Genomic DNA, 57,671 nt, shown 5'->3' on the forward strand with positions numbered 1-57,671 from the left:
GGGGATGCGATTTCGCATGCGGTTTTACCCGGCATTGTGCTGGCATATGTAGCAGGTATCCCTATTATCATTGGTGCTTTTGCTTCAGGTCTATTTTGCTCGGTTGCAACGGGTTATATTAAAGAAAACAGTCGCATTAAAGAAGATACGGTCATGGGAATTGTGTTTTCGGGGATGTTTGCTTTTGGCTTAGTGTTATTTTCCAAAGTAGATACATCGCAACATTTAAATCATATCCTATTTGGTAGTGTGCTTGGTACCAGTTATGACGAGCTTAAACAGATCATCTTTATTGCTGTAATTGTCTCGCTTTTAATTATCATTAAACGCCGTGATCTAATGCTCTATTGCTTCGATCCAGTGCAAGCTAAAGTTGTAGGACTACCCGTTAAGTTACTCCATTACGGTTTGTTGAGTGTTTTAGCTTTAACTATTGTAGGATCATTAAAAGTCGCGGGGATGATTTTAGTTATTGCGATGTTGATAGCCCCGGGCATTACTGCTTTTTCATTAAGTAAACGCTTTGAATGGATGTTAGTTATTGCTGTATTGATTTCAACATTTTCAACAGTGATGGGAACGTTGATAAGTTATTATATAGATGCGTCAACCAGCGCTTGTATTGTTATTTTACAAGCAACTCTTTTTTTATTTGCCCAAATTTATCAGTTTGTTGCTCACAAAAAAGTGCGCCGTTAAATTAATTTTTGAAACTACTATCGAAATCACTATTAAAACTACATTGTTAATAGCTATAAAAAAACAGCGTAAATATATTTGTAACTGTATTTACGCTGTATCGATGCTTATTACTTTTAGTTGTTACTCATCATCCAGATATTTACTGTTATCGGCATAATTATCAAAACGTGAAAACTGACCTTGGAATTTTAATCGTACTTTACCAATTGGTCCATTTCGTTGTTTTCCTAAAATGATTTCAGCAATACCTTTATGTTCTGATGCTTCGTTATACACCTCATCACGATAGATAAACATAATCACATCAGCATCTTGTTCAATAGAACCCGATTCACGTAAGTCTGAGTTAACCGGTCGTTTATCAGCACGTTGTTCCAAACTACGATTAAGCTGAGATAGCGCAACCACAGGCACTTGTAGTTCTTTAGCCAAAGCCTTTAGTGAACGTGATATTTCGGCAATTTCTAGGGTACGATTTTCAGAGATATTAGGCACGCGCATAAGTTGTAAGTAATCGACCATAATCATACTTAACCCTTTATGCTCACGATAAATACGTCTGGCTCTTGAACGCAACTCCATTGGTGTTAAACCTGATGAGTCATCGATATAGATATTTTTCTTTTCCAGCAATAATCCCATAGTGCTTGAAATTCTTGCCCAATCATCGTCTTGTAATTGCCCTGTCCGAATTCGGGTTTGGTCAACACGTGAAAGTGACGCTAACATACGCATCATAATTTGTTCTGATGGCATTTCTAAGCTGAATATTAACACCGGCTTTTCTTGCTCTAAGGCAGCATTTTCACACAAATTCATGGCAAAGGTGGTTTTACCCATTGATGGCCTTGCTGCAATAATAATTAAATCGGAACGCTGTAAACCAGCCGTTTTTTTATCTAAATCAATATAACCGGTTGAAACCCCTGTCACCCCATCATGCGGACGTTGAAAGAGCTCTTCAATCTTTGCGACTGTTGCTTCTAACACTTCAGTAATACTTTTTGGTCCTTCGCCTTGTTTAGTTCGGCTTTCAGCAATCTGAAATATTTTACTTTCCGCCAAGTCTAAAATTTCGGTACTATCGCGCCCTTCGGTGGCATAACAGTTATCAGCAATATCATTTGATGCGCTGATTAATTCACGCAAAATCGCTTGTTGGCGAATAATATCACTATAAGCAACAACATTAATCGCACTTGGTGTGTTTTTAGAAAGCTCGGCCAAATAAGCAAATCCACCTACATCGGCTAATAGGTCTTTACTTTCAAGACTTTCTGAAAGAGTAATTAAATCAATTGGCGTCCCTTTGCTGACCAAGGTATGCATTTCAGAAAATATCAATTGATGATGACGCGAGTAAAAATCCCGCTCAGTGATCATTTCAGATACCGCATCCCAACGTTGATTATCAAGCATTAAGCTACCCAGCACCGCTTGTTCAGCTTCGATTGAGTGTGGTGGAAGCTTGATATTATGCAGATTTGATTTTTTCGCATCTTGATTTTTAAAATCTTTGTTTGCGCTTGTTCGATCAGTATTCATTACATTCATCTTTTGTTCTAAATTGAATTTATTGCTAAGCTACTTCGCTTATCTTAAAAATAATGGACCTAAACTCGGTTCGGGAATTTGATATTCGGATGGATAATCCACCTGAACTAAATATAATCCTTCCGGTTTTGCTGTTGCGGCAGCTTGCGTTCTGTCCTTAGCTTGCAAAAGTTCATAAATCCATTCTGGACGCTGATTTCCCACTCCAACTTCTAGTAAACTACCCACAATATTGCGTACCATATGGTGCACAAATGCATTGGCTTTTATATCCACAATAATATATGCACCCTGCCTTGTCACTTCAATATGATGAATATTGCGCCAAGGCGTTCTTGATTGGCACTGAGCTGCTCGAAATGATGAAAAATCATTTTCGCCTAATAAATACTGCGCCGCTTGGTGCATTAAAGTTTCATTAAGCGGTAAATAATAATGCGATACCCCTTTAGCTAAAATCGCAGGGCGATAACGATGATTATAGATCACATAACGATAACGCCGAGCTGTCGCACTAAACCTTGCATGAAAACTATCCTCAACTATTTGCGACCAGCGCACAGCAATATTATCAGGTAAATGCGAATTAACACCCATTGTCCAAGCACTCACTGAGCGCGCAGCTTGGGTTTCAAAATGCACAACTTGTCCTGTCGCATGCACGCCGGCATCGGTTCGACCAGCACAAAATACGTTGATTGGCGCATTAGCAATAATTGATAACGCAGATTCTAGCCGCTCTTGGATAGAATCGACAGACTGCTGACGTTGCCAGCCAAAATAACCACTACCATCATATTCAATGCCAAGGGCAATTTTACAGATAGTCATTAATCAGGATCTCAAGCGTCTCAATTAACATTAATGCCCCTAAATAACGGATATTATCGGCCACTGACCAAAATTGAATTTGTTCATAATGACCATAACTGTGTCTTAAATTCGCCAACTTTATAACCAAATTATGTTCTGATTCGGTACTGACTTCGGTCACTGGCGTTGGCAAGTTATCGCCTTGCACTTCAACACCAAATTCACCAAAGCGTGCCATATCTAATTCAATTGGCAAGCTACTTGATACATTAATGGCTTGTGACACGCCATAAAACACGGGCACAATCACTGACTCGATAGAGACAGGAAGTTCATAATTACTCAATACTTTACGAATTTGATCAACTTGAGATTTTTCTCCTAGTATTGCATCGTGATGTTCATGCGATACTGGTAATAGATTAAAAGCTAATTGCTTATCAAACAGTTGATTATCAACTGGCATACCATTTAACAAGCGAGCACTTTGCCCTGCCAGCTCATCAACACCTGGCTTACCATATAATGATGCAGGAATAAAGCTGGTAGCATGTAAATTCGTTAACAGCGCCATATCAGTTAACGAAGCAACACAACGCAACAACTGGCATACAGTGGCGCTAGCAACGGCAATGATGTTTTCATTACGGTATTCGGTCAATACACTATTATTAACTTTAGGTACCACTAATGGAATATGATCTTGCTGGGCAAAATAGCCACTTGCATCAATTACCACACATCCCGCTTCTGCTGCAACTTGCGCATACTTTTCACTGGTTTTAGCACTAGCGACAAAAAAAGCAAAATGACACTCGCTCCAATCCATTTGTGCACTATCAATCACCGTTAAATTTTTACCAGCAAAGCGAACTATTTCGCCAGCACTATTGTCGCTACCGACTAAATAAAGGTTTTCAATTTTTAGACTACTGTCTTGTAAACTACGTTGCTGTAGCAACTCAACTAGCGCAGAACCAACCTGGCCTGTCGCCCCTACAATAGCAATATTCCATGCAGACATATTTATAGACCCAAATAAAAAATTTAGTGGTAATTATATCACTATATTGTCAAAGATAACGGAAAAAGATATGTGACAATAGCATTAGATGAATAGATTTTATTTAACTGTGAGTTTGAACATTAAAACGATAAGCCATCATCAAGATGGCTTTATTGATACTGAGCTTTTGATAATACTCGAAAATGAATTTAGCAGTTTACATTTTCACAGGTTATTTGACTATTCAAACACATACTCTGATTTGTTAGTCTTCACCAATAACGAATTAGCTTTTATTGATAAAGTTTATACTAAATCATTATATTGATTTCCAAATAGTGCTAATTGGCTAACTCATCTTCCACATGTTTGATGGCCTGCCGATGTTGATCAATTAAGCAAGTCAAAACTTTGTCTAAATAAGGTTCGATATCACTTTCATGAATAGGTGCTGGTGTAATTAAACACGCTGTATTTATATTTTGTTTTAATGTCAGCAATAAATCTTGCTGTTGTTTCTTGCTATCAAGTAATTTTATTTTCTCTGTTAGCTGATCTTGATAATAATGATAAACTCTAGATGCAAGACTATAATCGGAAGAGCCATTTTTAGCTGATTGATTAAATAGTGCAATAGCCTCTTCTAATGTTAAACCATATTCAACAGCACCTTCGTGAAATTTAGTATTAAATTGATTAGGATAGATAATGTGATAAGTTGCTTCTGGCATATTGATTTGCATCTCTTTAAGCACAAATTTCATATTACTTGTATCAATATTGTAATGCTTCCATAATGTAGGAAAAGTCCCAGACTCAGCCTCAATTGGTTCTGATTTTATCGACAATAGCGTGTAAATATCGCCACTTGGAGCAATATAGTAATGCTGATAACCATGCCAAAGAGTAGGATTATTAGAAAAAGAGTTATTTGCTAAAAAAAGCTTATCAATTACCTGATTTTTGCTGATTAAAGATAACGTAATATCTCGCCCTAAATTAGGTAAATCTTTTTCGTTTTTGTTGTTAGGATTAATTGGGCTAATGCTTAATTTTAGTTGAAAATCATTACCATTATAGGCAATAGGATCTTCATCAATTAATTTATCTAACCGTTTAAAATCAAATTTCAAATTGTTGAGTGGGCAACGGCTATCGTATTTTATCTTTTCTTTTTTATCGAGTTGATTATATTCATCTTCGTTTCTAGCACAATCTTGTTGCAATTGCTGCATATCAACATTGATAAAAAATGGATCACCTTGATATTTTGTCTTAATATCAAACAATTGCCCATAAGCACAACAACTAAACATAAATAAAATTGCGCCTAATGAAAGTTTCTGTTTCATATAGAATTCCTTTTATCCATCTTATTTTAACATGACTCCATCCTATCTTTTTTGTTAATAGAATAAAGCACTAATCTGTACCTGAATTTTTAATAATCATTCTTTTATTCAAGTAGGTCGTCCACACTATATAACATGGATATATTACTTATGCCATAGCTTTAATAAAACATATTCATTTAAACTTCTTTAGATATCTGTCATAGATATTTTGGAACACAGATCGACAAAACAAAATTTTATCGCTTACAAATCCATCTAATATCGGTAAAGTAATAAGACTCTTTAATGCACTTATATGCGATTTATGACAAAAATTACCCTATCAACGATTGCCAAAAAGGCTAATATTTCTGTTGCTTCAGTTTCTAGAGTATTAAAAAAACCACATCTAACATCACCTCAAACTCAGTTACGCGTTTATCAAGCGATTGAAGAATTAAATATAGACATAGCCAAAAACTTCAAACCCTATCAACCAATACATAGCAGTAAACGGATATTAATTATTGATAATCAACTTTTTTCAAAAAGTTTAATCAATGTTGGCTTAGAGCAAGTTTTAAAAGAAGAACAGTACCAATGGTTTTATTTACAGTTTCCTTATAATAATAAAAATGATATCTATCATATTATTCGTTATGTGGCGCAAAATACCTTTGACGGGATTATCATTATTAATGACGCCCCTTACTTAAAAACACTGATTTCTTATAAAAATACATTACCGCCGATTGTATTAGTGAATCACTTTTCGCTTGATTTTGTTTGTGTTCACTTTGACCATTTATTTATTGGTTATCAAATGACGCAATATTTGATTGATAATTATCATAACCAAATTGCCATTTTACTTAATGATGACAAGGCGATGAATTCAGTACTTTTACTGCAAGGTTATAAGCAAGCTTTATTACGTGCAAATATTACTATCGAACCTCGATATATTATTCAAGGATGCTTTACCTATCAACATGCGAGAGCGGCTATTAAAAAATTAATAAACGGCACAAAATCACCCACTGCCGTCATTTGTGCCGATAATTTTAGCCTAAATTACTTAAACGAAAATCATTGTACACAGCAGCAGCATCAATTACCTGATAGCATGGTTTTGGGGGCATTACATCAAGCCAAAGAAAGTAAAGCAAAACTGACTAAACCACTTACAATATCGTATTTTAGTGCCTCAAAAGAACTTAAATATAATGAATTAGATAGTCTATGCAAAATAAATAAACCATTATTTAAAATGGGGCAAAAATCAGCGGCTTTACTATGTGAGCTTATAAAAAACACAATAAAACCCATTAAGCACTGTACAATCATTAACGCTGAATCGATGTTTTATTAATACTGGTACTACCCCTAAAATATATTTCCCATCAGCGACCCAGAAAAGTTATTTGTCGCCAATAAGATGGGAATACTGGTCAATACAAGTAGATAATGGAACATAGTTTACCTAAAAAACCAAACCAACATAAAAAATAAATAATACAAACAATTATAAAAACGAAACACCTAATAATTCATAAAATGATGTGATGCCCATTGAACATAAAACATTACACATATTTGTAAAAAATATTCAGGATTCTATACCGTTTCAGACTTCAATTAATCTTCAAAATAGATAAAGTGGCTTTTGATGGTGGGATTTTAACCGAGCAAGACTAGTTGATGAATGTTGAATGTTGAATGTTGAATGTTGATTAAATATTCTTTTTATTTTTGGTGTTTTTGAGAAGCAATTTTGTAACAGCTACTGGCATAATGTAATGCCAGTGCTGAACAATTTTATTGCTATTTCAGGGTAAAATTTTTTAGCTATCAACAAATTTAGATCTTTTTGATATCAACCAATCTAGGAAAAATTTAACTTTTAAAAAATTAGGATGTTGATATTAATCGTTTTGGCGATAATTTGTTACTTTGCATCACACCGGCGCCAATAAATTGCTGGTCTTGATAAATTCGCACTAAGGTTTCAACTTGCATAGTATTTTCAAGTTCAATGGTTCGTCCTAACAATATATCTTTACCTTGTGCATCAGTCAGCGTGATTTTTGGACGATCTTGTAATGGGCTGTCAACTGGCATAAGTAAGTCATCTTTTTGGTCGATATTTTGTAACTGTTCTAACGTTACCATGTTTTCAATCGGGTAATTGGAAACTTGCAAACGCCTTAAATAAATAACATGTGCCCCACAACCCAGTAATTCGCCTAAATCATCAATAATTGTGCGAATATAAGTGCCTTTAGAGCAGTGTATTTCTAGGGTTAGTTCGTTTTTTATGGCATCAAATTGGATAAATTGATTGTCGTAAACGGTAATAGGTCTAGCTTCACGTTCAATGACGATACCTTGGCGAGCATATTCGTAAAGAGGTTTTCCTTGATGTTTTAAAGCCGAAAACATGGTTGGAACTTGTAAAATATCACCTCGAAAATGCGTTAAAGCTTGGTTAATTTGCGATTCGTTCACTTTCACAGGTTTGGTACAAATAATTTGACCATCTGCATCAGAGGTATCCGTACGTTCACCAAGTTTGGCAATCACTCGGTAGCGCTTATCTGAATCTAATAAATACTGTGAAAATTTGGTCGCTTCACCAAAACAGATAGGCAACATGCCTGTCGCTAATGGATCAAGAGCACCTGTGTGACCCGCTTTTTTAGCATTAAATAACCATTTCACTTTTTGCAGCGCATCGTTAGATGTCATGCCTTGGGTTTTGTCTAGTAACAAAACGCCGTGAAGATCACGGCGAGTTCTTTTTATATTCATCATTTATTTTATACTGAAACGCATAGTTACCTGAAACTTTTTAACAAAATTCAGGGCTATTTTTAATATTAATCTTTATGACGCTCATTATCATGCTTGATAACATCCGCCACCAAACTCGACATCTGCATACCTTTAACTAACGATTCGTCGTAAAAGAATTTGATTTCGGGAATAATTCGCAGACGCATCGCTTTGCCAATTAACGTGCGAATATAGCCTTTAGCGTCATTAAGTACCGCTAAACCTTGTTCAATCACTTGCGGATCATCGTCATTTAAAAAAGTGACAAAAACCTTGGCATACGAAAGATCGCGCGAGATATCAACGCCCGAAACAGTGACCATGCCAAGACGAGGATCTTTGATTTCTCGCTGTAAGATAATTGCAATTTCTTTTTGTAGTTCATGCCCTACTCGAGATGAACGGTTAAATGTTTTTGCCATATCTATTTTCCTTAAAAAATGAATAAGCAAGGCCTAAACCTTGCTTATAACATATTGCGTAATAATTAGATAGTACGCTTGATTTCGATGGTTTCAAAAACTTCGATCGTATCGCCAACACGAACATCGTTGTAGTTACGTACACCAATACCACATTCGGTTCCGTTACGGACTTCATTAACATCATCTTTAAAGCGACGTAATGATTCAAGTTCGCCTTCATAGATAACTACATTATCACGTAGAACACGAATTGGATTGTGACGTTTAACCACACCTTCGGTTACCATACAACCAGCAATTGCACCAAATTTAGGTGATTTAAATACATCACGCACTTCAGCAAGACCAATGATTTCTTGTTTGTATTCTGGTGCGAGCATACCGCTCATTGCTTGTTTAACTTCATCAATTAAGTCATAAATAACAGAATAGTAACGTAGATCTAAGTTTTCTGATTCGATCACTTTACGTGCTGATGCATCGGCACGAACGTTGAAACCTAAAATAATCGCATTCGATGCTGCAGCAAGCGATGCATCAGTTTCAGTGATACCACCCACACCTGATCCAATAATTTTAACTTTAACTTCGTCTGTTGACAGTTTAAGTAATGAATCAGAAATTGCTTCAGCCGAACCTTGAACATCCGCTTTTAATACGATATTAAGCTCAGAAACATCGCCTTCTGTCATATTAGTAAACATGTTTTCAAGTTTCGCTTTTTGCTGACGAGCAAGTTTCACATCACGGAATTTACCTTGTCGATAAAGGGCAACTTCACGTGCTTTCTTTTCATCACGCACAACGGTGGCTTCGTCACCTGCTGATGGCACACCAGACAAACCAAGGATTTCAACTGGTATTGATGGACCCGCTTCTGTCACTTCTTTGCCAAGTTCGTTACGCATTGCACGAATACGTCCATATTCAAATCCACAAAGAACGATATCGCCTTTACGCAGTGTACCTGATTGCACAAGAACAGTAGCTACCGAACCACGACCTTTATCAAGGAATGATTCAATCACCACACCACTTGCCATACCGGTTTCGTATGCAGTAAGCTCAAGCACTTCCGCTTGTAATAAAATAGCTTCAAGGAGTTGATCAATACCGGTTCCCGCTTTTGCTGAAACATGAACAAACTGCGTATCACCACCCCAATCTTCTGACATTACACCATATTGAGCAAGTTCACCTTTTACGCGCTCTGGATCGGCTTCTGGTTTATCAATTTTGTTTACCGCAACCACCATCGGCACATTTGCTGCTTTAGCATGTTGAATTGCTTCAATGGTTTGTGGCATCACACCATCATCAGCAGCAACAACAAGTACCACAATATCTGTTGCTTTAGCACCACGCGCACGCATTGAAGTAAATGCCGCATGACCCGGAGTATCTAAGAATGTAATTTCACCGCTTGCGGTTTTAACATGATAAGCACCGATGTGCTGAGTAATACCACCGGCTTCACCTGATGCCACTTTCGCTTTACGGATATAGTCAAGTAATGAGGTTTTACCATGGTCAACATGTCCCATAATAGTGACAACTGGTGCGCGTGCAACTTTTTCTGCACCGGTATCACGGTCGCTCATAAGTGATTCTTCAAGCTCATTTTCGCGGCGTAATACCACTTTATGTCCCATCTCTTCAGCAACAAGTTGTGCCGTTTCTTGATCGATAACCTGATTAATAGTTGCCATTGCGCCCATTTTCATCATGGTTTTGATTACTTCAGAGCCTTTTACGGCCATTTTATTAGCCAATTCGGCAACAGTAATGGTCTCGCCAATAACCACATCGCGGTTAACTGCTTGTACAGGTTTATTAAAGCCTTGTTGTAAGGTACTTTTACCTTTCTTTTTATGACCACTACGTGTCACTGCGCGAGCTTCTTCTCGTTCTGCTTTGCCTTCAGATAGTTTGCTGCCTTTTTTCTGCTTAGTCTGTTTACCACTACGACCTCGCCCTCGAGCACTTTCAACTTCCCGATCGGTATCATCCTCTGCAGCTCTCGCATATTTAGAGGTGGTCACATGATAATCTTCATCTTCTACATGCTGCTCACTATCATCAACTTTATTATATTGTTCAGCTAGTTTACGAGCTTCCTCAGCCATGCGTTTAGCATCTTCCTCTAGTTTTCGGCGACTTTCTTCTTCAGCTTTACGTTTAATTTCGTTCGCTTCAGCTTCTAATCGTGCTTTTTCCTCTTGCGCTTTTTTTACCTTTGGATCCACTGAGTGTTCTTGCGCTGCTTTCGCTTTTTCTTCTTGAGCACGTTTTTTGGCTTCTTGCGCCGCTTTCTTTTCTTGTTCTTCAGCTTCTTTTCGCGCGTTTAATTCGGCCTCTTCCTTTGCTTTTTGCTCAGCTTCAAGGCGTGCCTTTTCTTGTTCAGCGGCAATTTCGGCTGGATCTCGTTTAACAAAAGTGCGTTTTTTACGCACTTCTACTTTAATTTCTTTGCTTTTGCCACCACCGCTCGACACATTCAAAGTTGAGTGCTTTTTACGTTGCAATGTTAACTTTGTTGGCCCTTGCTGAGGTTTTAAGTGAGCAAGCAAAGCTTCTTTTTCCTTTTGTGTAACAGTATCAGATGCGGTTTTCTTCATACCTGCATCGGCAAACTGTTGCAAAAGCGTTTGCACTGGAGTATTGATCTCTTGAGCCAGTGTTTCGATTGATACTTTGGTCATGTATTACTTTTCCTCAATTATTCATCTGCAAACCAACAAATATTACGTGCAGCCATAATAAAATCGCCAGCTTGTTCGCTTGTTATACCTTCAATATCTGCTAGGTCATCGGTACCTTGTTCAGCTAAATCTTCCAAAGTGATGATGCCATGTTGTACTAATTGATAGGATAACTCTTGTGTCATACCTGGCAGTTCAAGTAACTCTTTAGCAGGTTGTTTATCACCACGATTTGCTAGTGCCATTGTGGTTAATGCATCTTTTGCTCGGTTTCTTAGTGTTTGAACTAAATCTTCATTCAATTCTTCAATTTCAAGCAATTCGTCCACTGGCACATAGGCAAGTTCCTCTAGTGAGGTAAAGCCTTCTTCAACTAATAGCTGAGCAAGACCTTCATCAATATCAAGATGTTTAATCAAATTATTGATTGCTGCAAAAGATTCTGCATGGTGTTTTTCTTGCAAATCTTCAGTGCTCATCACATTTAATGTCCAACCAGTAAGCTGAGACGCTAAACGGATATTTTGACCATTTCGACCAATAGCTTGTGGTAAGGTTTCAGCATTGACAGCTACATCCATGGTATGTTTATCTTCATCAACAACGATGGAAACAACATCTGCTGGCGCCATAGCATTAATTACATATTGTGCTGGGTTGTCATCCCATAAAACAATATCAATACGTTCGCCACCAAATTCATTCGATACAGCTTGTACACGCGCACCTCGCATACCAACACATGCACCAACAGGATCAATACGACGGTCATTACTGCTAACTGCAATTTTAGCGCGTGAACCAGGATCACGAGCTACGCCTTTGATATCGATCATCTCTTCGCCAATTTCAGGGACTTCAATGCGGAATAACTCTTCCATCATTTCAGGATTTGAACGGCTAATGCAAAGTTGCGCCGGTTTATTATTTTGTTCAACTAGATATAAAATACCACGAACACGGTCACCAATACGGAAATTTTCACGCGGTAACATATCATGACGTGACATCATTGCATCAGCATTGTTGCCTAAGTCAAGAATGACACTGTCGCGATTGGTTTTTTTGACAATACCTGTCACAATATCACCAATACGATTTCTAAACATGTCAATTACCATGGCACGCTCAGCTTCACGTACTTTCTGCACAATAACTTGTTTGGCCGTTTGTGTAGTAATACGGTCAAAAGCAACCGATTCAATTTGTTCTTCAATATAATCGCCAAGTTGTACTGATGGATCTTCGTACTGTGCTGCATCTAACGTTATTTCTTTCGTTGGTTGGGAGACTTCATTAACCACTTGCCAACGACGGAATGTATCATAATCACCAGTTTTATGATCGATTTTTACTAAAACATCAATATCAACGGCATGTTTCTTTTTAGTGGCCGTTGCTAATGCAGTTTCTAACGCTTCGAAAATTTTGTCGCGCGTAAGCGCTTTTTCGTTTGATACCGCTTCAACAACAGCTAAAATTTCTTTATTCATCCTTTATATCCGTACTCTATTTAAGGTTAAAATTAGGTACAATGTTTGCTTTTTGAATATTGCTAAAAGCAAACACTTCATCATTATCATCTACGGCTAATGTAATCATTCCACTATCGATAGACTTAATTCGTCCTTTCCATTTGCGGCGGTTGGCAACAGGAATACGCAGACTGACTGTAACCTCTTCACCAACAAAGCGCTGATAATGTTCAAGCGTAAACAAAGGTCTATCCATTCCTGGTGATGAAACTTCAAGATTATAGGCATCTTTGATAGGGTCTTCGACATCAAGCACCGAGCTAATTTGTCGACTAACATCAGCACAATCATCAACAGTTATACCATTTTCACTATCAATATAAACTCGTAACACAGGATAACGGCCACGAATGTATTCAACGCCAACTAACTCAAAACCTAGTGCATTCACTGGCTCTTGAATAATATCGGTCAATTGCTGTTCTATATTAGCCAAACAAACCTCCACTGCAGAAAATAAAAAAGGGCATATAGCCCAACATCTCTTTTAAACTCACGCTTAAATCAAAACACGAAAAAAAACCTCGACATGCGAGGCTTACATTCAAAAAATAACTATAATGAAGCCACTTCATTCGAACTTTCAAACAATAACAGGATAGATTGGTTTATGAATGAAAATTTAAGTGGTTGCGGGGGCTGGATTTGAACCAACGACCTTCGGGTTATGAGCCCGACGAGCTACCAAGCTGCTCCACCCCGCGATAGATGAGTGAGAATTATACGGCATTTTCAATAAAATGCAACTGCAAATCACTGTAGTTTTATTCATATGCCTAAAATTGTGAAAAAACATTACACGCTAATTCTAGCGTGTTTAATAATAAAACAAGGCATAACTGATGAATTTATATCAGCACAATAATTCATATTTCAATGCAACTATTTGTACCGATAATTCAGTGCGTTAAATTACTTATGAGTTGCCTTTTTCATGGTTTTAACAAAATTTGCTAACTGGCTAAGCATTTGTTCTGGATTATTGAGATTTTCTTCAATAATTTTAACAGTTGCAGATCCACTAATTGCCCCAGCCGCACCTGATTTAATCACTTCGCTAACTTGAGTTGGCTCGGAAATACCAAACCCTTGTAAAGCAGCAGGCGCTCCAAACTCAATTAATTTTTTTAACAAATGAGTAAGTGGTTTATTCGCGCGATTTTCAGCACCCGTAACACCGGCACGAGATACCAAATAGGTATAACCTTTACCATACTTAGCAATATTTTCAATGACTTCATCATCAGCATTAGGTGGACAAATAAAAATGGGGGCGATATTGTATTTTTCCGCTGCAACTGTAAATTCTTGTGCATATTCAACAGGTAAATCAGCAATCAATACCGAATCAACTCCCGCTTTGGCGCACTTGGCATAAAAATTTTCGATACCATTTTTGAACACTAAATTAGCATAAATAAGTAACCCAATTGGAATATCAGCATGTTGCGCTCTCACATTAGTTAGAATCTCAAAACACTTTTCAACAGTTATTCCGCCTTTAAATGCACGGATATTGGCATTTTGGATAGTTGGACCATCGGCCATCGGGTCTGAAAATGGTATGCCTAACTCTAACGCATCGGCACCAGATTCGATCAATGTTTGAATAATGTTAAAAGACAGTTCTGGCGTTGGATCGCCAACTGGCACAAAAGGAACAAAGGCACCTCGTTTTTCGGCTGTTAATGTGGCAAACAGTTTTTTATAACGGCTCATTCGACTTCTCCTTTTGCTTTTAAAATATCATAAACAGTAAAAATATCTTTATCGCCACGACCCGATAGATTAACGATTAATAGCTGTTCTTTCGTTGGATTTTCTTTGATCATTTTCATCGCATAGGCTAAGGCATGTGATGACTCTAGCGCAGGAATAATGCCCTCATGTCGCGATAAAGCCTTAAAGGCATCAAGCGCTTCATCATCGGTAATGGAGACATAATCAGCACGACCAATACTATCTAAATACGCATGCTGAGGACCAACTGATGGAAAATCAAGCCCAGCTGATATTGAATATGATTCTTCAATTTGCCCTTCATCTGTTTGCATCATGGGTGATTTCATCCCAAAATAGATACCTAGTTTACCATGTTTAAGCGAAGCTCCATGTTCACCGGATTCAATACCATGACCACCAGGCTCAACGCCAATTAATCTGACCGATTTATCGTCAATGAAATTAGCAAACATACCAATAGCATTTGAACCACCACCAACACAAGCAATCACCGCATCTGGCAAACGCCCTTCTTTTTCAAGGATTTGTTGTTTTGCTTCACGGCTGATCATTTGCTGAAATTCACGCACAATAGTTGGGAATGGATGCGGGCCTGCTGCCGTACCAAGCATATAATGGGCTTTTTCATAGCTTCCAGACCAATCACGTAATGCCTCGTTACAGGCATCTTTTAACGTCGCTGAACCCGTTTCAACAGGGATCACCGTTGCCCCCATCAGTCGCATTCTAAACACATTCGGTGCTTGGCGTTTAACATCTTTTGCGCCCATATAAATTCGGCATTTTAAACCAAGTAGTGCACAAGCCAACGCTGAAGCAACACCGTGTTGCCCTGCCCCTGTTTCGGCGATAATTTCGGTTTTGCCCATTCTTTTAGCAAGTAACGCTTGCCCTAAAACTTGGTTCGTTTTGTGCGCACCGCCATGGACTAAATCTTCTCGTTTTAAATAAAGCTTGGTTTTTGTGCCAGCAGTTAGATTTTTGCATAAAGTTAATGCCGTTGGTCTGCCTGCATAGTTGACTAATAAATCGTTAAATTCTTTTTGAAAGTTGGGATCGTTGATAGCTGAAATAAAGGCGTCCTCGAGTTGCTCAAGTACAGGCATTAATATTTGGGGAACATATTGCCCACCAAATTCGCCAAAATAAGGGTTTAATTTAGACATAACCATTCCTTTTTTTTAAATTAAAAATTAAATTTGCTCAAATGCAGCTTGAATTTTCTGTTTATCTTTAATTCCTGGTGAAACTTCAACTCCTGAATTAAGATCAACCCCCATCACGCCTGTCGCTAACGCTGCCTTTATATTTTTTGGGTTAATACCACCTGCTAAAATGACATTATTTAAATTGTGATTAGCAAGCATTGTCCAATCAAAACATTTACCCGTGCCACCCGCCCCGTTATCAAATAGATAGCGTGAAACTAATGGATTGTCATGTTTAGGGATGGTGCTTCCAATACTTAGTGCTTTCCAAATTTGGCAAGTTTTAGGTAATTCTTGTCGTAATGTTTCGATATAGTTTTCATCTTCATCACCATGCAGTTGGACAGCATACAAAGATAACTGTTTTGCGATTTGGCATACGGTTTCAATCTCTTCATTTCGAAAAACACCAACCCAATTCAGTGGTGCAGAGGCAATAACAGATCGTGCCTTAATTGGCTGTATATAACGCGCTGAATTTGGCACAAAAATCAAACCACCATAGACAGCACCAGCTTGATAAGCATTTACTGCGTCTTCGGCGCGTGTTAAGCCACAGACTTTATTTTCGCCTAACATTACTTTGCGAATTGCCAACGTTAAGTTTGGCTCAGACATTAACGCACTACCAATTAAAAATCCATGAGCGTAATGGCTTAATTGTTTAATTTGATTATGAGTATAAATACCTGACTCACTAATAATAATGCGATCGTCAGGAATTGATTTAGATAAAACTTTTACCCGATTTAGATCAACCGTTAGATCCCTTAAATTACGATTATTAATACCGATCACTTTAGCATCAAGCTTGATTGCACGTTCAACTTCCGCATCAGTACTTGCTTCAGTCAGTACCCCCATATTAAGTTGATGAGCAATTTTACTTAGATGACGATATTCATCATCCGTCAATACAGATAACATTAATAGTATCGCATCAGCTTGATAATAACGCGCTAAATAGATTTGATATTCGTCGATAACAAAATCTTTACAAAGCACTGGTTGTGTCACTTCATTGCGAACTATCGGTAAAAATTCAAAGCTACCTTGGAAATATTTTTCGTCAGTCAGCACCGAAATTACTGAAGCATAATCATTATAAACCTTAGCAATACTAGCGGGATTAAAGTCATCCCGAATTAATCCTTTCGACGGTGATGCTTTTTTACACTCTAAAATAAAGACAGTTTCAGGTTGATTTAGCGCTTGATAAAAATTGCGATCACTTGGGGTTACCGCGGATTGAAAAGTCGCAAGTGGCTTTACTGCTTGCTGCTGAGTTAACCAAACTTGCTTATCTTCAATGATCTTTTTTAATACTGTTGCCATTTCAACATTTTTTACTAATGCTGCAATTGCCATGTTATTCTCCATTTATTATCTTGCTGCTAATTGTTGTAATAGCGCATAGGCTTTACCACTACGCATCATATCAATTGCACGTTGCGCATTTTGTTTTAAATCTAGTTCACCAAATAAGCTCATTAACATCGCAACATTGGCTGCAATAGCGGCCTGATGAGCCGCTTTACCATGACCTTGTAAAATGGCAAGCAGCATATCACGATTCTGCTCAGGCGTACCGCCTTCAATATCTTTTAAGGTAAATGTTGGTAAGCCAAAATCATCAGGCGTCAGAGTAAAGTATCGGATTTCGCCATTTTTCACTTCAGCAACGTAAGTTTCGCCATGAATAGCGACCTCATCCATTCCTGCACCATGCACCACATAAGCATGTTGATAGTTAAGCATTTGTAATGTTTCGGCGATCGGTTTAATTAAATCAGGATGATACACACCTAATAAAATACGTTTAGGACGAGATGGATTGATCAACGGTCCAAGAACATTAAAGATAGTGCGTGTTTTTAACTGCTGACGAACTGACGCCGCATGACGGAAGCCTGAATGATATTGCTGCGCAAACAAAAAACACACACCAAGCTCATCTAATGCTTGACGAGAAGCTTGTGCCGACATATTTAATTTAATGCCTAATGCAGAAAGCACATCCGAAGAACCTGACTTACTCGATACACCACGATTACCATGTTTGGCCACTTTATAACCCAATGCTGCAGCCACAAAGGCACTGGCGGTTGAGATATTAATGCTATTAGTGCCATCACCACCGGTGCCGACAATATCGGTAAAATCATAATCGGGAATATCAAAAGCATCTGCATTTTCAAGTAAAGCCTGAGCGGCACCTGCAATCTCATCAGGTTTTTCGCCTCGAACTTTCATACTAATAATTGCACTCGCCAATATCGTTGGTTCAATTTTTCCTTGAATAATTAAATTAAATAATACTTTGCTTTCTTCTTGGCTTAATGTTTGTCCTAAATACAATTTATTTAGTGTTGGTTGAATATTGTACTCTTGCTTATCAACAATAGCTTCTTGTTTTGGTTGTTCTTTCTCTGCTGGTGGATTAAGTGCCCACGCAATTGTTTGCTCTAATAGTTTTACCCCTTGAATAGTTAGAATTGATTCAGGGTGAAACTGAAAGCCACAAACACGATCTTCATCATTACGCACCGCCATAACAACATTGTTGCAAAGCGCATTAATAGTGAGTGTTTTGGGAATATTTTCGCCTTTTAAAGAGTGATAACGCGCAACCGGTAGCAGATTGGGCAATCCTTTAAACATCGCTTGCTGATCATGTTCAATCAGCGAGGCTTTACCATGCAAAATATCGCCGGCTGGTACAATTGTTCCACCATAAGATTCAACAATCGCTTGATGACCAAGGCAAATACCAATAATAGGTAATTTACCTTTTAAGCGTTTAAGCAATTCAGGCATACAGCCCGCTTCGCTCGGTGCGCCAGGACCAGGTGATAACATTAAAATAGGATTTTGCATTTGTGACAGTTTTTCAATAATAACATCGGCAGGAATGGTATTTCGATAAATAGTCACACAATGCTTGCTATTACGTAATTGATCAACCAAGTTGTAAGTAAAGGAATCAATATTATCAATAAATAAGATATTAGCCATTAGAATTCACCTTCTACATGATGTGCTGCCATAATCGCGTGAATGACAGCTCGCGCTTTATTACGCGATTCATCAGATTCAGATTGTGGTTCAGAATCCAAAACCACACCAGCACCCGCTTGTACTGTTGCAACACCCTCTTCTACGTACGCACTACGAATTACAATACAGGTATCCAAATCACCATTCGCGGTAAAATAACCAACAGCACCACCATAGCTACCCCGTTTAACTTTTTCAGTTTCGGCAATTAATTGCATAGCACGAACCTTGGGAGCACCAGTTAATGTGCCCATATTCATGGTGGCTTGATAAGCATGCAGCGCATCTAAATCACTACGTAACTGACCCACTACACGCGAAACCAAATGCATGACAAACGAGTAACGATCCACTTTTAATAACTCTTTAGTGTAACGAGTACCTGGTTGACAAATGCGGGCTAAATCGTTACGCGCTAAATCCACTAACATCAAGTGTTCAGCCAGCTCCTTTTTATCAGTACGCATTTCAAGCTCTAACCGGCTATCTAAGTCATAATCTATTTCACCCTTGGCGGTTAATCCACGTGGACGGGTACCCGCAATAGGGTAGATTTCAACTTGATTGGTTGCTTTAGTGTATTTAAGTGCACTTTCAGGCGATGCGCCAAATAATATAAAATCATTATCTTGCATATAAAACATATACGGGCTTGGGTTGTTATTTTTTAATACCCGATAAGCCGATAACGGTTCTGGACAAGGTAAAGTAAAACGCCGTGAAGGCACAGCTTGGAAAATTTCTCCCTGCTGAATCGCATCTTGCATCTTTTTGACAATTGTATTGAAATCATCATCACTTTTATTACAGGTGACCTTGATATTTACCAGCGACTGGGGTTGGATGGCTTTTATTGGTTGATGTAAAGTTGCTTCTAACTCGGCTAATGTTAATGTTAAGCGTTCTATTTCTAGCTCGTCTGACGTAAACGCCGTTGCTTTTAAAATGGATACATGATCTTTATGATTTATCTCTAATAATGTTTCAGCCAAATAAAAACAGAAATCATCACAACGCTGATCAGAAGATAACATAGGCAGATTTTCAAAACCGGCAACAAGATCGTAACAAAATAGCCCACCAACAAAAACCGCATCTTGACCGCATTGCTTAGGAATATTCACAATAGTTAACAATGTGCGTAATGCATCAAAGACTGAGAGTGACTTTAATCGCGAATCTTCATCTTGCAGACTATCAATAACCGGAAAAACCAATTTAAGGGTTTGTTTATCTATTTGTGTATTGACTAACTTGTCTAAAAAAGCCTGTTGCAATAAAGGTAATAGTTTTTCACCATTTGTAGTCAGTGCCTTAAAAGTGACTTCATTGTTTATTGCCGAAATGCGTAATGCACTATCAACAATCATAACACTTTTAATACCTTGCTTATTATCAATTTCAGCCGATTCAAGCAGTAATGTTGCCGGCCTGTTATTACATAATTGACAAAACACTTGAGTCGGATCTTGATAATAACCAATGGTTTTGGTTATCTGTGTTAATGTTGGCTTGTTCATTGTTGACTCTCTATCTATGTTTAATTTTTATTCACACCAATTCTTTGACCTACTAGAAACGACAAAACCCGCACTAAGCGGATTTTGTAAACGAAGACAATACATCATCACATCACCCGCCAAAAGCAATGCGCCACCAACCCAAAATAGTATGTTGACGAATGTGAGTTAGAAAATATTGTCGTTTCATTATTTTTAATCTGTTTAATATAAGTTATGTACTATTAAACTAGTTCAATGATGCAATGTCAAGTGAATATTTTGTGCACAGTAATAAAATTGCTATGGGTGAGTGATCGTGATTTTTTTAAAGGACGCAACCAACAATAAATGCGTCCTTTTACCAAAATTAACGCAATGGCATTTCCGATTGCACAACTTTAATGAGCTTAAGTCTTGATTTTGATTTAGGCGTTCTAACATGGTTTGTGATCCACAATTTATGATGAGGTTGGCACTGTGGACCTAAATAGATCTTATCAAGATAATCTTCCACTTCTTGACCATAATTCACAAACAAACTATTGGCATCACCATACTCTTTCGGTGCTTGAATTTTTTTATCCGCAATATGGGTAATATAAATCATTCGGCATTCATCTTCGTCTTCAAACGCCGCATGTTTAATTAAGCAAGAGATGGGCATTATTGCTAAATTGATTAATTGATCGAGATTGCTAAACGCTTTCAAGTTTTTCTTTGTTCTTAATTTTCTAATTAACTTCTTTATTTCTTTTAAATTTTTTGTAATTTTTGCTATTTTATTTTCTTCATCCAATAAGTTTATATAATTATTCCATTCATCATCGATCGTCTTAGCTAGACTACCTTGGTGTTCCAAGTAAAAAGAAAATTTATTACGTTTTGCAATACTAATATATTCACTATTGGGATCAAAATAAAGACAACGGAATAATGGTAAAGGCTCTAAAAAACATATATTGTTAGAGTCTCCATCATCTTTATTCTCTTCAGAATCGCTTTTGGCTACTTTCGCTTTTGTATCATAACTTAAAAGAGCGACACTATCAGGATTGATGCTACTTTCAACATTATTACCAAAAAAAGATTGATTAAACACCAGACTAACACCTGAACCAATAATATTGTTTTCATTGCCATATAAACGAAATTGATTTAAACAGTTGTGGTTAAATGTAAAACTGGCTAAAAAGCTTTTTATTTCACTATTGGGATCGTTGTTCATACCTAACCAATTGCTAAGTACTTGGTTTTCGGTTGGGTCATTCATAAAATCGACAACATTTAAACGGACATGACTATCATTTTTTAAAAGCTGAAATAACACATTAGGATTGGTATAGTGTGCAACCCGTCGTTCAAATTGTTGCGCAGGTTTGCTTTTTGACTTGCCTAATTTAAAAGTAACAAGCAATTGCTGTTGAATTTCCTCAGTTAATTTTCTAATTTGACAAATAGGCTTGATAACTAAATCATCTCGTCGCTCTCTAGTTTTGAATAAATCGTTTTCTTCAATATTAGATACAGCTAACATAATTTGGGCTATCACAAAATTGCCAAATAATTCACTTACATAATTCACATTTTGATAATAAGTTTTAGCTGATTCTGATTCTGGTTTTGAATTAGTAGATATTTGATCAAAATAGACACAATCACCTACTGCACAATTAGCTAAATTAAAAATAACAGGATTGTTACTATTACAGCATTGTGAAAAAGCTTTATAAGCCTTTTCAGGGGCATTTTTTTTATCTTGGTAAATCCTACCTAAAAGGAATTGCGCTTGAGCATAGGCTTGGGCATTATCCTCTCTTTTAACCTTGTTATAATATAATTCTGCCTGCTTTTTATCATATTTATCATATTCGTAAATCCGACCTAATTTACATTGCGCTTGAGCATAGGCTTCGGCATCATCCTCTCTTTCAACCTTGTTATAATATAATTCTGCCTGCTTTATATCTTTTTTATCATATTGGTAAATCACACCTAAATTACATTGTGCTTGAGCATAGGCTTGGGCATCATCCTCTCTTTCAACCTTGTTATAATATAATTCTGCCTGCTTTATATCTTTTTTATCAATTTGGTAAATCTGACCTAATTTACATTGCGCTCGAGCATAGGCTTGGGCATCATCCTGCCTTTCAACATGGTTATAATATAATTCTGCCTGCTTTATATCTTTTTTATCATATTCGTAAATCTGACCTAAATTACATTGCGCTTGAGCATATGCCGCAGGATTGGCCTGCTTGTCAATCTTTAATAAACAAATTTCTGCTTGTTCGATATCGTTTTTACCTAAATAATAAATGATAGCCAATCGAAACTGAGCATCCATATATTTTTTGACGTCATCTTCCCGAGTTATTTTTTTGAGCTGTTCAATTTGTTGATCAATCGTCATTTCTTCCATTTTAATTCCTATTGTGTTTTATTGTTATATCTAAAAATAAGCTTAATACTTTAGATGGTTTAGGTGCATGGTTTAGAAACATATTTATTGTTTTTATTTATATTTTGTAGTTTAGTTATACTAGCTAAACTTATTGACAATAATTATGGACAGTAGCAGTGCTACATAGTTTAGCGTTAAGTTAAAAATTCACCAATAGATTACGGTAAAAATCTAAATTTTTTATTAAAAATCATCCCAAACCTATCTTCATGTCATTGGGAGCTAGTTCAAATCATTTTTTGATTCTAGCAATACGCCCATTAAGCAAATTTATTTTTATAATGTTATTTCAAACTATATAAAAAGTTATTTTAAACCACATAAAAAATGGAAATTATAAATTAGCACATTGGCAATGTGCTGATATAACATCAATTAAAACTGGTGACATCAATTAGAACTGGTGACATCAATTAGAACTGGTTAAAAAATTCAATAATCTATAAAATAATTTATTCATTTTTATTATAAAAATTTATAAGGATTTTTACACTATGCCACTATTTTATATTGTCATCGTCGTTATGGTTTTACTTACCTTTATTACTGTTTTAAAGGGCATTACAATTGTTCCTCAAGGTTATCAATATACCATTGAGCGTTTTGGTAAATATACCCATACGCTTGAACCGGGTCTAAATATTATTATTCCATTTATGGATGGTGTTGGTCGTAAGATTAATATGATGGAACAGGTACTTGATATTCCATCACAAGAAGTCATTTCAAAAGATAATGCCAACGTACAAATTGATGCAGTGTGTTTTATTCAAGTACAAGAAGCAGCAAGAGCGGCATATCAAGTAAATCAATTAGAGCGTGCTGTGATTAATTTAATGATGACCAATATTCGTACTGTACTTGGTAGCATGGAATTAGATGAAATGTTATCGCAACGTGATCACATTAACTCTAAGTTGTTAAGTATTGTAGATGACGCAACTAGCCCATGGGGAATTAAAATTACCCGTATTGAAATCCGAGACGTTCGTCCACCAGCAGAACTTATTGCTGCAATGAATGCGCAAATGAAAGCAGAACGTAATAAACGTGCTGAAATCCTTGAAGCAGAAGGTGTTCGTCAAGCAGCAATTTTACGTTCAGAAGGTGAAAAACAGTCTGAAATTTTAAAAGCAGAAGGTGAAAAGCAATCAGCCTTTTTACAAGCTGAAGCACGTGAACGTGCAGCCGAAGCAGAAGCCAGAGCAACCCAAATGGTATCTGAAGCAATCGCAGCGGGTAATATTAATGCGATTAACTACTTTGTTGCGCAAAAATACACTGAAGCGCTACAACAAATTGGCTCTGCGGATAACAGTAAAGTAATTATGATGCCGCTTGATGCGTCAAGTTTAATGGGCAGCATTGGCGGTATTGCAGAATTGATTAAAAACACAAAATAAAAAATCAAATTTTATACTTAAACATAGTGTTTCCTGAAACTTTTTGACAAAATCTATCAACGCTATGTTTAAGATTTTTACTGAATGGATTTTAAAGGTAATTGATGATGACTGATTTTTTTATGGTTTTTTATAACTCTCCTCATTGGGTGTTTATTGCTTTAGGTGGTATGTTGCTAATTGCAGAATTACTAGGCACTGGTGGATACGGGCTTTGGAGTGGGATCGCAGCCATTATTGTTGGTTTAATTGCTTGTGTTTTATCGCTTTCTTGGCCAATTTTGTGGATCTTATTTGCAATTCTAACGCTTGTATCTGCTTACCTTTGGTGGCTTTGGCTCAAAAAGCAAGGTAAAGATAAATCAGCTAAAGGCGCAATCAATCAACCACAACAAGACTTAATTGGTATTAAAACAGTTGTCACTGATGCTATTATTAATGGCTCAGGTCGAGTAAAAATCAAAGACGGAACATGGTCAGCAAGATGCGATCAAGATCTTAACGTTGGTCAACGTGTTGAAGTTATTGCTGTAGATGGCTTAATTTTGAATGTACTACCTATAAATCATGAATAGTCTTAATTAATTCTATTTATGTGTAAAAATAACCATATACCAATAGTTAGCAAAGAACTCGCATTTTAGCGAGTTCTTTGATCTAGCAGGCATGTGAAAATAACCTAAGATATTCACCCTACATACTAGCCCCATACAGCTCTTTCCTTAACTCTAGGGGGGAGACCGTGTTATTCAACCACTCTTGCAACTTATTTTCAAATTGAGCTAGTGCAAGATAATTTTATTGTGAGGCTGTTTTACACAATTATCATAAGCCTGAATATACAATAAGGTCATTAATTTGACCTGAATCATCATGTCTAACTTATCGCTATAAAAACATTGTGCTTTTAACATCTGTTTTTGTTTTTACGAAGTTCAGATTGTTTTCTCATTGCTTTATTTTGGTGCTCTAGTACCTTAATAACCATGCTTTTTATGCGTTATAATGCTTTTTATGTCGGTTTTTTCATGGTTTGATTACGTTCATTTACAACGTTTTTTAGCATTTATACCTAAATCTCCCGCCATTAGCCGATGGCCAGTCTGCTATTAAGAGTGAAAAAACGAAAAATAAAAAAGACCCTTTTTTATTTTTTTGATCAACGCATGAATAATAATTTATATTTGACCATAATAAGCATTTTTACCATGTTTGCGATAATAATGTTTATCTAACAATTCGCGTTGAATTTTTATGCCAAGATTAAGATTACGGGTCGCTAATGCCATTGCGGCCACCTCTTCTAAAACAACAGCATTATGCACAGCATTGTCGGCATTTGTTCCCCACGCAAAAGGACCGTGTCCGTATACCAATACGCTAGGTATCGCCATCACATCTATTGAACGTTTAGTAAATTCTTCAATAATAACTTTACCAGTGTTTTGTTCATAATCGGTTGCAATTTCTGCGGCTGTTAACATCCGTGTACAAGGAATGTCGCCATAAAAATAATCAGCGTGGGTGGTACCTAATGCGGGAATGTCTAATCCCGCTTGCGACCATATAGTTGCATTGCGTGAATGAGTATGAATAATACCACCAATTTGCTCAAAAGCTTTATAAAGTGCAAGGTGTGTGTCGGTATCACTTGAGGGATTAAGCCGGCCTTCTACTTTATTGCCATTAAGATCAATGATAACAATATCATCAACAGTAAGCTTATCGTATGCAACTCCAGATGGTTTAATGGCAATAACCCCGTTTTGCCTATCAATTTCTGATACATTACCCCAGGTAAAAGTGACAAGTTGGTAATAAGGCAATAATAAGTTTGCAGCAAGTACGCGCTCTTTTAATAATGTAAACATGCAAAGCATCCTATTTTTAATACAAATGAATTAAATGATAAGTAACGAAGGTTTAATTTAACTTATTGTTACTTATCATTTATCCTTTAGTTATCACCACCGATATAACGTAATTTTTTCCCATCCATTAAGTTTTTTTCAATGCGTTCTAATGAAATATTTTTTGTTTCAGGAACAAACAAGATAACAATAAAAATGAACAAAATATTCATGCCGGTATATAACCAAAATGTTTGTGCAACCCCAATGTAATTTAATAATGTAAGGAAAGTTGCGCCAATAATCATATTGGATATCCAGTTTGTTGTCGTTGAACAAGTTACTCCAAAATCTCGACTTTTGAGCGGTTGAATTTCAGAACACAGAATCCAAACTACAGGTGCTGCGCTCATTGCATACCCACCAATACACATAATTGCCATACCGACTGCCGCATAAGAAATGATTGATGATGCGTGACCATTTTCAATGAGTTGTAAGCAGATGCCTAATATAAGCGTACCTAATGCAATAATGCCAAAGCCAACTTTTAGGATTGGTTTACGCCCTAATTTATCAACGGTAAAAATGGCAATAAAGGTCGCTAATACAAAAGTAAGCCCCACAATAATAGTTGCTATCATTTGTTGTTCGGTTGTTTGGAAACCAGCAAGGCTAAAAATTCTAGGTGCATAGTACATAATAATATTCATACCAGTAAATTGTTGCATTGCTTGTAATGCCATACCAAGGTAAACGGTGCGACGTACATTTTTATTTACCTTAAATAAAGTCCATCCTTGTTGCTTTTGGGTTAAGCTATTTTTGATATCATCAAATTCCTGTTGGATTTTTTCAGGTTCGCTGCGAATCGATTTGAGTACCTGTTCTGTTTCTTGTAATCGACCTTTCGATGCAAGCCATCTAGGGCTATTAGGTAGAAAAATGACAACAACAAATAAAATAATTGCCGGTACTGAAATGATACCTAACATCATTCGCCAATTACCTGTAAAACTAAAATAGGTATCAGACAAAAAAGCTAATAAAATGCCAATGGTCACCAACAATTGATAGCCGGCTATCATTTTTCCCCGAATATGTTCGGGCGCCATTTCAGAAAGATACAGTGGCGCAGTATACGATGCGATCCCAACTGAAAATCCTAAAATGACTCGCCAAATAAGCAGCACTTCAACATTTGACGCCAAGGCAGATCCAAAACAACTTATTATAAAAAACAGAGCTCCTGCTAATAAGCTGTATTTTCTACCTAGATAAAAAGATAACCAACCATTTGATAACGCACCCATAGCGGCACCTAACATCATCGAACTCACTACCCATTCTTGCAGTTCAGTAGTAAGTTCAAATTGAATAGTGATAAACGGTAACGCGCCTGCAATAACGCCAATATCCAAACCAAACAATAGTCCTGCCATTGCTGCCGAAAAGCCGATTAAAAATGTCATCGTTCTAGCCGAGTTTTCTGTCGTATTCATCGGTATAGGTGTATTCATATCCATCTATTTACCCCATTAATTCTGTATTGTTAACAATAATTGGCAACAACAAACCCAATTATCAGCTTAAACTATTCAGTTAAGCATAAGGATGACAATAGGCAATTTCGTTCCAACGTAACTCATTTCTAAAGTGATTAATGTCTGTTTGATCATCAATAACTAATAATTCAATATTATGAAGTTGTGCATAGAGCCTAAAATAGTCCATTGATAGTGCTTGGGTATACACGGAATGATGTGCAGCTCCAGCTAAAATCCACGCTTCGGCAGACACCGCTAACGATGGTTTAGTTTTCCAAACAGCGCAGGCAACCGGTAATTTTGGCAATGGTTGTGGCTGTTTAACTGTTTCTAATGCATTTGTAACCAGTCGAAAACGGTTGCCTATATCAATTAAACTCGCATTGATGGCAAAGCCTGGTTTAGCAGCAAAAATAAGACGTGCAGGATCCGCTTTATTACCAATTCCTAATGGTTGAATATCTAGCAATGGTTTAACACCATCATCGACAATAGATGGACAGACTTCTAACATATGTGAGCCAATCACCAGTTCATTACCTTTGGTGAAATCATAAGTGTAATCTTCCATAAATGCGGTACCACCTGACAGACCTTTTGCCATCACTTTCATGGTTCGAAGCAACGCAGATGTTTTCCAGTCGCCCTCAGCAGCAAAACCGTAGCCTTTTGCCATTAATCGCTGAACAGCAAGTCCCGGCAACTGTGCCATACCGTGCAAATCTTCAAAAGTTGTGGTAAATGCTGTATACCCTCCTTGCTCTAGGAATCGCTCAATACCCAATTCTATTCTTGCTGCATCGATTAGATTTTGTCTTTTTTCACCATTGATTTGAGCAACAGGGCTAATTTGATATAGTGCTTCATATTCATCAATTAATTGTGCGACATCAGTGTCACTAACAGCATTAATAACTGACACCAAATCACCCACCGCATGAGTATTGACAGAGTAACCAAATTTAATTTGTGCCGACACTTTATTACCTTCTGTTACAGCAACTTCACGCATATTGTCACCAAAGCGAACCACTTTCATGTTTTTTTCTGCATTGATAGCCACACAAACTCTCATCCATTGTGCGATTTTCTCGTGCACAGTTTTGTCTTTCCAATAGCCAGTTACAATAGAATGAATAAGGCGCATACGTGAACCAATAAATCCAAATTCGCGCCCACCATGCGCTGTTTGATTGAGATTCATAAAATCCATATCCATCGAATCCCAAGGCACCTGTTCGTTAAATTGCGTATGAAGTTGCAGCAAAGGTTTTTGTAAATGTGTTAAACCGCTGATCCACATTTTTGCGGGCGAAAACGTATGCAGCCAAGTGATCAAACCAACACATTTAGACGAATAGTTAACTTCTTGACATAATGTATAAATATCATCAGGTTTTGTTGCCAATGGTTTAAGCACAATTTTTACGGGCAAATGAGCTTGTTGATTAAAATAATCTGTTACCAATTGGATATTTTTTTTAATTTGTTCAAGTGTCTGATGTCCATAAAGATGTTGACTACCGGCAACAAACCAAATCTCAGCTTCGTTATAAATAAACATTATGGTCTCCTTCAAAATTTTATCGCTAGAGCACAAACTAAAGGTAATAGTTAGGTTCGCAAGACGCTGACCAAACTAAATACTTTTCATACAGTTGTTGATATTTTGCTACCCGGTCAGCATTAGGCATAAAAGTGATTTCGATCTGACTAGACATAACTTTTTGCGCGGTTGGAATGTCTGGATAGAGATTGGCAGAAACAGCCGCAAAAATGGCAGCCCCAAGCGCACAACACTGTTCGGAATTGACGACTTTTAAGGGGCGATTCATCACATCCGCACAAACTTGCATAATCACGGGCGATTTTTTGGCGATGCCACCTAAAGCAACAATATTATTTACCGGCACATGCTGATTAATAAAACATTCCATAATCGCTCTTGCCCCAAATGCGGTAGATAAGATCAATCCGCCAAATATTGTTAAAGCGTCGGTCGAAATAGTTAAATTGGTCATAACGCCTTTAAGTCTTTGATTTGCATAAGGCGTTCTGCGACCATTGAACCAATCAAGAATCACTGGAATATTGTCTAGATTTGGATTTTGTGACCACTGTACAGCCAATTGATGCAATAATTGCTGTTTTAATTGTTCAACATTTAATTGCAATTCAGGCGAATGTATTGCTAACTGATCAAGCGGCCAACTAAGTAACTTTTGATACCATGCATAAATATCACCAAACGCCGACTGCCCAGCTTCAAGCCCAATATAATTGGCCATCACACTACCATCAACTTGACCACAAATACCTTTGATAGCACGATCTTTAATGACATTTCGTTCAGCCAATAAAATATCGCACGTAGATGTACCAATTACCTTTACCAAAGTATAAGGTTCAGCGCCGGCACCGACTGCCCCCATATGACAATCAAACGCACCGCCGGCAATGACAACTGATGGTGGTAAGCCTAATTTTTTAGCCCACATAGGGGTTAAGGTGCCAACTTTTTCCTCGGCAGTATATGTATCTTTAAATAGTGGGTATGGCAGTGCATTAACTAATGACTCGTCAAGTTTTTCAAAAAATGCATAAGGCGGCAATCCCCCCCATTGTTCGCTCCAAAAACATTTATGACCCGCAGCACATCGACCTCGCTTTATCTTATTTGGTGCTGTTGTACCTGATAATAAAGCCGGTACCCAATCACATAATTCAATCCATGAAGACGAAGCTTTCTTTACTGCATTATCTTGACCAAAAATATGCATAATTTTTGCCCAAAACCATTCAGATGAATATACGCCACCACAATACGCCAAGTACTTAGAATAGGGTTCTGTTGCACACAGCTGATTGATAGCTTCAGCTTCATTTACTGCAGTATGATCTTTCCACAAAATAAACATCGCATTGGGATTATTCATAAATTCTGGTTTTAAAGCTAAAACGTCACCATTTTCATCGATCGGTGCTGGGGTTGAACCGGTTGAATCAACACCAATGGCAACAACATAGTTAACATCAGTGTTAAGTTGTTTGACAACAGATTGAATAGCTTGTGTCATTGATTCAATATAATCAAGAGGATGGTGTCTAAATTGATTTTTTTTAGGATCACAAAACAACCCTTTTGCCCAACGAGGATAATAAACAACATCGGTGGCTAATTCCTGACCATTTTGACAATTAACCGCCAAAGCCCTGACAGAGTCACTACCAAAATCTAACCCAATTGCTATTTTTTTACTCATCCAATTACACCTCACACACTTATTAGTATGGATTTTTTCGGAAGAATAATTAATTTAACTTCAAATAAGTAGGTAATTTACTGCTAAAAATATAGACAATTCTGCCCAGATAATTTGTTTTGTGATAAAGATCTCACAATTAATACTATTCAAAAAAAATTTTTATGTAAAAATAAAAAATGTATAAGAGTTAGGAAGTAATAGATGAGTAATGTGCAGCAAAATGATCCTTTACTACCGGACTATTCATTTAATGTCCATCTTGTATCTGGATTAACACCGATCGAAAAGTCGGGTAAATTTGATTTTTTTATAGATCGCCCAAAAGGATTAAATGGTTATATCATCAATCTGACCTATGCAGGACAAGGCACGATATACCGTAATAATGATTCATTTAACTGTCATCCTGGCGATTTTGTACTTTTTCCACCTAAAGAACCGCATCTTTATGGCCGTAAAGAGGATGAAAGCAACTGGTTTCATTTTTGGATCTATTTTAAACCAAGATCTACATGGAAATATTTACTCTCTTGGGAAAACCGCATAGAAAACACCGGATTTTATCGCCCCAATATCAAAGTAAAAAAAGAACTGGAACAACTATTTATTAAAATTGTCGAAATAGGACAATCCACCTCCATCTATTCAGAAAATTTAGCAATGAGCATGTTGGAACAATTTTTGATAAGACGAGCACAAGAAACATCCAACAAATCTTCTAAAGACATTGATATAAGGGTGTTACAGGTTTGTAATTATTTGATTGATACTTTAGATGAAAACGAATTGATGTTAGATAACGTCGCACAAAAAGTGTGTTTATCTGCATCACGAATTTCACATATTTTTAAAGATCAGATAGGAATGTCAATTGGCCAGTGGCGGCAAGAACAACGAATAAGCCGTGCAAAAATATTATTACAAACCACAAATTTAAGTATTGCCAATATTGGTCGATCAATTGGGTTTGAAGACCAGCTATATTTTTCGCGTATCTTCAAAAAAAGAATCGGACTTAGTCCACAAAAATATCGCAATAGTAGCCAAGAACAACATGAAAGGAAAATTAAAGACATTAATTCGCTTGATCTATACGGTAAAATAACCAAATAGCACAATTGGTATAAACTTAATAATCTTGCTAGATATGGCTATTGAGTTTTAAAAAAAGGGCAAACTATATAGCTTATCCTCATATTATTTGCAGTAATTTGAGAAAAGTCTGTAATAAATATATGCCTACAGCAAGATTATTCCCTTATCTATTTTTAGACAATTATTTCAATCATAAGAAGATAAAAATTTATTTTTTTCAAGATATTAAATTTTATGTCTCAATCTTTTCTCAAATTATAATTAGATTTATCTGAAATTTTTCCTCAATCAACACAAGAATGGAACAACTGAACAATCAAATACAACCTAATAATAATTCTTTTTAGTAATCGATATCTTCTAGTGAAATTGTATTTTCACTTAAACGGAAATATTTGCAATTAAAACAAATAACTGTTTATAAAAATACCGTTCAATAAGGTTACATTATTGGGCAATAAAAATAAAATAATAATAATAAAAACAATAGGATACCGTATTGATTTGGTATCCTATTGATTACAACTAGTGTGACATTGACGTTTTGACACCGCCTTTTGGAATTGGTACATAAGCGGTTTCTTTATCAGTTCTTTGCTTATTATTACGTACTTTAAGCGCTGTTTTAATACCAAAGAAGATAATACTGTAAACAACCAATAAGAATAAAATACTTAACCCTGCATTGGTATAATTATTAATGACAATGTGATGCATATTATCGATTTGTTGTGGCGTTAAATCACTACCTTCAGCAATTCGACGATTGTAGTCGTTAGCTAAATAAAAGAAGCCTTCTAATTGTGGATTATTACTAAATAATTTCAGTGCTAATGCCCATGTAGTACAGATTAATAACCATATAGCGGGAATGATTGTTACCCAAACATATTGAGCACGTTTCATTTTAATTAATACAACTGTGGCTAACACTAATGCAACCGCAGCTAGCATTTGATTAGAGATACCAAATAGTGGCCACAAGCTCTTAACACCACCTAGTGGATCAACCACACCTTGATAGAGTAAATAACCCCATAAACCCACACAACCTAAAGTGCCAATAAAGCCAGCAACAAGGGAGTCTGTTTTTTTCAAAAATGGGACAAAATTACCCAACAAATCTTGCAACATAAAGCGACCAGATCGAGTCCCTGCATCAAGGGCAGTTAAAATAAATAGTGCTTCAAACAAAATACCAAAATGGTACCAAAAACCCATATTTGCACCGGGTAAAATTTGGTGGAACACATGCGCAATACCAACCGCTAATGTTGGCGCACCGCCGGCACGATTTAAGACTGATGGTTCACCAATGTCTTTTGCTGTTTGTATGATTTGCTCAGGTGAAATAACAAATCCCCAAGAACTAACAGTTGCCGCAGCATGGGCTGTTACCTCTTGTAATTGAGCCATAATCATTGAGGCATCTTCCGTACCGAGTCTATGCAGATCTGGCATAGTAATGCCCAACGCCGCAGGTGGTGTATTCATTGCAAAATAAAGACCTGGCTCAATAATTGAGGCGGCAACTAAAGCCATCATTGCAACAAATGATTCCATCAACATTGCACCATATCCAATAAAACGCGCATCGTTTTCATTGGCAAGTAATTTAGGTGTAGTACCTGATGAAATTAAGGCGTGGAAACCAGAAACTGCACCACAAGCGATGGTAATAAATAAGAATGGGAATAATGCCCCTTTCCAAACTGGTCCTGTACCATCAACGTATTGTGTAATTGCTGGCATTTTTAAATCAGGGTTTAAAATAACAATACCAATAGCTAAACCTACAATCACCCCAATTTTTAGGAACGTGGCTAAATAGTCTCGTGGCGCTAGAATTAACCATACAGGTAACATTGCTGAAACCAGCGCATAGCCAACCAATACATAAGTGATGGTCGTTGCTTTGAACGTTAAAGCGGGTCCCCAATATGCATCATGAGCAATTACACCACCAAACCAGATAGATAAAACAAGTAGCACAATACCGATGATCGATACTTCTGCTACTCGACCTGGCCGAATAAATCGCATATAGATCCCCATAAATAAAGCAATCGGTACAGTTGAACAAACTGTAAACACGCCCCATGGACTCTCAGCCAAAGCTTTAACAACGATGAGTGCTAACACCGCTAAAATGATGAGCATAATCAAGAAACAACCAAATAGAGCAATGGTTCCCGGAATAGGTCCCATTTCTTCTTTAATCATTTCGCCTAAAGATGATCCATTCCGGCGAGAAGATAAATACAGCACCATAAAGTCTTGCACTGCACCAGCAAAAACCACACCAGCAAGCAGCCACAGTGTGCCGGGTAAATAACCCACTTGCGCTGCAAGTACGGGACCGACTAAAGGACCAGCACCTGCGATTGCAGCAAAATGATGCCCAAATAATACATATTTATTTGTGGGAACATAATTTAAACCATCATTATTAATGACAGCTGGTGTTGCTCGAGTGGGATCTAATTGCATCACTTTTTTAGCAATATATAAGCTATAATATCGATATGCGACCAGATAAATCGAAACTGCTGCTGCTACAATCCAAAGTGCACTAATATGTTCACCTCGCCGCAGTGCAATAACTGCTAAGCAGCATGCACCAACTAAAGCTAAGATGAACCATAGAATGTGTTTACATACTTTATTATTCATAATGATTCTCTTTGTAATTTATAAGATTAATTAGTTTGATACTTAATACCATAACATATAGTGCTAATAACCTAGTAACTTGCAACAAGCTAAAAACCAACCAATTATAGTTATCATTGTGCGATTCATTTTTATATGCTTTTAAAGTATTAGCCACCTGCTAAAGGCCTTTTATGTTCAACTCTATAGTAAGTTTTTACTTTTAAGAATGACAATAGTATTTAGGTTATAGGTTAAATTAAGAAGATGAGTGGTTAAAATTAGCGAGTTAGCGGTAAAGAAACTCGCTATAAAGCAAAGATCTATCTAGATTATTATAATCCTAATATCTCTTTAAGCGGTTTTAAGTAACGCCGACTAACAGGTACAGAAACATCATTGATTAGAATAACTTCAACACCACTGGCTTGATTAAAGCGAATTTCTTTAAGTTTTTTTATATTAATCAGATATTGCCGATGACACCGAACAAAGTATGTTTTATCCTCAAGCGTTTTTAAGGTTAGTTCTGTCAAATACTCATTATTGGTTTGATTAAACACATAAATACCACTTATTTTAGAGGCTATATAAAATACATCATCAAGATTTAATAAATAAATTCGGTTATATCCAACGCAAGGAATATATTTCAGAATTTGATTAACACCGTCTAATTGATTAATATTTCCTGAAAAACAATGATTATGCAGACGATATAATGTTTTATTTAACCTTTCTTGCTCTATGGGTTTGAGTAAGTAATCAAATGCTTGTTCTTCAAAGGCTTTAACCGCAAATTCACCATACGCAGTTAAAAATACAATTCTTGGCATCGTTTCAGGATCAAGCATTGATAACATTTCAATACCGTTTATTTTGGGCATTTGAATATCTAAAAATACGACATCGGGTTGAAGTCGATGAATCTCACGAATCGCTTCCATAGCATTATTACATTCAGCGACAATGCAAATTTCCGGATCGGCTTCAAGCAAGTAGCTTAAATTTTCACGTGCAGGTAATTCATCATCAACAATGATAACATTTAACATTAAATACTTATATCCTCTTGCAAAGGTAATATTAGCATTACTTTAGTAAACTCATCGGGTTTACACACTATCTTTATACCATATTTTTCGCCATAACGAATTTTAATTCGTTTATCAACTAAATTCAGCCCCAAGCCTTTGGTGTCTTTTTTATGTTCACGGTAATGACCAGCATTATCAATCACGTCTAAAACTAATGATTGATCCAGATTATAAGCACAAATAGTTACCTTGCCACTACCAAGCAATTGAGATGTACCATGTTTAATGGCATTTTCAACAATAGGTTGTAACGTAAAAGCGGGTAGTTTTGCATATTCCAATTCAGGCGGAATATCGATTTTGATCGTCAACTGATCCATAAACCGCATTTTCTCGATTTGCAAGTATGCATTAACGTGATCTATTTCATCTTTTAGGGTGACAATTTCTTCCGTTCGCTTTAAATTTTTGCGGAAAAAGGTAGACAGGTTTTGTACAAGTTGCGATGCTTGTGCTTTATCACGGCGAATAACGGCCAGTAACGTATTTAAGGCATTAAATAAAAAGTGAGGATTAACTTGTGCATGTAGCAGCTTAATTTCGGTTTTAGATAACAGTTGTTTATAGTGCTCATTTTGCCCTGCCAAAATTTGTGCAGATAATAAACTTGCAATACCTTCGCCAAGCGTGCGATTAATTGAACTAAATAACGTATTTTTTGCCTCGTAAAGCTTAATTGTACCCACAACCGTATTATTTTCTCCCCTCAGAGGAATAACCAGTGTTGACCCTAAACGGCAAATTTTATTTATTGAGCACTGATAAGGCTGATGAATCCCATCAAGGTATTGTACCTCATTTTTTTCGATCGCTTCTAAGGTACTATTGGATGTGATTAATGTACCTGGTAGATGATGATCATCACCAATACCAATAAAAGCCAGTATCTTTTCGCGATCAGTAATTGAAACAGCACCAATATCAAGCGCTTGATAAATGATTTCGGCCACTTTAGTACTATTTTGTTGATTAAAACCATCACGTAACAAACCTTCTGTACTGACCGCAATTTTTAATGCCTTAGCAGAAAAAGCTGAAGTATATCGTTCAAAGATCGCCCGTCTATCAAGCAAAATTCGCATAAACATTGCAGCACCAATGCTATTGGCAACAATCATTGGCACTGCAATGCACCTAACTGCATGCAAGACCACATCATAAGGTCTTGAAATGAATAACACTAAAATCATTTCGAGCGATTCAACTAACAAGCCTAATACACCGACTAAAAGAGGGTTATAAATAAGATCAACTCGCCCCCTTTTCATCAATAAATAATGCAGTAACCCACTAATTAACCCAATTAAAATTGTCGATAACATACAACTATCAGCGGTAATACCGCCTAAAGTATAACGATGAACTCCACCGGTAATACCCACTAAAAGCCCAACTATTGGTCCACCAAGTAATCCCCCTAATATAGCGCCAATTGCGCGTGTATTCGCGATGGTGTCTTCAATATGCAAACCAAAATAACTACCCATAATACAAAATAACGAAAAAATACAGTAACAAACTAATTTGTGAGGCAAATGTACTGTCACTTGCATAAGTGGAATAACGATCGGCGTTTTACTTAGTAAATAAGCAATCACTAAATAAACGCACATTTGTTGAAGAAGCTGTAGGACAAGATCAAATTCAAACATAAAACTAAGTTAACTTACCCTTAACACTAATTAAACGTAACTGTTTCGCTTTTTCTTGGTGTGTCATTTTTGATAATAGATCATCGATAAAAACTTTCTTTTCTTCTTTTTGTTTTTTGTTTTTTGTTTTTTGTTTTTTTAAATTCCCTTAACTTCTTTTATTTTACAATTGGAATTTGGGGCAAACACAAACAGCTTTTCAAAAAAGGGGAAAAATAAAAATAGAACTAAACTTGCATCATAATAATATGGTTATAATTAAAAAAACAATTAAATAGTATATTGATAATAAATTATTTTTGATGCCAATAACATATATAGTTAAATATAGTTAAAGCGCATCTCACTTATTACATAAGTGTATATACTGAAATTTGTCTATTACTTAAACTTATAATAAACCGCAATTTCTGCAGGAAAATATTACCGACAATTATCGGCAATATCAATTAAATAACGATTAGTCTCTAAAGTTAGTAAACTGAAACGGTTGACCAAATTCGCCATTTCGAACTAATGCCATAGTCGCTTGTAAATCATCGCGTGATTTACCGGTCACGCGAACCTGTTCACCTTGCACTTGAGCTTGCACTTTAATTTTGCTGTCTTTAATTGCTTTTACAATCTTTTTGGCTAATTCTTTATCAATGCCCTGCTTAAGTTTAACAGTAATGCTATAAAGTTTACCGCTATGATCCATTTCTTCAGGGATCTCAAGTGCACCACCGTCAATACCGCGCTTGGCTAACTTGTCACGTAAAATATCCAATAATTGTTGCACTTGGAAATCAGATTGGCTTGTTGCTTTAATCGTTTCATTTTTTTCATTTAATTCAAACGATGCTTCAACGTTTTTAAAATCCCAACGGGTAGTTAATTCTCGAGTCGCATTTTCAACACCATTTTTAACTTCAGGCATTTGAATTTCTGAAACGATATCAAAAGAAGGCATAAGTTCTCCTCTTCTAATGGTTATAAAATATAAATAAATTTATTAAGGCAAGTGAACTGTATTTGCTGCCTGATAATTTAGGCAGCATTTAAATTTATACTTATTGATTACAATTAATCAATCGTTCGAAGTAATTCGTTAATACCCACTTTACCTAATGTTTTGGCGTCTACTTTTTTAACAATGACTGCACAATACAAACTATATTTACCATCTTTAGTTGGTAAGTTGCCAGAAACAACCACCGAACCTGCTGGTACACGACCATAATGCACTTCGCCTGTTGCACGATCATAAATTTTAGTACTTTGACCAATAAATACGCCCATTGAAATGACGCTACCTTCTTCAACAATCACACCTTCAACAATTTCACTGCGAGCACCGATAAAGCAGTTATCTTCAATGATGGTTGGATTAGCTTGTAATGGTTCTAAAACGCCGCCAATACCAACGCCCCCTGAAAGGTGAACATTTTTGCCAATTTGTGCACAAGAACCTACAGTTACCCATGTATCAACCATAGTACCTTCATCAACATATGCACCAATATTGACATAAGATGGCATCAATACGGTATTACGAGCAACATAAGCACCTTTACGTGCAATAGCTGATGGAACAACACGGAAACCTTCTTGTTGAAATCTTGCTTGATCATATTCAGCAAATTTTAATGGCACTTTGTCATAATAGTTAGTCGGCCCGCCATCGATCAGTTGGTTTTCGTTAATACGGAAAGAGAGCAGAACAGCTTTTTTTAACCATTGATGAGTCACCCAATCGCCATTGATTTTTTCAGCGACACGCATTTTACCGCTATCTAATAAAGCGATACATTGATTAATTGCATCACGTGTAACCGTATCTACATTTGATGGTGTAATTTCAGCACGACGTTCAAATGCTGCTTCAATAATTGTTTGTAATTGTTGCATCTCAAGTTTCCTTTAACCTATAAGTCCGTTAGCAAATAATAAATGGATAAACAGTATAATATAATCTGCTTTGCTTTTTAAGTGGTTTAATCAGATCATCTAAATCAATCTTGCCCCCTCTTTTTATGATAATTAACTCTTCAGCAAAAAAATAAAAAACACCAAAATAAAAAATATAAGTTATTTGGATAGTACATCACAAATTAAGCTCACCAAATAACTCATCATTTTATTTAAAGCTACACTAGCGCTATCACAATATAAAAAAAAGACAATATTATGCAAGATTGGGGATTTTCACTACTGGAATTGTTAATAGCCATCTGCATTAGTGCCATTTTAACCACTATTGGTATTGCACATTGGAAAGAGCAACAACGGCGTAATGAATTAGCCGATACAACCAAACAGCTGGCTTATTTTTTATATGAAGTTCAAATAAAAGCGTCGAGCAAAAACGAGAATTACATTATTCACCAATTTACATCACCTTGGTGCATTGCCATTACTCACAATGAAAAACCCACCTTGTGCAGTGCAGGCATACTTTATTTTATGAAACCAGATAATTCTGTTGAAATTAGTGAGTTAACAAATAATAAAACTGCTTTTATTTTAGGGCGCCGCAATATGGCACAAACAATCTCTTTTCAATTAAAAAATCAGATAGGTACCAGTAGAGTTTTTGTTTCCTGGCTTGGACGCATTCGATTTTGTGCACAAAACAGCTATATAACAGGTTTACCACCATGTTAAAAGCGTCTGGATATTCGTTATTTGAAATGCTCATTGGTATCCTATTATCGAGCTTAATTGTGCTGGGAATGACCTCTTTTTACATTCAATTGCAAGCAAGTATTATACAATATTATCAAAAAACACGCTTGCAACAGGCGATTGAATTGGGATTAGCCGGCATGAAGAAAGACATAAAACGCGCCGGTTTCATTGCTAATGATCCAAACAAAATGACCGCTAAAGCGATTGAAATCGACAAACAGTCCAAATGTATTATTCTGCGATATGATAGTGAGATTCGCAATTCATGGGTTTGGGATAGATTTAGCCCAATGAGTTCAGATGTTTTTACTTATCGCTATAAAGAGAACAACATCGCCTATAGAACAGGATCAATAGATTGTTTTGGGAGTAAATGGGAAAATTTGTTCGATTCAAACCAGATCAAAGTAACCGACTTTACAATAAAACAGCTACCCCACGCTATAAGCCTATCAGTTACTGCTGAATTAAGAAAAAACAAACAAATTAAATATCATATAACTGAAATAATCAAAAATGAAAACCGATTTTAAACAACACTATGTTTCGCATGGATTTAGCACTATTTTAATGGCGATTATTTTAATGACTGTGGGTTTGGTGATATTAGTCGGCTTTAATTTGCTTGTTTCATCATGGCAAAAAGCGATCTTAATGGAAAGCAGATATTATCAGCAATTTAATCAAGCAAGTTCATCGTTAACTTGGGCAATAAGTCAAAATTGGCAAACACCTAAAGCCAACTGGTATTGTATCACCGAGCCAACTTATCAACTAAAAGCATGCATAAAACAGTCATTATTAAAAATCGATAAGTACGTATTAGTACGAGGTGAAGCAGAAGACTTCTTTTTATATATGCTCGCACATTTCGACAATAATCGATTGATTGTCGAAACAGGCCATTGGCTCGATTATTGCCCAGAAAAAAAGGCTATCTATTGTGAGTAATAAAGATATAGCCGGCTTTAGTTTGATTGAAGTCATGATAGCAACGTTACTATTTTCAATTATTATGCTGGGATTTATTAACTATCAACAAGCGTTGCTCAATAAGCATCGCTACTTTGCAAACTATTTGCGCGCCAATAAAATTGCTTTTCAGCTACTTGATAGCTATCCTTATACACCCAATGAAATTATCCCTTCTGGTTGGCGTTATACAATCACCAGTAAAAGATATAATGCCCAGTGTAAAATGGTGGTAATAACAGTTAGTGCACCTAACAAACAAGTCGTCAAACAGCAGCGTTTTTTTTGTGATTCACATTGATATTTAACAGTTAAATATTATTTAATCACCTAACCAATTATGTAAAAGTTGTAAAACTTGCTGCGTTTTTTCAAAATGAACATTATGCCCTGCCCCTTCAACCACTTCAATTTTTGCATTCGGAAATTGCTCAAAAATAGCTTGATAAGCCTGATCGGTGATATAAGGTGAATTGCCACCGCGTATAAATAACGTCGGTTTTAACCAAGGTGAAATCGTTTGCCAATCGCAAATATGACCATACTGTTCGTTAATAGTCTGAATATTAAATAACCAACGTTCATTTTTAAACGATTTTAATAAAAAAAGAATGATTGCATCATTAATACCCTCTTGTCTCATTAAATCCATGATCTGTTTTTTGTCGGTAATCTTCTTTGCAAGGCAATAAGTTAACACTCTTAAAATGATAGCATTGGCTGAGCGCTGATATTTTATGGGAGCAATATCAATAGCAACTATTTTTTGGATAGTATCTGAGAGCATCTGTGACAATTGTAAAGCTACCTTGCCTCCCATTGAATGACCAATTAATATTATATCTTTTAATTGTAAATCATAACAAAGTTCAGCCACATCTTCGGCCATGGCTTGATAGTCCATCTTATCAGACCACGGCGAATGCCCATGGTTACGCAAATCAACTTGCACTGTTTGATAATGCTTTGCAAAATCCTTTGCTAGCATATTTAAATTATCTAAACTGCCAAACACCCCATGCAAAAACACGATCGGCTGTCCATCGCCCTGTAATTTATAGTTTAATTTCATACTGTAATTAGCCCCATTATTTTAAGTGGCACTATTATACGTCTATTTTCAACGTCATCACCGATTAATTCAATAACCACAATTTGCATAAATATGATAGAATTTAACACTAACTTTTTAACTAGTGTTAAGCCATATGTTTCAAAATAATCCTCTACTTGCACAATTAAAACAAGCACTCCATGAACAAACCCCTCGTATTGAAGGTATTGTTAGATCTCATGAAAAAGGATTTGGATTTTTAGATGTAGATAATAAAAAAAGTTATTTCATTCCCGTTGCAAAAATGAAAAGGGTTTGTAATGGCGATAAAGTTTCCGGCACAGTAATAAGTCAAAACGATAAAGAGTCGTTTGAACCCGAATTATTAATCGAAAGCGCTTTGCAAAAATTTATTGGCAAAATAGGTTTTCAAGATGGTGAGATGGTTATTTATCCTGAAAATATGCCCACAAATTTCGCCATTTGCTGCAAAATAAACAAACAAGTTAGCGAAAAACTACAAGAAGGAGATTGGGTGGTTGCAACGCTTATTTCTCATCCTTTGCAAGAACAAAATAACCATTTCATTGCTGAGGTTATTCGCTTTGTTGCAAAAAACTGTTCACCTTATCAACTTTGGCTAAAAACATTAGCCCGTTACGATTTAGAAACGCAGGCTCCACAAACCGAAACATTGACAATTAGCGAGGGTGAGCTTGTTAACCGTCAAGATTTAACCGATGTTAACTTTTTTACCATCGATAGCGAAGAGACTGAAGATATGGATGATGCCATTGCGGTTTCTAAAGATGAACAGGGGCATTATCAATTGATGGTTGCCATTGCTGACCCCACCGCATATGTATTACAAAACAGCGAATTAGATAATATTGCCAAAGTTAGAAATTTCACAACTTATTTACCTGATTTTAATATCCCTATGCTACCGGCAGATCTTGCCAATGAACTATGCTCATTAAAAGCAAATCAAAAACGCCCAGCCATGATATGTAAGATGAGTATTGACCAAGTGGGCAATATTATTCCCGATGATATTTCCTTTATTCCAGCTTGGATTGAATCAAAGTCTAAACTAGCTTATAACAATGTCTCCAACTTTTTAGAAAATAATGACGAATTAACCACCAACAACCCAATTATTGTACAGCAATTAAACTGGTTAGCTGATTTAGCTAAAATTCGCATAACATGGCGACAAACTCATGCATTAGTCTTTAAAGATAATGGTGATTATCGCTTTAAACTTAATGAAAATCGTCAAGTTCAATCCATAATTAAAGAGACTCGTCGAATTGCCAATCATATTGTTGAAGAGGTCATGGTTCTTGCTAACCAAGCTTTAACATTACAACTACAAAATAAAATTGGCTTTGGGATTTTTAACATTCATTCAGGTTTTGAGCATAAATATATCGAACAAATAGTGAATTTTTTAAACAATAATGGAATTACTGAATTTGATAAAGAATCATTAGTATCCTTCGATGGCTATGTAAAGTTACGGCGCATAATCGACAATAATCCATTTTTTGCCACCAAGCTTCGTAAATTTCAAAGCCCTGCTGATTTTTCAACTGAACCACACCCACATTTTGGCTTAGGTTTTGACGCCTATGCTACATGGACTTCACCAATACGTAAATACGGTGATATGGTCAACCATCGACTAATCAAAGCGTATATCCGCTCACAAGAATTAACCCCGCCAGATAAAGAGCAATTAAAAAGTATGAATGAAAGACGCAAAATGTTACGCTTTGCTGAACGTGATATGGCTGAAAAACTTTATGCTCAATACTTGTCAGATAAAATCGGTGAAAATTACTTAGCTGAAATTATCGATATTAATCGTGGTGGTGCTCGAGTTCGTTTATGTGATATAGGTGCTTTTGCATTTGTACCACTGTCAATGATTCATCCTGTCAAGGAAGAAATCACTTCATTACCTGATGAAGGCGTCATAAAGATTAAAGATGAAGTTTACTACAGACTTGCAGATACTATCTCGGTTGTTATTCATCAAATTAAAAATGAAAATCAATCAGTTATTGCCAAATTAATCAATAGTCAAGAACAAAAATAATTTTATTATTGCTTGAGTTTATTGACATCGCAACTAGCCCTTGAACCATTTCAAGGGCTAAATTTTTATCTTTACTGTTTTTTTATCAATAATATCGACCATCTTTCACGATGCTAAAGGCCAAATTTCATGCCTAAAATAGACAATAATTAGAGGGGCTATCATGTCAATTCATCGACACGCAGTATTGCATAGGATGAATAAAAATAATTACACAGAATCTTACTTACTTGAGACTATCAATACTAAGTTTAGTAATAATGCAACGTTCCAAGCTTGTTCTCAATCCAACATAAAGACTAAGCAACTTATCGATTTTTTAAATAAAGAGTAAATTTAAACTTTTAGTTGCGGATCAATCTGAATTTACTGTCGATAACAAAAAAATATGCAAAGATTAGGAAAAAACTGTTATATCTATGTATAGTACGTTTTTTATAACTTTAAGTTAATCTGCTAGTGTTTTTAAAACAATAAGAGTATATAATTTCGCATTATACCAATAATTGTGATCAGTCACGGTTGTTACTAATAACATAAGTAAATTAGTGGCAAAGTCGGTCACTTCGAAATTATACTCAAGAATATATTCATGGAGTTTAATATATGAAAATAAGTAATATCTTTATATGTGCCATTGTCTCTATTCTTGTCGCAAGTTGTGCCAAAAATCAACCAACGTTACCAACAAGAAACACAATAACCATTTTAAAGACAGATCAGCTAGCTCTATTAAAACAACAAACCGAAACTAACAATGCTTATGTTGTGGATGCTAAAAATCAATTGCTTCAATTTGTTGATAATAAAAACTTTGATACCTATATTACCGAGCATGGCATTTTAAATTGTAAAGATGATAATAACCCATCATCTTGTGTATTGAGTTTTTATCTAAATGAATATCATAAATTAAAGTATGATATGCAACTCAAAAAAGCAGCTGAAGAAAATCAAGCCAAACATAACATCGAGTTGAGCAAAATAAGAGCAAATGAAGTTAATATTAAAAACTATTGCCAATACTCGGCTGATTTGATTATTGCAATTTATATGAAAGATACCGCTAAAATAACCCAATATCTCCAACCACAATTTCAAATATCTGAGCAGGACATATTATCCTTAAAAGCAAAGATTGCTAAAGATACCTATTCTCATTTCCTAATCGAGGAAAATCCAAGTATCCTTCAAGAAATGAAGGCAGATTATGTTGAAAAATGCTTAAATGATCCAAAAAATAATATTATCAATTATTTCAATATTTTTAGATAATACAAACACGAGTCTTTTATGTACAATTTATTACCAATTCGTCAGTTTAACAAAATGTTAACTTGTAAGTTGCTTTGCTTAGCTTCAGCTACTTGTCTTAGTTTTTCTGCATGTGCTTTTTCGCTTGAAAATGTAATTGCAAAAGCCGAAAAATTATCCAAACAGGCTTATGTTCAGCCATCTAAAAATATTCCCGATAAATTAGCGTCTTTACAATTTGCTGATTATCAAAAAATTCTATTTAATCATCAAAAAGCCTATTGGGGTGATCGAAAAAGCCGTTTTAAACTTGAGTTTTATCATGAAGGTATGTACTTTGATGTCCCTATAAAAATCAATGAAATTGTTGATAATCAAGTTAATCCAATTAAATACGATCCTAGCTATTTTGATTTAAGCCAAATCAAACTTGATAAACTAGACAATAAAAATCTTGGTTTTGCTGGCTTTAAAGTCCATTATCCAATTAACACGCCAACAAAAACTGATGATGAAATATTCTCAGCTCTTGGTGGCAGTTATTTTCGTGCTGTAGGTAAAGATCAGCGATATGGCCTGTCAGCTAGAGGGCTGGCTATTGACACAGGGGAAATGTCCGGAGAAGAGTTCCCTCGTTTTAAAGAATTTTGGATTGAAAGACCAGAGCCAAACCAAAAACACTTAATTATCTATGCATTACTCGACTCGTCAAGTGTCACTGGCGCTTATAAAATTACGCTCGTACCAAGTGTTGATACCACTATCACCGTGCAAGCGAAAATATTCTTCCGTAATTCAGTAAAAAAATTAGGCATTGCACCATTAACCAGTATGTTTTTATTTGGACCAAACCAACCATCTCCTTTATTAAATTACCGTCCAGCAATGCATGATTCAAATGGGCTTTCTATATTAGCTAATAATAATGAATGGATCTGGCGTCCATTAAATAATCCAAAGCGTTTATCGTTTTCATCGTATAGTTTAGAAAACCCAAAAGCATTCGGTTTAATTCAGCGTGATAAAGGTTTTGATGATTATCAAGATCTTGATGATCACTATGAAAAGCGACCAAGTGTTTGGACTGAAATTTTAGGTGATTGGCACAAAGGACGCGTTGAATTAGTTGAAATCCCAACAGCAGACGAAACTAACGACAATATTGTCACTTTTTGGGTACCAGAAAAAAAATATAAAGCTGGCGATGTGCTCGATATTAAATATCGATTACATTATTCACTACATGAACTACAGCGTTATCCAGATAATATAGCAAAAGCAGTCAGCACTCGGTTATCACTAGGTGATATAAAACAAGCTAATTTAATTCGTAAACTTGATGGATCTAATGCATACGTCATCGACTTTGCAGGTCCTAATTTATCAGAAACAGCACCCGTTAAAGTCCTTTCAAGTATTTACAACGGTTCTATCGTAAGTTGTGATTTACAATACAACCCAGATATAAAAGGGTGGCGAGTGACGGTGCGATTCAACGTTGAAGACAACAAAAAAGCAACAGATATTCGTATACAACTCGCTTCGCAAGCAACTAATGAAGTGATTTCTGAAACTTGGAGTGGGCAATACCCCGCGCAATAATAATTATAATAATCAGATATAAATATGAAAAAAGATTACTTTATAAATCTTTCTGACGCCGAAATGTGGCGTCAGAAGTGTGAAAACAGTGCTACCCCACCTGATGACGTTGAGTTTTTAAAATACCGTTTAAATCAAGTTGGTGATACCCATTCTTTCATTGATGACCGAAAACAACAACCAAGTTATCCCAAAGTTGATCGGGTTTCAATTCAACCACAAATATGGAACCAACGCTATACGACCAAAGCGAAACTAGGCATTAATGTCATAGCTATAATCCGTCGCTTTATTATGTTTGTACTCATTACTGTACAAACCTATTACGGAACCACTTACCTATCGTCTTTACTGCCTTATCAAAGTTGGCAAAAAATCAATTTTATGGCAAATTGGGATATCAATCATGAATTAGCTATTTACAGCATAATCCCTTATATTATCCAAGGTGCGATTATTACGTTATTTGCTATTTTGTTTTTCTGGATTTCGATTGGTTTTTGGACCAGCATTATGGGGTTAATATTGGCTGTAATGGGGAAAGATCGTTACACTATCCCTATTCCTAATGACCCTGCATCGCATATTGATACTAAACATCGAACTGCACTTGTTATGCCAATTTGTAATGAAGATGTTGCTCGGGTATTTGCTGGATTACAGGCAACTTATCAGTCCCTCATTGAAACAGGTCACGCCGCTTGCTGTGATTTTTTTATCTTAAGTGATACTAACGATCCCGATCTATATGTCAACGAACTTAAAGCTTGGGCCGAATTTAATGCGACAAAACCAAACAACGGTTGTAATATTTTTTATCGTCACCGCAAACGTCGAGTGAAACGTAAAAGCGGTAATATTGATGATTTTTGCCGCCGTTGGGGCCATCAATACGAATACATGATGATCCTTGATGCCGACAGTATTATGACCGGTGATTGTATCTTAAAAATGATTGCCATGATGGAAATGACTCCTAAAGCAGGCATTTTACAATCCCCGCCAAAATCCGTCAGAATGACTACGCTTTACGGACGTATACAACAATTTGCTAACCAAATTTACAGCGATATCTTCTGTTCTGGCACACATTTTTGGCAACTAAGCGAAGCACAATATTGGGGACACAATGCCATGATTCGCTTAAAACCTTTTATAGAACATTGCATATTATCGCCACTTCAAAAACGTAAAGGACCAATTCATATCTTATCGCATGATCTGGTTGAAGCAACACTTATGCGTCGTGCCGGCTATGGTGTTTGGATTGCTTATAATATGAACGGCAGTTATGAAGAGCTACCCGGTAACATGATTGAAGATCTAAAACGTGACAATCGCTGGTGTATGGGAAACTTAATTAATTTAAGATTAATCTTCAAAAGTGGTATCAAATTGACCCATCGCATCATGTTTGCAACTAGTGGTATGGCTTATATCTCTTCATTATTGTGGCTGGTGTTTTTAATATTCTCAACACTATTATTATTGGTGTTTAATATTTCAGAACCTCAATACTTCTTCCAACCTAACCAATTTTATCCAACTTGGCCAAGGTGGGATGAGCAATTGGCCATACAGCTACTCTCAACCACGATGGTTTTACTATTTGCACCTAAGTTTTTCAGCTATGGCATTATTATAGCCAGAACAGGGGCAAAAGATGTTGGTGGTATATTTAAATTAACCCTATCAATCTTTATTGAAATGATTTGGTCAATGATCTTAGCGCCAATACGCATGATCTTCCATAGTAAATTTGTACTTAGAGCATGGATGGGCAGCAAAATTCAATGGAAATCACCGTCCCGAAGTGACGATGCGTTAACATGGGGTGAATCATTTTATTTTTGTTGGCCACTGTCGCTATTAGGCATTGTATGGCTAGGGATAATAATCTGGCTGAATCCACAATTTACTTATTGGTATATAGCAATATTAATACCTTTAACCATTTCGCCTTTAGTAATCAGGGTATCGGGACTTTCTAGCATTGGTATGAAAGCAAAAAAAGTAGGGTTATTTTTAACACCAGAAGAAACCCACCCTGCAAAAGCAATCACACTTACAGGTGAATATTTAGTTAAAACTGAAGCGGCATTTATTGAAAATGGCTTTGTTATGGCGTTGGTCGATCCTATCTATAATGCGCTAGCTTGCGCTTTATCGACGTCACGACATCGATTTAATAATAAAAACCAACAAAAACGCAAGGAACTTATTGCGCAGTATCAACACATAGATTTAGAAAAAATGAGTAAAGAAAAACAGTTAGCAATTTTAGAAGATCCTATTATTCTTTCCGCATTACATCGTCATATTTGGCAGCAACAAGAAAAATACGACAATTTGTTCTCATTATGGCAAAATGAACGCCAACAATAAGAAATAGGGCTTTTGCCCTACTTCACTTCTTTTAGTAACTAATCAAAAAACCATGGATATTTTTATGACTTGGCAACCTTCTGCATCTATCAATAATTTACTTAAGCGCGCAAAAATTGTTTCTCAAGTACGCCAATTTTTTGCTGATCGCTGTATTTTAGAGGTTGAAACACCGACCTTAAGCCAATATGCAGTAACAGACGTGCATTTAAGCTCTTTTCACACTAAATTCTTAAAACCAGGGGAGCTTGAAGGGCAACAAGGGCGACACATGTCATTAATTACGAGCCCTGAATATCACATGAAGCGTTTACTAGCCGCTGGTAGTGGTCCAATTTATCAAATGTGCAAATGTTTTCGTAACCATGAAGAAGTTAGTCGTTATCATAACCCTGAATTTACCATGCTCGAATGGTATCGCATCCAATTTGATATGATGCAAATGATCAATGAAGTCGATGACTTACTGCAAACTGTTTTAGATTGTGAACCGGCTGAACGTATTTCTTATCAAAAGGTATTTCAACGTCATCTTAATATTGACCCTTTAGAAGCTGATCACGCAACCTTAGTTAATGCCGCAAACCAACTTGATATTGGACTTAATACTGACAATTATGATAAAGATGGATTACTCCAATGTTTGTTCACTTTTGGTGTTGAACCGCATATTGGGCAAGATAAACCTATTGCAGTATTCAACTTTCCAGCATCACAAGCCGCATTAGCTGCCATTAGTTCAGAGGATCACCGAGTAGCGAGCCGTTTTGAGTTCTATTACAAAGGTGTTGAACTTGCTAATGGTTTTAAAGAACTCACCAATGCTCAAGAACAACGAATGCGTTTTGAACAAAATAATTTAGATCGCGCAAATCAAAACCTACCAGCACAAAATATTGACATTGAGTTACTCGCTGCCATGGAAGCTGGCCTACCTGACTGTGCGGGTGTTGCGGTAGGATTAGATCGTTTAATTATGCTTGCACTAGAGTGCAAAAATTTAGATGAAGTGATGTCATTTACTTTTGAAAGGGCTTAATTATGTTCAATAATTTAGGATTATCCGAATGGATTGCGATTATTATTGGTATTGCCGCCCTAATTTTATTGGTGTTAACAGTAAAATCGCAACTAACAATTAATAATTTACATCAACTATTTGATCTGCAACTAATCCAAAAAAAGGAAGAAAACCAATCTTTAACAATTCAAGTAAGACAGCTGGAGCATCAATTAGATCAGTATCGACAACAAAATCTAGCGCAAAATGTCAAAATTAGTGAACTCAAAACGCGTTTAGAAGAAACGTTAAGTGCTACCCAAGAACGGCAAACGATATTAGAACAAAGTGAACAACGGCTCACGACCCAATTTGAAAACCTTGCCAATCGTATTTTTGAACAAAGTGGCAAAAAAATTGAGCAACAAAATAAACAAAGCCTTGATTTTTTACTTTCGCCACTCAAAGAACAGCTAGAAGGTTTCAAAAAACAAGTACAAGATAGTTTTGGTCAAGAGGCCAAAGAACGCCACACACTCACGCACGAAATTCGTAACTTGCAACAGCTAAATGAGCAAATGAGCAAAGAAGCAACCAACTTAACCAATGCGCTAAAGGGCAATAACAAAACCCAAGGGAACTGGGGCGAATTTATCCTAAGCCAAATTCTAGATAATTCAGGATTACGTTCAGGTTATGAATATGAAACTCAAGTCAATTTAACGAACGAAAGTAATCAGCGATTACAACCCGATGTTATTGTTCACTTACCGCAAGGCGGGGACGTGGTTATTGATTCAAAAGTAACATTAGTTGCCTATGAGCGTCATTTTAATAGTGATGACGAAACAATTAAAGCGAAAGCGATGACCGAACATTTAGCAGCTGTTCGTAACCACTTAAAGCAACTGAGCCAAAAAGATTATCATAAACTCATTGGTATTAATTCATTAGATTATATTTTAATGTTTATTCCTGTCGAACCTGCATTTTTAAGCGCAATTGATAATGACCCCGCATTAATCAATGATGCCTTGAAAAGTAATATTATGATAGTCAGCCCAACCACATTGTTAGTGGCATTACGAACTATTCATAATTTATGGCGATTTGAATATCAAAATCGTAATGCCGAGTTGATTGCGGATAGAGCAAGTAAACTGTACGACAAAATGCGCGGCTTTATTGAAGATATGGAAAACCTAGGCAGTTGTTTAGACAAAGCACAACAGACTTATCAAAATTCCATGAACAAATTATCAAAAGGTCGTGGTAACGTAATTGGGCAAATTGAACGATTCCGTGAAATGGGTATTGAAGTTAAAAAACCGATTAATCCAAATATTACCTTATTAGCAATGGAAGAGTCTAATTACGAAGATGAGAGCAAATCAACAAATTAGCTAATCGTTAAATCAAAGGTTAACAAGCATTAATATCGCTTGCGCAGTGATAAATAAGCAAACGCCGTGATTCACGATTATTTGAAATAAGTGTATACTCATCAAACGTAAAGAGGAATTGAAAATGGCAAAAAAACAAGACAAAGAAGTAAGTTTCGAACAGACACTTAAACAGCTCGAAACCATTGTATCTCAACTAGAAAACGGCGATTTACCATTAGATGAAGCGCTAACTGAGTTCGAAAAAGGAATTAAATTAGCAAAAGCAGGACAAAAACAGTTACAGCAAGCCGAGCAACGCATTCAGATTTTATTATCTGAAAATAGTGATGCCGAACTGTCAGAGTTCTCAAATGATAATAATGAATAGTTTAAAACCATTACAAGAACGAATTGACTCGTTTTTAACTACCTGTATTTCACAAATTGAGCCATCCACACTTCAACAAGCAATGCGTTACAGCTTGCTGGCTGGTGGCAAACGGATTCGACCTATTTTAGTCTATTTAACAGGCCAAATGTTCAATTGCCCGCTTTCTAAATTAGACGAAGCGGCTGCCGCCATTGAATTAATTCATACCTATTCATTGATTCATGACGACCTCCCCGCCATGGATAATGACGATTTACGCCGGGGCAAACCAACCTGCCATATCCAATTTGGTGAAGCACAAGCAATATTGGCTGGTGATGCCTTGCAAAGCTTAGCTTTTTCATTATTAGCAGGCAGTGAGTTAATCGATGCAGATGCTAAAATCAAAATGATAGCTGAGCTTGCCCATGCCAGTGGTGTTACCGGTATGTGCCTTGGTCAATCACTCGATTTACAAGCCACACATCAGTCAATTAACCTTGAACATTTGCAAAAAATCCATTGTTATAAAACTGGCGCTTTAATCAAAGCAGCTATTCGTTTGGGTGCTTTTGCTTGTGATGATATAGCAAAACCATACCTTATAACACTCGATCACTATGCCGAAGCAATTGGACTGGCATTTCAAATTCAAGATGATATTTTAGACATCATTGGTGAGCAATCTATTATGGGTAAACCGCAAGGTTCAGATCTGGCTCATGAAAAAAGCACATACCCTGCATTAATTGGACTTGATAACGCAATAAAACTCACTGAGCAACTTTATCAGCAAGCTATCGATAGTCTAAAGCCAATACCTTATAATAGCCAGCCATTGCAGGATCTTGCTGGTTTTATTATTAATCGTAATAGTTAACAACTAACTAAAATATAGCATTACATAATGAATTTAGATAATTACCCATTGTTAAAACAGATAGATTCGCCCGAGGATCTAAGAGGTTTTCCTCAGTCACAGTTATCGGCGATTTGCCACGAGCTTAGGCAATATTTACTAGCATGTGTTAGCCAATCAAGTGGTCATTTAGCATCGGGGCTAGGCGTGGTTGAATTAACCACAGCACTGCATTATGTCTATCATACACCTTTTGATAAAATTATTTGGGATGTTGGTCATCAAGCCTATCCTCATAAAATTTTGACTGGTCGTCGCGATCAAATGCTCACTATTCGCCAAAAAGGAGGGCTTCATCCATTTCCTCATCGTAATGAGAGCGAATATGATGTACTAACCACAGGGCATTCTTCGACTTCAATTAGTGCTGCGCTTGGAATTGCAATTAGTGAACAAAAAAAACAATCAGGTAAAAAAGTTGCCGCTATCATTGGCGATGGTGCATTAACGGCTGGTATGGCATTTGAAGCGATGAATCACGCTGGCCACGTTAAGCCCGATATGCTAGTAATTGTCAACGACAATGATATGTCGATTTCAGCAAATACTGGTGCACTTAACCAACATCTTACTCAAATCTTATCAAGTAGAGCCTATACCTCTTTTCGGGAAAGTGGCAAACGTGTATTAGCAAATATTCCGCCATTAAAAGAACTGGTCAAAAAAACGGAAGAACACTTAAAAGGATTAGTCACACCAGCCATCTTGTTTGAAGAGCTTGGTTTTAATTATATAGGTCCTGTTGACGGGCATGATGTTAATGGTCTAGTGACAACTTTACAAAAAGTTCGCCAGCTAAAAGGACCACAGCTACTCCATGTGATTACGCAAAAAGGCAAAGGTTATGCGCCAGCTGAAAAAGATCCGACTTTATGGCATGGGGTACCAAAATTTAACCCTAATGATGGCATATTACCTATCGCCCAAAAAGTAACCCCAACATATTCGCAAGTTTTTGGCGATTGGCTATGCGAAATGGCGCAAAATGATCAGCGTTTAATGGCAATAACACCCGCAATGAGTGAAGGTTCGGGCATGACAAAATTTGCCAATTGTTATCCCGACCAATTTTTTGATGTTGCAATAGCCGAACAACATGCTGTTACCCTAGCCGCTGGATTTGCAATTAGTGACTTAAAGCCAGTTGTAGCTATTTACTCAACTTTTTTGCAACGCGCATACGATCAAGTTATTCATGATGTTGCCATTCAAAACCTACCTGTATTATTTGCCATCGATCGCGCTGGCATCGTTGGCGCCGACGGTGAAACTCATCAAGGTGCATTTGACTTAAGTTATCTACGCTGCGTACCTAATATGGTCATTATGACACCGAGTGATGAAAACGAATGTCGGCAAATGTTGTACACAGGCTATTTACATAATGGGCCTGCGGCAGTGCGTTATCCTCGAGGGGAAGGCACTGGTACACAATTAACACCATTAACCGTAATTCCTTTAGGGCAATCTAAATTATGCCGACAAGGTAAGAATATTGCTTTACTTAATTTTGGCACTTTGCTTACCGAAGTTTTACAAGCAGCTGAGCAAATCAATGCTACAGTCATTGATATGCGTTTTGTTAAACCATTAGATGAAAAAGTCCTTTTGCACATTAGCCAAACTCATAATATACTTGTCACTATTGAAGAAAATAGTATTAAAGGCGGTGCCGGTAGCGGTGTCGGTGAATATTTATTATCGAAAAAAATAAAATGTGATATTTTAAATATTGGACTCCCTGATAAGTTTATTTCTCAAGGAGCGCAAAGCGAAATTAGACAAGAGATGGGATTAGACCAAAAGCACATTATCGATAAAATTAATAATTTTATGAATCAATAGGTTAAATATGGAAACTCAAGCTGTCACTATTCAAATTTTTGGACGAACATTAAAATTTAATTGTCCGGTTGATGAAGTCGACGCACTTAATTGTGCAGCAAAGGATCTCGATGCGCGCTTAACAAATTTACGAGAAAAGTCTCCACAGATTGGCAGTGATCAGCTTATTATGACTGCTGCACTGAACATTTCTTATGAACTTACAAAAGAAAAAGAAAAAAGCAATGAATTTGGTGATCGACTAAAAATGTTACAACAATTACTTGATTCTGCATTAAATAATAACAGTTAATCATCTTAATTGTAAATTTAATACAAATGGTATTGTATGATCTGACAAATTTTGTATTATAGTATCTGACTCTGAGATGCTCGCGATATGGGTTAGTCCCCTGAGCCGATATTCTAAACTTAAGAACGGAGTGACTTTTAATTGGTGTGTATGCCTTACTTGTAAGGAAACCTAAAAATTAAAACACAATGTTCACCTTGAACTCTGGGTTCAAGGGTTACGACCCTAACGACATCTTGGAGCATTCTTTCGAATTTTCAGAAGTAGTGAAAACTGATGAATATTAGGCAAATTATCCGTCAAAAAAGACGACAATTATCCCCCACTGAACGCAATATTGCCCAGCAAGCTATATACCAAAAAATTTTTCATCATCAAGCAATTAATACAGCAAAAAATATCGCCATATTTTTATCATTCGATGGCGAAGTAGATACAAAACCCATTATCGAATATTTATGGCAACAAAATAAATCTGTCTATTTACCCATTATCGACCCTGTTTCCTCCAAACATTTACTCTTCTTAAAATATACCCGCCAAACGCAACTCATTAAAAATAAATTTGGTATATTAGAACCAGAATTAAATGGATTAAATGTGCTTCCTTCCCGCCAACTGGATATTGTTTTCACCCCGCTGGTTGCTTTTGATCAACGAGGTTATCGTATGGGCATGGGTGGCGGATTTTATGATCGATTACTAGCAGATTATCAAACTCAACAAATTTTACCTATTGGGCTTGCATTTGCTTGCCAAAAAGTACAACAGCTAGATAACAAACCATGGGATGTTCAATTACCAGAAATCATCTATGCTTAAATTGTTTTATTTTTTATTGAAACTATAAATTACAATTATTCTTATTATAAAGAATAAATTGTAACAGTTTTACCTTCATATCTAGAAATTCTGCCTAGATATAAAAATTAGTTTATTAGGAAAACGAAGATTCAAAATAAGAAGACTTGCCATAATTAGACACCTAAAATAAATAGAATAACCGTTGTTTAAGCAAATTTAATGGCTCATGGTTTAAACTGGAAACCATATTTTTGTTTATATAAGGCATCTTTTTGTCACTAAAAAGTTTGATTAAACAATAAGCCGATCATAATTATGAGAGTAGGACATAGAGATTACCCGTATAAAAACATCTAAAATATAGGATTAAAAGTAATACCCCATATGCTGGCTTATTACTTTAACTCCATAACAAAATTAATAATTTTATTGATTCAAGCTGTTATTTTCTTTTGGCAATAAAGTGAAAATTTTTGGATTTTTACCTAATAATTGCTTCGCTAAATGATTGATATCCTCCAATGCGATAGCTTCAATGATATTTGGTTGTGTCTTTAACTCATCAAAACGATCTCCATCAGCAGCTATTTGTGCCATAGCTGTTAACCAATAAGTAGAACTTGTCACCTTTTCTTGATGATCGAGTAACCATGATTTTTTCGCCTGCTCTAGTTCATCTAAGGTAATACCATCATGTGCTACTGATTTAATCACTTTATCAGCCAGTAAAGTTAAAGCGTTAACCTTATCTGGTGCCGTGGTGAAATTTAACCTAGCCAAATAATAAGGAGTCGGATATTTAATCAATTGTTGAGAAAAAATAATCGTATAAACACCAGAAGCTTGTTCCCTTACATAATGACGTAGCCTTAAATTAACAATATAATCAAGTAATTCAAGTTTCAGTTGATCACTAAGCTGCCATGATTTTTGCTCAGAATAAAGTATACTGACCATCGATTTATCACTGCTAGCCATTGGATAGGCTTTTTGCATTGAATGATGAATTGGTGTGATACCATTATCTATCCATGTAGTTTTCCTATCAACAACAGGTAAACCTGCAAACCAACATTCCACTAAGGGCTTAATGTCATCAATATTAAAACGTCCAGAAATAATAATATTAGCTGATAGCGGTAAGCTAAACGTTTGTGAATAGAATTGTTTAAGTTGATCAGCAGTAAAATTGATCCAAGGTCCTTTTGGCGAAACGAGTAAACGCTCGCCATGGTTAAAAGCATTTTTATTGATTAAATCTAAAAATTGTCTTTCAACAGGTTGTTTTGCGTAAGCCAAGCCCAATTGTTGTTTGGTCTTAGCTAATATTTCTGAGTCAAAATTAGCCGCTGTTAATTTCAAATAGAATAATTTAAATAATGATGCTAATTGATCATTGGGGGCTTTTCCACGTAAACCATGATAAAGTAATTCTGCATAAGGGTAAACGCTAACTTGATGTTGCCGTTCAAATTGGTTTAATTTTGCTGCACTATAAGATCCATATCCACTGGCTTCAGCCAATCTTTGAGACCAACGCATAATACCTAATTGTTGATAGGTATCTAGGGAT

47 protein-coding genes, 1 tRNA gene and 1 other RNA gene (2 of these 49 cut by a window edge) are annotated in these 57,671 nt (G+C 36.3%); 22 read left to right on the forward strand and 27 right to left on the reverse strand.

Annotated features, from left to right (window positions below):
- Positions 1-699: the 3' portion of a metal ABC transporter permease gene (locus BQ5209_RS05160; protein WP_085247481.1), read on the forward strand. Its footprint begins 138 nt before the window's first position; the window shows 699 of its 837 coding nt (coding positions 139-837); its start codon lies beyond the left edge, outside the window; it ends in the stop codon at positions 697-699.
- A gap of 123 nt (positions 700-822) precedes the next feature.
- Here the strand turns inward: BQ5209_RS05160 and dnaB are convergent, their stop codons facing one another.
- The 4 genes from dnaB to BQ5209_RS05180 all read right to left on the reverse strand — a co-directional run bounded on the left by dnaB (position 823) and on the right by BQ5209_RS05180 (position 5,427).
- Positions 823-2,247 (reverse strand): replicative DNA helicase, encoded by a 1,425-nt coding sequence (gene dnaB, locus BQ5209_RS05165; protein ID WP_085247482.1) that lies wholly within the window; start codon positions 2,245-2,247, stop codon positions 823-825.
- Positions 2,248-2,295: 48 nt separating this feature from the next.
- Positions 2,296-3,087 (reverse strand): tRNA pseudouridine(38-40) synthase TruA, encoded by a 792-nt coding sequence (gene truA, locus BQ5209_RS05170; protein WP_085247483.1) that lies wholly within the window; start codon positions 3,085-3,087, stop codon positions 2,296-2,298.
- The gene (locus BQ5209_RS05175) at positions 3,074-4,093 is read right to left on the reverse strand and encodes an aspartate-semialdehyde dehydrogenase (protein WP_085247484.1); all 1,020 of its coding nucleotides are present in this window, start codon (positions 4,091-4,093) and stop codon (positions 3,074-3,076) included. The genes truA and BQ5209_RS05175 overlap by 14 nt, the downstream gene beginning before the upstream one ends.
- A 323-nt stretch (positions 4,094-4,416) precedes the next feature.
- A complete protein-coding gene (locus BQ5209_RS05180) occupies positions 4,417-5,427 on the reverse strand; it encodes a hypothetical protein (protein ID WP_085247485.1) in 1,011 nt (336 codons plus the stop codon).
- A 298-nt stretch (positions 5,428-5,725) separates the two neighbouring features.
- On the opposite strand from BQ5209_RS05180, the gene BQ5209_RS05185 reads away from it, so the two are divergent.
- Complete coding sequence (locus BQ5209_RS05185; protein ID WP_085247486.1) at positions 5,726-6,781, forward strand: LacI family DNA-binding transcriptional regulator; 1,056 nt, start codon at positions 5,726-5,728, stop codon at positions 6,779-6,781.
- A gap of 539 nt (positions 6,782-7,320) precedes the next feature.
- On the opposite strand, the gene truB is transcribed toward BQ5209_RS05185, so the two are convergent.
- The 12 genes from truB to BQ5209_RS05245 all read right to left on the reverse strand — a co-directional run bounded on the left by truB (position 7,321) and on the right by BQ5209_RS05245 (position 22,838).
- Complete coding sequence (truB, locus tag BQ5209_RS05190; protein WP_085247487.1) at positions 7,321-8,223, reverse strand: tRNA pseudouridine(55) synthase TruB; 903 nt, start codon at positions 8,221-8,223, stop codon at positions 7,321-7,323.
- Positions 8,224-8,288: 65 nt separating this feature from the next.
- Complete coding sequence (rbfA, locus tag BQ5209_RS05195; RefSeq protein ID WP_085247488.1) at positions 8,289-8,666, reverse strand: 30S ribosome-binding factor RbfA; 378 nt, start codon at positions 8,664-8,666, stop codon at positions 8,289-8,291.
- 65 nt (positions 8,667-8,731) lie between these two features.
- Positions 8,732-11,371, reverse strand: coding sequence for a translation initiation factor IF-2 (gene infB / locus BQ5209_RS05200; protein WP_085247489.1), 2,640 nt, complete (start codon positions 11,369-11,371; stop codon positions 8,732-8,734).
- A 17-nt stretch (positions 11,372-11,388) separates the two neighbouring features.
- The gene (nusA, locus tag BQ5209_RS05205) at positions 11,389-12,864 is read right to left on the reverse strand and encodes a transcription termination factor NusA (protein ID WP_085247490.1); all 1,476 of its coding nucleotides are present in this window, start codon (positions 12,862-12,864) and stop codon (positions 11,389-11,391) included.
- A 16-nt stretch (positions 12,865-12,880) separates the two neighbouring features.
- Positions 12,881-13,342 carry a ribosome maturation factor RimP gene (gene rimP, locus BQ5209_RS05210; RefSeq protein ID WP_085247491.1) on the reverse strand — a complete coding sequence of 154 codons (462 nt, stop codon included), beginning with the start codon at positions 13,340-13,342 and terminating at the stop codon, positions 12,881-12,883.
- A gap of 191 nt (positions 13,343-13,533) precedes the next feature.
- Positions 13,534-13,610, reverse strand: a tRNA-Met gene (locus BQ5209_RS05215).
- A gap of 208 nt (positions 13,611-13,818) precedes the next feature.
- Positions 13,819-14,625, reverse strand: a complete 807-nt coding sequence (trpA, locus tag BQ5209_RS05220) for a tryptophan synthase subunit alpha (protein ID WP_085247492.1) — start codon at positions 14,623-14,625, stop codon at positions 13,819-13,821.
- A complete protein-coding gene (gene trpB / locus BQ5209_RS05225) occupies positions 14,622-15,815 on the reverse strand; it encodes a tryptophan synthase subunit beta (RefSeq protein ID WP_085247493.1) in 1,194 nt (397 codons plus the stop codon). Before trpB ends, trpA begins: the two co-directional genes overlap by 4 nt.
- 27 nt (positions 15,816-15,842) lie before the next feature.
- A complete protein-coding gene (trpCF, locus tag BQ5209_RS10785) occupies positions 15,843-17,225 on the reverse strand; it encodes a bifunctional indole-3-glycerol-phosphate synthase TrpC/phosphoribosylanthranilate isomerase TrpF (RefSeq protein WP_085247494.1) in 1,383 nt (460 codons plus the stop codon).
- Positions 17,226-17,240: 15 nt separating this feature from the next.
- Positions 17,241-18,872 carry a bifunctional anthranilate synthase glutamate amidotransferase component TrpG/anthranilate phosphoribosyltransferase TrpD gene (gene trpD, locus BQ5209_RS10790; protein WP_085247495.1) on the reverse strand — a complete coding sequence of 544 codons (1,632 nt, stop codon included), beginning with the start codon at positions 18,870-18,872 and terminating at the stop codon, positions 17,241-17,243.
- Positions 18,872-20,434: an anthranilate synthase component 1 gene (locus BQ5209_RS05240; protein WP_085247496.1), complete on the reverse strand. Its 1,563-nt coding sequence runs from the start codon at positions 20,432-20,434 to the stop codon at positions 18,872-18,874. The genes trpD and BQ5209_RS05240 overlap by 1 nt, the downstream gene beginning before the upstream one ends.
- 349 nt (positions 20,435-20,783) lie before the next feature.
- Positions 20,784-22,838, reverse strand: coding sequence for a tetratricopeptide repeat protein (locus BQ5209_RS05245; protein ID WP_085247497.1), 2,055 nt, complete (start codon positions 22,836-22,838; stop codon positions 20,784-20,786).
- A 566-nt stretch (positions 22,839-23,404) separates the two neighbouring features.
- Between BQ5209_RS05245 and BQ5209_RS05250 the strand changes: the two genes are divergently transcribed.
- A complete protein-coding gene (locus BQ5209_RS05250) occupies positions 23,405-24,283 on the forward strand; it encodes an SPFH domain-containing protein (protein WP_370737827.1) in 879 nt (292 codons plus the stop codon).
- Positions 24,284-24,387: 104 nt separating this feature from the next.
- The gene (locus tag BQ5209_RS05255; protein WP_085247499.1) at positions 24,388-24,858 is read left to right on the forward strand and encodes an NfeD family protein; all 471 of its coding nucleotides are present in this window, start codon (positions 24,388-24,390) and stop codon (positions 24,856-24,858) included.
- Between the two features lie 603 nt (positions 24,859-25,461).
- Here BQ5209_RS05255 and BQ5209_RS05260 read toward each other — a convergent pair.
- From BQ5209_RS05260 to BQ5209_RS05275, 4 genes are all read right to left on the reverse strand, one after another.
- A complete protein-coding gene (locus tag BQ5209_RS05260) occupies positions 25,462-26,154 on the reverse strand; it encodes an L-ribulose-5-phosphate 4-epimerase (protein WP_085247500.1) in 693 nt (230 codons plus the stop codon).
- A gap of 86 nt (positions 26,155-26,240) precedes the next feature.
- Positions 26,241-27,659 carry a sugar porter family MFS transporter gene (locus BQ5209_RS05265; protein WP_085247501.1) on the reverse strand — a complete coding sequence of 473 codons (1,419 nt, stop codon included), beginning with the start codon at positions 27,657-27,659 and terminating at the stop codon, positions 26,241-26,243.
- A 76-nt stretch (positions 27,660-27,735) separates the two neighbouring features.
- A complete protein-coding gene (gene araA, locus BQ5209_RS05270; protein ID WP_085247502.1) occupies positions 27,736-29,244 on the reverse strand; it encodes an L-arabinose isomerase in 1,509 nt (502 codons plus the stop codon).
- A gap of 37 nt (positions 29,245-29,281) precedes the next feature.
- The gene (locus tag BQ5209_RS05275; protein ID WP_085247503.1) at positions 29,282-30,943 is read right to left on the reverse strand and encodes a ribulokinase; all 1,662 of its coding nucleotides are present in this window, start codon (positions 30,941-30,943) and stop codon (positions 29,282-29,284) included.
- A 204-nt stretch (positions 30,944-31,147) separates the two neighbouring features.
- On the opposite strand from BQ5209_RS05275, the gene araC reads away from it, so the two are divergent.
- Entirely contained in the window at positions 31,148-32,059 is a 912-nt protein-coding gene (araC, locus tag BQ5209_RS05280) for an arabinose operon transcriptional regulator AraC (protein ID WP_085247504.1), read from the forward strand.
- Between the two features lie 507 nt (positions 32,060-32,566).
- On the opposite strand, the gene BQ5209_RS05285 is transcribed toward araC, so the two are convergent.
- The 5 genes from BQ5209_RS05285 to dapD form a co-directional block, all read right to left on the reverse strand.
- On the reverse strand, positions 32,567-34,714 hold the full coding sequence (locus BQ5209_RS05285) for a carbon starvation CstA family protein (protein ID WP_085247505.1): 2,148 nt from the start codon (positions 34,712-34,714) through the stop codon (positions 32,567-32,569).
- Positions 34,715-35,028: 314 nt separating this feature from the next.
- Complete coding sequence (gene btsR, locus BQ5209_RS05290) at positions 35,029-35,748, reverse strand: two-component system response regulator BtsR (protein ID WP_085247506.1); 720 nt, start codon at positions 35,746-35,748, stop codon at positions 35,029-35,031.
- A complete protein-coding gene (locus tag BQ5209_RS05295; protein WP_085247507.1) occupies positions 35,748-37,442 on the reverse strand; it encodes a sensor histidine kinase in 1,695 nt (564 codons plus the stop codon). Before BQ5209_RS05295 ends, btsR begins: the two co-directional genes overlap by 1 nt.
- Positions 37,443-37,902: 460 nt before the next feature.
- On the reverse strand, positions 37,903-38,394 hold the full coding sequence (locus BQ5209_RS05300; protein WP_085247508.1) for a YajQ family cyclic di-GMP-binding protein: 492 nt from the start codon (positions 38,392-38,394) through the stop codon (positions 37,903-37,905).
- 113 nt (positions 38,395-38,507) lie between these two features.
- On the reverse strand, positions 38,508-39,332 hold the full coding sequence (gene dapD / locus BQ5209_RS05305; RefSeq protein ID WP_065610979.1) for a 2,3,4,5-tetrahydropyridine-2,6-dicarboxylate N-succinyltransferase: 825 nt from the start codon (positions 39,330-39,332) through the stop codon (positions 38,508-38,510).
- A 279-nt stretch (positions 39,333-39,611) separates the two neighbouring features.
- On the opposite strand from dapD, the gene BQ5209_RS05310 reads away from it, so the two are divergent.
- Genes BQ5209_RS05310 through BQ5209_RS05325 form a run of 4 tightly spaced genes read left to right on the forward strand, consistent with a single transcriptional unit; the run spans position 39,612 to position 41,385 of the window.
- Positions 39,612-40,088, forward strand: a complete 477-nt coding sequence (locus BQ5209_RS05310) for a prepilin-type N-terminal cleavage/methylation domain-containing protein (protein WP_085247509.1) — start codon at positions 39,612-39,614, stop codon at positions 40,086-40,088.
- The gene (locus BQ5209_RS05315) at positions 40,082-40,645 is read left to right on the forward strand and encodes a prepilin peptidase-dependent protein (protein ID WP_085247510.1); all 564 of its coding nucleotides are present in this window, start codon (positions 40,082-40,084) and stop codon (positions 40,643-40,645) included. The genes BQ5209_RS05310 and BQ5209_RS05315 overlap by 7 nt, the downstream gene beginning before the upstream one ends.
- Complete coding sequence (locus BQ5209_RS05320) at positions 40,629-41,063, forward strand: DUF2509 family protein (RefSeq protein WP_085247511.1); 435 nt, start codon at positions 40,629-40,631, stop codon at positions 41,061-41,063. The genes BQ5209_RS05315 and BQ5209_RS05320 overlap by 17 nt, the downstream gene beginning before the upstream one ends.
- Positions 41,056-41,385 carry a type IV pilus modification PilV family protein gene (locus BQ5209_RS05325; RefSeq protein ID WP_085247512.1) on the forward strand — a complete coding sequence of 110 codons (330 nt, stop codon included), beginning with the start codon at positions 41,056-41,058 and terminating at the stop codon, positions 41,383-41,385. The genes BQ5209_RS05320 and BQ5209_RS05325 overlap by 8 nt, the downstream gene beginning before the upstream one ends.
- 21 nt (positions 41,386-41,406) lie before the next feature.
- On the opposite strand, the gene BQ5209_RS05330 is transcribed toward BQ5209_RS05325, so the two are convergent.
- Positions 41,407-42,156, reverse strand: a complete 750-nt coding sequence (locus tag BQ5209_RS05330; protein ID WP_085247513.1) for an alpha/beta fold hydrolase — start codon at positions 42,154-42,156, stop codon at positions 41,407-41,409.
- A gap of 136 nt (positions 42,157-42,292) precedes the next feature.
- Between BQ5209_RS05330 and BQ5209_RS05335 the strand changes: the two genes are divergently transcribed.
- The 13 genes from BQ5209_RS05335 to BQ5209_RS05395 all read left to right on the forward strand — a co-directional run bounded on the left by BQ5209_RS05335 (position 42,293) and on the right by BQ5209_RS05395 (position 56,116).
- Positions 42,293-44,242: an exoribonuclease II gene (locus tag BQ5209_RS05335; protein ID WP_085247514.1), complete on the forward strand. Its 1,950-nt coding sequence runs from the start codon at positions 42,293-42,295 to the stop codon at positions 44,240-44,242.
- Between the two features lie 163 nt (positions 44,243-44,405).
- Positions 44,406-44,576, forward strand: coding sequence for a DUF2492 family protein (locus BQ5209_RS05340; protein ID WP_085247515.1), 171 nt, complete (start codon positions 44,406-44,408; stop codon positions 44,574-44,576).
- 272 nt (positions 44,577-44,848) lie between these two features.
- Positions 44,849-45,517, forward strand: a complete 669-nt coding sequence (locus BQ5209_RS05345) for a hypothetical protein (protein WP_085247516.1) — start codon at positions 44,849-44,851, stop codon at positions 45,515-45,517.
- 18 nt (positions 45,518-45,535) lie between these two features.
- Complete coding sequence (locus tag BQ5209_RS05350; protein ID WP_208609957.1) at positions 45,536-47,098, forward strand: glucan biosynthesis protein G; 1,563 nt, start codon at positions 45,536-45,538, stop codon at positions 47,096-47,098.
- 24 nt (positions 47,099-47,122) lie between these two features.
- The gene (gene mdoH, locus BQ5209_RS05355; protein WP_085247517.1) at positions 47,123-49,483 is read left to right on the forward strand and encodes a glucans biosynthesis glucosyltransferase MdoH; all 2,361 of its coding nucleotides are present in this window, start codon (positions 47,123-47,125) and stop codon (positions 49,481-49,483) included.
- 64 nt (positions 49,484-49,547) lie between these two features.
- Positions 49,548-50,522, forward strand: a complete 975-nt coding sequence (gene epmA, locus BQ5209_RS05360; protein ID WP_244168446.1) for an elongation factor P--(R)-beta-lysine ligase — start codon at positions 49,548-49,550, stop codon at positions 50,520-50,522.
- A 2-nt stretch (positions 50,523-50,524) separates the two neighbouring features.
- Positions 50,525-51,886, forward strand: coding sequence for a DNA recombination protein RmuC (gene rmuC / locus BQ5209_RS05365; RefSeq protein WP_085247519.1), 1,362 nt, complete (start codon positions 50,525-50,527; stop codon positions 51,884-51,886).
- Between the two features lie 124 nt (positions 51,887-52,010).
- A complete protein-coding gene (gene xseB / locus BQ5209_RS05370) occupies positions 52,011-52,256 on the forward strand; it encodes an exodeoxyribonuclease VII small subunit (RefSeq protein WP_085247520.1) in 246 nt (81 codons plus the stop codon).
- Positions 52,240-53,118: a (2E,6E)-farnesyl diphosphate synthase gene (gene ispA / locus BQ5209_RS05375; RefSeq protein ID WP_085247521.1), complete on the forward strand. Its 879-nt coding sequence runs from the start codon at positions 52,240-52,242 to the stop codon at positions 53,116-53,118. Before xseB ends, ispA begins: the two co-directional genes overlap by 17 nt.
- A gap of 27 nt (positions 53,119-53,145) precedes the next feature.
- On the forward strand, positions 53,146-55,002 hold the full coding sequence (gene dxs, locus BQ5209_RS05380; RefSeq protein WP_085247522.1) for a 1-deoxy-D-xylulose-5-phosphate synthase: 1,857 nt from the start codon (positions 53,146-53,148) through the stop codon (positions 55,000-55,002).
- 7 nt (positions 55,003-55,009) lie between these two features.
- The gene (gene zapA, locus BQ5209_RS05385) at positions 55,010-55,294 is read left to right on the forward strand and encodes a cell division protein ZapA (RefSeq protein ID WP_085247523.1); all 285 of its coding nucleotides are present in this window, start codon (positions 55,010-55,012) and stop codon (positions 55,292-55,294) included.
- A 65-nt stretch (positions 55,295-55,359) separates the two neighbouring features.
- A non-coding RNA gene (gene ssrS / locus BQ5209_RS05390) (6S RNA) lies at positions 55,360-55,541 on the forward strand.
- A gap of 29 nt (positions 55,542-55,570) precedes the next feature.
- On the forward strand, positions 55,571-56,116 hold the full coding sequence (locus BQ5209_RS05395) for a 5-formyltetrahydrofolate cyclo-ligase (protein ID WP_085247524.1): 546 nt from the start codon (positions 55,571-55,573) through the stop codon (positions 56,114-56,116).
- Positions 56,117-56,524: 408 nt separating this feature from the next.
- Here BQ5209_RS05395 and BQ5209_RS05400 read toward each other — a convergent pair whose 3' ends face one another.
- On the reverse strand, positions 56,525-57,671 hold the final stretch of the coding sequence (locus BQ5209_RS05400; RefSeq protein WP_085247525.1) for a M16 family metallopeptidase. Its footprint extends 1,652 nt past the window's final position; 1,147 of the gene's 2,799 nt are visible here — the last part of the coding sequence; the start codon falls outside the window, past its right edge; it ends in the stop codon at positions 56,525-56,527.

This window comes from Gilliamella mensalis (genome assembly GCF_900103085.1).
GTDB lineage: Bacteria > Pseudomonadota > Gammaproteobacteria > Enterobacterales > Orbaceae > Gilliamella > Gilliamella mensalis.

What these genes read in the sequence shown, in the direction of transcription:
- dnaB (WP_085247482.1), bottom strand. Translation starts at nt 2,247, where the DNA reads ATGAATACTGATCGAACAAGCGCAAACAAAGATTTTAAAAATCAAGAT.
- BQ5209_RS05330 (WP_085247513.1), bottom strand. Translation starts at nt 42,156, where the DNA reads ATGAAATTAAACTATAAATTACAGGGCGATGGACAGCCGATCGTGTTT.
- BQ5209_RS05255 (WP_085247499.1), top strand. Translation starts at nt 24,388, where the DNA reads ATGATGACTGATTTTTTTATGGTTTTTTATAACTCTCCTCATTGGGTG.
- trpA (WP_085247492.1), bottom strand. Translation starts at nt 14,625, where the DNA reads ATGAGCCGTTATAAAAAACTGTTTGCCACATTAACAGCCGAAAAACGA.
- BQ5209_RS05320 (WP_085247511.1), top strand. Translation starts at nt 40,629, where the DNA reads ATGAAAACCGATTTTAAACAACACTATGTTTCGCATGGATTTAGCACT.
- BQ5209_RS05345 (WP_085247516.1), top strand. Translation starts at nt 44,849, where the DNA reads ATGAAAATAAGTAATATCTTTATATGTGCCATTGTCTCTATTCTTGTC.
- BQ5209_RS05260 (WP_085247500.1), bottom strand. Translation starts at nt 26,154, where the DNA reads ATGTTTACATTATTAAAAGAGCGCGTACTTGCTGCAAACTTATTATTG.
- BQ5209_RS05295 (WP_085247507.1), bottom strand. Translation starts at nt 37,442, where the DNA reads ATGTTTGAATTTGATCTTGTCCTACAGCTTCTTCAACAAATGTGCGTT.
- BQ5209_RS05175 (WP_085247484.1), bottom strand. Translation starts at nt 4,093, where the DNA reads ATGTCTGCATGGAATATTGCTATTGTAGGGGCGACAGGCCAGGTTGGT.
- ispA (WP_085247521.1), top strand. Translation starts at nt 52,240, where the DNA reads ATGATAATAATGAATAGTTTAAAACCATTACAAGAACGAATTGACTCG.
- BQ5209_RS05185 (WP_085247486.1), top strand. Translation starts at nt 5,726, where the DNA reads ATGCGATTTATGACAAAAATTACCCTATCAACGATTGCCAAAAAGGCT.
- rbfA (WP_085247488.1), bottom strand. Translation starts at nt 8,666, where the DNA reads ATGGCAAAAACATTTAACCGTTCATCTCGAGTAGGGCATGAACTACAA.
- dapD (WP_065610979.1), bottom strand. Translation starts at nt 39,332, where the DNA reads ATGCAACAATTACAAACAATTATTGAAGCAGCATTTGAACGTCGTGCT.
- BQ5209_RS05265 (WP_085247501.1), bottom strand. Translation starts at nt 27,659, where the DNA reads ATGGATATGAATACACCTATACCGATGAATACGACAGAAAACTCGGCT.
- BQ5209_RS05240 (WP_085247496.1), bottom strand. Translation starts at nt 20,434, where the DNA reads ATGAACAAGCCAACATTAACACAGATAACCAAAACCATTGGTTATTAT.
- rmuC (WP_085247519.1), top strand. Translation starts at nt 50,525, where the DNA reads ATGTTCAATAATTTAGGATTATCCGAATGGATTGCGATTATTATTGGT.
- BQ5209_RS05245 (WP_085247497.1), bottom strand. Translation starts at nt 22,838, where the DNA reads ATGGAAGAAATGACGATTGATCAACAAATTGAACAGCTCAAAAAAATA.
- truB (WP_085247487.1), bottom strand. Translation starts at nt 8,223, where the DNA reads ATGATGAATATAAAAAGAACTCGCCGTGATCTTCACGGCGTTTTGTTA.
- trpB (WP_085247493.1), bottom strand. Translation starts at nt 15,815, where the DNA reads ATGTCTAAATTAAACCCTTATTTTGGCGAATTTGGTGGGCAATATGTT.
- BQ5209_RS05350 (WP_208609957.1), top strand. Translation starts at nt 45,536, where the DNA reads ATGTACAATTTATTACCAATTCGTCAGTTTAACAAAATGTTAACTTGT.
- btsR (WP_085247506.1), bottom strand. Translation starts at nt 35,748, where the DNA reads ATGTTAAATGTTATCATTGTTGATGATGAATTACCTGCACGTGAAAAT.
- epmA (WP_244168446.1), top strand. Translation starts at nt 49,548, where the DNA reads ATGACTTGGCAACCTTCTGCATCTATCAATAATTTACTTAAGCGCGCA.
- infB (WP_085247489.1), bottom strand. Translation starts at nt 11,371, where the DNA reads ATGACCAAAGTATCAATCGAAACACTGGCTCAAGAGATCAATACTCCA.
- xseB (WP_085247520.1), top strand. Translation starts at nt 52,011, where the DNA reads ATGGCAAAAAAACAAGACAAAGAAGTAAGTTTCGAACAGACACTTAAA.
- BQ5209_RS05250 (WP_370737827.1), top strand. Translation starts at nt 23,405, where the DNA reads ATGGTTTTACTTACCTTTATTACTGTTTTAAAGGGCATTACAATTGTT.
- BQ5209_RS05310 (WP_085247509.1), top strand. Translation starts at nt 39,612, where the DNA reads ATGCAAGATTGGGGATTTTCACTACTGGAATTGTTAATAGCCATCTGC.
- nusA (WP_085247490.1), bottom strand. Translation starts at nt 12,864, where the DNA reads ATGAATAAAGAAATTTTAGCTGTTGTTGAAGCGGTATCAAACGAAAAA.
- BQ5209_RS05275 (WP_085247503.1), bottom strand. Translation starts at nt 30,943, where the DNA reads ATGAGTAAAAAAATAGCAATTGGGTTAGATTTTGGTAGTGACTCTGTC.
- zapA (WP_085247523.1), top strand. Translation starts at nt 55,010, where the DNA reads ATGGAAACTCAAGCTGTCACTATTCAAATTTTTGGACGAACATTAAAA.
- BQ5209_RS05300 (WP_085247508.1), bottom strand. Translation starts at nt 38,394, where the DNA reads ATGCCTTCTTTTGATATCGTTTCAGAAATTCAAATGCCTGAAGTTAAA.
- BQ5209_RS05335 (WP_085247514.1), top strand. Translation starts at nt 42,293, where the DNA reads ATGTTTCAAAATAATCCTCTACTTGCACAATTAAAACAAGCACTCCAT.
- trpD (WP_085247495.1), bottom strand. Translation starts at nt 18,872, where the DNA reads ATGGCTAATATCTTATTTATTGATAATATTGATTCCTTTACTTACAAC.
- BQ5209_RS05340 (WP_085247515.1), top strand. Translation starts at nt 44,406, where the DNA reads ATGTCAATTCATCGACACGCAGTATTGCATAGGATGAATAAAAATAAT.
- BQ5209_RS05285 (WP_085247505.1), bottom strand. Translation starts at nt 34,714, where the DNA reads ATGAATAATAAAGTATGTAAACACATTCTATGGTTCATCTTAGCTTTA.
- dxs (WP_085247522.1), top strand. Translation starts at nt 53,146, where the DNA reads ATGAATTTAGATAATTACCCATTGTTAAAACAGATAGATTCGCCCGAG.
- araA (WP_085247502.1), bottom strand. Translation starts at nt 29,244, where the DNA reads ATGTTTATTTATAACGAAGCTGAGATTTGGTTTGTTGCCGGTAGTCAA.
- mdoH (WP_085247517.1), top strand. Translation starts at nt 47,123, where the DNA reads ATGAAAAAAGATTACTTTATAAATCTTTCTGACGCCGAAATGTGGCGT.
- BQ5209_RS05180 (WP_085247485.1), bottom strand. Translation starts at nt 5,427, where the DNA reads ATGAAACAGAAACTTTCATTAGGCGCAATTTTATTTATGTTTAGTTGT.
- BQ5209_RS05315 (WP_085247510.1), top strand. Translation starts at nt 40,082, where the DNA reads ATGTTAAAAGCGTCTGGATATTCGTTATTTGAAATGCTCATTGGTATC.
- trpCF (WP_085247494.1), bottom strand. Translation starts at nt 17,225, where the DNA reads ATGGCAATTGCAGCATTAGTAAAAAATGTTGAAATGGCAACAGTATTA.
- araC (WP_085247504.1), top strand. Translation starts at nt 31,148, where the DNA reads ATGAGTAATGTGCAGCAAAATGATCCTTTACTACCGGACTATTCATTT.
- BQ5209_RS05395 (WP_085247524.1), top strand. Translation starts at nt 55,571, where the DNA reads ATGAATATTAGGCAAATTATCCGTCAAAAAAGACGACAATTATCCCCC.
- truA (WP_085247483.1), bottom strand. Translation starts at nt 3,087, where the DNA reads ATGACTATCTGTAAAATTGCCCTTGGCATTGAATATGATGGTAGTGGT.